This is a genomic window from Streptomyces sp. NPDC006140 (genome assembly GCF_040628815.1).
GTDB lineage: Bacteria > Actinomycetota > Actinomycetes > Streptomycetales > Streptomycetaceae > Streptomyces.
The window spans coordinates 222,021-278,257 of sequence record NZ_JBEXTS010000002.1; the positions used below are offsets into that span (position 1 = coordinate 222,021).

Sequence of the window (56,237 nt, forward strand, 5' to 3'; positions counted from 1 at the left end):
GTCCGGGGTGAGGACCCACATCTGGACGGTGACGTCACCGCCGCCCGCCAGCCGCAGGATCTCCGGCCGGGCCGCGACACGCTCGGACGGGCCGTCGCCGCGCGCGTTGGTGTGCAGCACCGTGAAGCAGAGCCTGCCGCCCGGTCTGAGCGCCCCGGCGAGGGCGGGCAGCAGCCGGTGCGGGTCGAGATACGGGACGGCGTTGACGGAGTAGACGACGTCGTACGGCTCCGCCGAGCGCAGGTGCTCCACCGCGTCGGCCAGGACCAGCCGCAGCCCGGGCAGCGAGCCGTAACGGGCACGCGCCCGTTCGTACTGGCCGGCCGAGGCGTCGACCGCGTCCACCAGCGCGCCGTGCGCCCGGACCAGATACGCGGCGTGCCGGGCCGGACCGCACCCGAGATCCAGCACCCGCCGCCCCGCCAGCTCCCCGAGCACCTCCACGCCCGGCCCGGCGCCCCCGAACCCCCAGTCCAGACCGGCCACTTCCGGCAGCACCGTGCCGCGCCGCAGGTGGTGTGCCCCGTACGTGTCCCATGCTTCGGCGTTGACCGCCTCAGGTCGGCTCGGCAAGGCTCAGCCACCCGCCGCCGCGTCGCGCGGAAGCACCGTGACGCGGTGGAAGTTGCAACCGACGGGCCGTGGCTCGTCGGCGGGCGGCCGGGCATGGTGGGCCTTGAGGGCGCTGCTCACCAGGGTGAGCAGCAGGTCGACGTCCGCCTCGCAGTCGAGGTGGACCGTCACCCAGCACGATCCGGGAACGAGGCGGATCGCGCTCGAACCGGAGAGGTCGTAGTGGAAGCGCTGGATGGCCCGGCGAGTGAGGTGGAGGTCCACGTCCCGCGGAGAGTGGAAGTGGACGATCTCGTCGCGGACGGAACGGAGCGCCCGTCCGGTACCGCAACTCGCCGGGCCCGCCGTGAGGTCGGGCCAGGCCTGCAGGCGCTCCAGGGCGCGCTGGGCCAGAGTCATGGTCCCATCGTCGCCTGCTTACCGTCGCGCAACCAGAGGTTGAGTGATTTGTAACCGGGACGTGAGGTGTCTGCGGTGGGCATTGGCCGTGTTTTCAGAAGGAGTTGACCAGTCTGAGGTAGCGCTTCCAGTCCCAGTGCCGGCCCGGGTCGGTGTGGTCGCTGCCCGGTACCTCGTGGTGGCCGATGATGTGCGCGCGGTTGCGGGGGATGTCGTACCTGGCGCAGATCGCCGCCGTGAGCCGGGCCGACCGCTCGTACATGACATCCGTGAAGTACTTGGGCCGATCCACCCAGCCCTCGTGCTCGATGCCGATGCTGCGGGTGTTGTAGTCCCAGTTCCCGGCGTGCCAGGCGATGTCCGACTCGCGCACGCACTGCGCCACCTTTCCGTCGGCCGCGCGTACCACGTAGTGCGCGGACACCTTCGTCCTGGGATTCCGGAAGACGGACAGGGTGCCGGAGTAGGTCGTCTGCGCGACATGGATGACCACATAGCGCAGGGGATGGGCACGAGGGCGGTTCGACGGTGTGTAGTTGGCGCGGCTCGCCGGCTGCCAGGCGGCTCCCGGGTGGTCGACGGCCTGCGGCCGGGCGGCGGCCCGGGCGTCCGGGAGCAGGGCGAACGGGACGGCGGTGAGGGCGGCGCCCATGAGGATGCCTCGCCTGCTGGGGAAAGATCGTGTCCGATGCATGAGTGGGGCCTTCCGGTGTCCACGGGCAGGTGTCACGTGCTCAACTGCGGAGCGTGGCGGCCGTTGTGGTCGCGGCTCGCGTGGATCAAGTTACGGCGACCGCGGGCAGGCCGTCGGGACGCGCCGCAAGACGGTGGACGGGCCGGAGAATGTGGATAACTCGCTCACTCGGCCGGGTGATTCGAGACGCGGGACGACATGAGCGGCGGGTCGGTGAACGCCCTTTTCAGGCCCGCCCTGCGACGGCCGCCGGGTCGTCCAGCACCGCCCGCACCACCGAGTGCGCCGCCCCGAGCAGCGGCCCCTCCGGGCCCAGCCGGGACACCGACACGGGACAGACCGGACCCGCGGTCCGCCGCGCCAACTCCTCCCTCAACGAGGGCAGCAGCCAGGGCGCCAGGCCCGACAGCTCCCCGCCCAGCACCACGCTCTCCGGGTCGAGCAGGTTGACCGCCCCCGTCAGGGCGACACCGAGCGCGGTGCCCGCCTCACGCAGAGCCCGGCGCACATCCTCGTCGCCGTCCGCGGCGCGCCCCGCGAGCAGTCCCACGCGGTCCTCGTCCGGCTCCAGCCCGGCCGCGCGCAGCACCGCCTCCTCACCGGCGTACTGCTCCAGGCACCCGCGCCCCCCGCACGCGCACACCGGCCCGTCGGGCTGGACCGGCACGTGCCCCAGCTCGCCGGCGAAACCGCGCGTTCCGCGCAGCAGCCCGCCGTCCACCACGACCGCCGCACCGATGCCGATCTCCGCCGACACGTGCAGGAAGTCGCCCGGCGTGCCGTCACCGAGCCAGAGTTCGGCGAGCGCGCCGAAGTTGGCCTCGTTGTCCACCGTCAGCGGGAACTCGCTCGGCAGCAGGCCGCCGAGGTCCGTGTCGTGCCAGCCGAGGTTCGGCGCCCGGACGACGGTCCGGGAGTCACGCGCCACCAGACCCGGCACGGCCACGGCGAGCCCGGCCGGCCACAGGCCCTCGCTCTCCGCCTCGGCGACGACCCCGTGGATCAGTTCGGTGAGTTCCGCGAGCACGGGCTCGGGGGAGCGGCCGCGGTTCACGCCCTGCCGTATCGCCCGCGCCCGCGTGGTGCCCCGCAGGTCGACGGCGCAGACCGCGAGGTGATCGACGCCGACCTCCGCGCCGATCCCGGCCGGACCGCGCCCACTGACGGCGAGCGCGGATCCGGGACGACCCACCCGGCCGGGCCGCTCGGGCCCCAGCTCCTCGATCAGCCCCGCGCGGACCAGCTCGTCGACCAGCGTCGACACCGCCGCCCGGGTCAGGCCGATCCGGGAGGCGACGGCGGCCCGGGACAGCGGTCCCTCGGCGCGGACGGTGTGCATCACACGGGCGAGGTTGCGGCGGCGCATGCCCTGCTGGGTGTCGGGCGTGGCCCGGCGCGGGCCGCCCGCGTGCGGGGTACGCCCTGGTCCGGCGGGGTGGTTCTCGTGTGGGGCACGCCCCGGTCCGGCGGGGTGGCTTGCGTGCGGCGTGTGCCCTGGTCCGGCGGGGTGGCCTTCGTGTGGGGCACGCCCCGGTCCGGCGGGGTCGCTCTCGTGCGGTGGTGCGGTCATGCCTGCGTCAGCCTCCGGGCTGGGTCAGGGGTGGGGCGGGGGAGGCCCGCCGGTGGGCCTCCCCGGGGTCGTCCGGGCCGGCTCCGCGTCTCCACAGGGTCCTCCGAGCCGGCTCCGCGCCTCCACCGGGTCGTCCGAGCACGGGATGGCCGCGTCGGCTCCCAGGGCGTTCACCGTGCACTTGCCTCAGCTCCCGGCCGTCCCCCGCTCCAGCAGCGGAGCCGCGTCGGAGAGTACCCCGGCGATCCTGGCCAGCGTCTCCTCGTCCCGCTCGACGGCGTCGAGCACCGGCCCGGCCGCCGTGTCCCAGCGCCGTGCGACCGCCGCCGGGTCCTCCCCGGTCAGCAGCCCGGCCGCCTGCGCGGCGGCGCCGAGCGCCACCAGCTCCTTCGCCTCGGGCACCTGCACGGGGCGCCCCGACAGCCGCCGGACGGTCTGCTGCCAGGCCGTGCCGCGGGCGCCGCCGCCGATCAGCAGCAGCGGTGCCGAGGGGTCCGCGTCCTCGTCCAGGACCAGGTCGAGCGCGCCCAGCAGGGAGTGGACGGCACCGTCGTAGGCGGCCTGGAGCAGCTGCCCGGCGGTGGTGTCGTGCCGCAGGCCGTGCAGCAGCCCGGAGGCGTTCGGCAGGTTCGGGGTGCGCTCGCCGTCCAGGTAGGGCAGCAGCGTGACGGCCGTGCCCGGCTCGACGGCCTCGCGGTCCAGGCCCAGCAGCGTCGCCACGCGGTCGACGGCGAGCGTGCAGTTCAGGGTGCACGCCAGCGGCAGCCAGTCGCCGCGGGCGTCGGCGAAGCCCGCCACCGTGCCGCTCGGATCGGCGGGCCGCCGCCGCGACACCGCGTACACCGTGCCCGACGTGCCGAGGCTCATCACCGGCATGCCGGGGCGCAGGCCCAGACCCAGCGCCGCCGCTGCGTTGTCGCCGGTGCCGGGCGCGACCAGGGTGCCCTTGGAGAACGGCAGGTCATGGCTGTCGCGCACCGTGCCCGCCACCTCCCCGGGCCGGACCACGCGGGGCAGCAGGGCCGGGTCGAGCCCCACGTGCGCCAGGATCTCCTCGTCGTAGGCCTCCGTCCCCGACGCCCACCAGCCCGTTCCGGAGGCGTCGCCGCGGTCGGTCGTGCCCTGACCGGTGAGGCGCTCGGTGAGGTAGTCGTGGGGGAGGCGCACGGCCTTCGTGGCGCGGACCGCCTCCGGCTCGTGCTCGGCCAGCCAGGCCCACTTGGTGACCGTGAACGAGGCCGCGGGGACGAGGCCGGTGCGTTCGGCCCAGACCTTCGCGCCGCCCAGCTCCTCGGTCAGCCGGCGTGCCTGCGGCGCCGAGCGCACGTCGTTCCACAGCAGGGCCGGGCGCACCGGCTCGCCCCGGTCGTCCAGGGCGACCAGGCCGTGCTGCTGGCCGCCGACCGACACCGCGGCGGCCTCGTGCGCCGCGTCGCCGCACTGGCGCAGGGCCTCGCACAGCGCGTCCCACCACTGGCGCGGATCACTCTCGCGGCCGGCCCCGGAGGAGACGCTGTGCGGCGCCTGGCCGCTCGCGACGACCCGGCCGGTGGCCGCGTCGACGACCAGCGCCTTCGTGGACTGGGTGGACGAGTCCACGCCGACGACGAGCGGACCCTCGGCTGTTGACATCGGGCTTCTCCCTACTGCGCGCGGCTCGTGTCTCCGTTCGGAGGCACCTTGTCTCTTCCCAGAGAGGTGCTCGCATACTAATTTGTAAATCGGCATGACGAAATAGCCTCAGCGAGCAAGGAGCCGCGGCATGAGCTACCAGCCCACCCCCGAGGACAGGTTCACCTTCGGCCTGTGGACCGTCGGCTGGCAGGGACGGGACCCCTTCGGCGACGCCACGCGGCGTGCCCTCGACCCGGTCGAGACGGTGCAGCGCCTGGCCGAGCTCGGCGCGCACGGCGTCACCTTCCACGACGACGACCTCATCCCGTTCGGCTCGAGCGACACCGAGCGCGAGGCCCACATCAAGCGCTTCCGGCAGGCGCTGGACGCCACGGGCATGAAGGTCCCGATGGCCACCACCAACCTCTTCACGCACCCGGTCTTCAAGGACGGCGCGTTCACCGCCAACGACCGCGACGTGCGCCGCTACGCCCTGCGCAAGACCATCCGCAACATCGACCTCGCCGTCGAACTCGGCGCCCAGGTGTACGTGGCCTGGGGCGGCCGGGAGGGGGCCGAGTCGGGCGCCGCCAAGGACGTCCGCGCGGCCCTGGACCGGATGAAGGAGGCCTTCGACCTGCTCGGCGAGTACGTCACCTCCCAGGGCTACGACCTGCGCTTCGCCATCGAGCCCAAGCCGAACGAGCCGCGCGGCGACATCCTGCTGCCGACCGTCGGCCACGCCCTGGCGTTCATCGAGCGCCTGGAGCGTCCGGAGCTGTACGGCGTCAACCCCGAGGTGGGGCACGAGCAGATGGCCGGGCTGAACTTCCCGCACGGCATCGCGCAGGCCCTGTGGGCGGGCAAGCTGTTCCACATCGACCTCAACGGCCAGTCCGGCATCAAGTACGACCAGGACCTGCGCTTCGGCGCCGGTGACCTGCGCGCCGCGTTCTGGCTGGTCGACCTGCTGGAGTCGGCCGGCTACAGCGGCCCGCGGCACTTCGACTTCAAGCCGCCGCGGACCGAGGACCTGGACGGCGTGTGGGCCTCCGCGGCCGGCTGCATGCGCAACTACCTGATCCTCAAGGAGCGCGCCGCCGCCTTCCGTTCCGACCCGGAGGTCCAGGAGGCCCTGCGCGCCGCCCGCCTGGACGAGCTGGCCCAGCCCACCGCCGCGGACGGCCTGCAGGCCCTGCTTGCCGACCGGTCGGCCTTCGAGGCCTTCGACGTCGAGGCGGCCGCGGCCCGCGGCATGGCCTTCGAGCGCCTGGACCAGCTGGCGATGGACCACCTGCTGGGGGCGCGCGGCTGAGACACGCGCGCGGGTGGGCCCGTCCGGTCGAGCCGGGCGTTGCCCGTCCCGGAGACGTGAGCCCACGCGCGCGTGCGGGCCCGAAGTCGTGAGCCCACGCGCGCGTACGGGCCCGAAGTCGTGAGCCCACGCGCGCGTACGGGCCCGTCGGCCGGTCATGGTGAGCGGCCGACGGGCCCGTCATGCTCCGGAATCATGCGATCCGTGGCATGAGCCCGTATCAACCTCCGTGCGCCCCTCCCGCCTTGAGGAGAAGGCGGCGACCCTGGTCGGTATGGCCCTGCCGCCCGTACCGCCTCACCCGCCCGGGCCTCCCCGGCGCCGGAATCCGCTGATCGTCCTGCTCGCCGTGCTCGTGGCCGCCGCAGCCGTGTCCGTCGTGGTGCTGATGGCCTCGGGGCGGGACGACCCGGCGGACAAGGAGCCGCCCGGCGACAGCGCGAGCCGCACTCCCGCGCCGTCCTTCGGCATTCCCACCGAGCTGCCCTCCAGGCTGCCGAGCGAGCTGCCGACCCGGCTGCCGTCGGGCTTTCCCACCCGGCTGCCGAGCGATCTGCCGAGCGGCTTCGAATCGCTCCTTCCGTCGCTGGACCCCGGCGAGCTACTGCGCTGACGGCAGCGCGGAATCGTCCCCGGCGGCGAGTCCGGCGGACGTCAGGGCCGTCGCCGGATCCTGGGCCGCGCCTCCCGAGGGCATCCAGCGGCCGCGTTCCCTGTGGTACGGCCACCACCGGCCGTCCCGGCCGAGCCGGAGCTGGACCGGTGCGCCGACCACCGTCCACCGATTGCCCCGGGCCCGCAGCTCCGGCCGCTCGTCCGCGTCCCAGGCCGACTCCAGGGCGGCACGCGCGCGTGCCAGCGCCTCGCCCTCCACCCGCCACTCCTCGTCGAGGACGGACAGCGCGTCCGAGCCCCCGAGCCGCCAGGCGCGTACCGCGGCCGCCAGCCCCTCCCGGCCGCGTCCCGACCCGTCGGCGAGACGGTCCGCCACCTCCCCCGGGGGGTCGCCCGCGGCCAGTCGCACCGCGTCCTGCGCCACCGTCGGCTCGGTGTCGCAGGAGCCCCGGAGCGCCTCCGCGAGCAGGCGGTGGGCCTGAACGGCGGTCCGGGCGGCCAGGAACTCCAGCGCGGCCGGGTCGATGCCCGCGGCGGGCGGTGTCCCGGTGTCCAGGGACGGCGGGAGGCCCGGCTCGCCGGGCAGTTCGGGCAGGGCCGGCAGCGGGGGCAGGATGTCACCGGCCGCGTACGCCTCGGCCGCGTCCACGCCCTCCGGCCCCGAGGGCTCGGCGGTGGACGCCCCACTGCGCGACTGCAGGTCGCCCAGCAGGGTGGCTTCGTCGCGCCCCCGCATCAGCAGCAGGACGAACGGGTCCTGGTCCAGCAGCCGTGCCACCTGGTAGCAGAGCGCCGCCGTGTGCCCGCAGTGATCCCAGGCCTCGCAGCCGCACTCCGGCTCCAGATCGCCCAGGCCCGGGAGCAGTTCGACGCCCGCGGCGGCCGCATCCTCGACCAGGTGCGGCGGCATCTCCCGGTCCAGCAGCGCCGCCACATGACCGGCCCGCTCCACGGTCATGTCCAGGAGCCGGTCCCACTGCTCGGCCGTCAGCTCCGCCAGCAGGACGTCGGCCCGTTGCGGCGTGCGGTCGCGGTCCTGGATGACGGCCGTGAGCCGCCCCGGGCGCACCGACACCGCGCCGACCGCTCCCGCGCGCGCCAGCCGGCGGCCCGTCTTGAGCTGCGCCGAGTCCAGCGCCGTGTCCTCCAGCGCCTTCAGCCACGCCTGGCCCCACCAGGTCTGCGCGAAGCCCTTCCCGCGCGCGGGAGGCAGCGCGGCGAACGTCCGCTCCCTGTCTTCGCCTTCGTCGTGCCGAGTCATCGCAGGCCCCCTCGCAGTTCGACCAGATCCGCCAGCTCCGCGTCCGTCAGCTCCGTGAGCGCCGCCTCGCCCGAGCCCAGGACCGCGTCCGCCAGCTCCCGCTTGCGGGCGAGCAGTTCGGCGATGCGGTCCTCGATGGTTCCCTCCGCGATGATCCGGTGGACCTGCACGGGCCGCGTCTGCCCGATGCGGTAGGCGCGGTCGGTCGCCTGCGCCTCCACCGCCGGGTTCCACCAGCGGTCGTAGTGCACGACGTGCTCGGCCCGGGTGAGGTTCAGACCGGTGCCGGCCGCCTTCAGCGACAGCAGGAACACCGGCACGTCACCGTCCTGGAAGCGCCGCACCATGGCCTCGCGCTCGGCGACGGGCGTCCCGCCGTGCAGGAACTGCGTGGGCGTCCCGCGGGCCGCCAGGTGCCGTTCGAGGAGACGGGCCAACTGCACGTACTGCGTGAAGACCAGCACGCCCGCCCGCTCCGCGAGAATCGTGTCCAGCAGTTCGTCCAGCAGCTCCAGCTTCCCGGAGCGTCCGGCGATCACCGGCCGCTCCTCCTTCAGGTACTGCGCGGGGTGGTTGCAGATCTGCTTGAGGCCGGTCAGCAGCTTCACGATCAGGCCCCGTCGCGCCATGCTGTCCGCCCCGGCGATCTCAGCGAGCGCCTCGCGCACCACGGCCTCGTACAGAGCCGCCTGCTCCTGGGTGAGCGACACGGCGTGGTCCGTCTCCGTCTTCGGCGGCAGCTCGGGCGCGATCCCCGGGTCAGACTTGCGGCGGCGCAGCAGGAACGGCCGGACCAGCCGGGACAGCCGGTCCGCGGCGGCCGGGTCCTGGCCGCCCTCGACGGCCTCCGCGTACCGCCGGCGGAAGGTGCCGAGCCGGCCCAGCAGTCCCGGGGTCGTCCAGTCGAGGATCGCCCACAGCTCCGACAGGTTGTTCTCCACCGGGGTGCCCGTGAGCGCCACGCGCGCGCGTGCCCCGATGGAACGCAGCTCCCGGGCGGTCGAGGAGTACGGGTTCTTCACGTGCTGGGCCTCGTCCGTCACGAGCAGGCCCCACGGCACCCCGGCCAGCCGGGAGGCGTCCAGGCGCATCGTGCCGTACGTGGTGAGCACGAACTCCCCGTCGGCCAGGCCGTCCAGGCTGCGCCGCGCGCCGTGGAAGCGCCGCACCCGGGTGCCGGGCGCGAACCGCTCGATCTCCCGCTGCCAGTTGCCCATCAGGGACGTCGGGCAGACCACCAGGGTGGGCCCGGCGGACCGGGAGTCGGTCTGCCGGTGCAGGTGCAGGGCGATCAGCGTGATCGTCTTGCCGAGCCCCATGTCGTCGGCGAGACAGCAGCCGAGGCCCAGGGATGTCATGCTCGCGAGCCAGTTCAGGCCCCGCCGCTGGTAGTCCCGCAGGGTGGCCGCGAGGGCGGCCGGCTGTTCCACGGGCTGCTGCCCCTCGGGGTTCTCCAGCCTCTCCCGCAGGGCCGCCAGCCACCCGGTGGGCCGCACCTCGACCCGGTGGCCGTCCACCTCCGCCCAGCCGGTCAGGGCCGCGCCCAGCGCGTCCACCGGCGTGACCTTGCGGTCCTGCCGGGAGCGGGCCAGGCGCACCTCCTGAGGGTCGATCAGGACCCACTGGTCGCGCAGCCGCACCACCGGGCGTTTGGCCTCGGCGAGACGGTCCAGTTCCTCGCGACTCAGCCGCTGGTCGCCCAGTGTGAACGACCAGTTGAAGGCGAGCAGCGCGTCGGCGGAGAGGAACGACGGCATGGCGGCGGAGGCCTTGCCGGACTCGGACTCGGACCCGGATTCGGGCTTGTTGTCGGACGGCCCCGCCTCCGCGGGACCCACCTCCGCGCGCGTGGTGAGGTTGCGGGTCAGACCCTTCGGCCAGTGCACGTCGACGCCGGCCGCCGCCAGGGCGCGGGCGCCGGCGCCGAGGAGTTCGGTGACCTCCTCGTCGTCGAGCTCGACCGCGTCCGGCACGGCCGCCGACAGCAGCGGCGTCAGCGAGGGCCAGGCCCGGGCCGCACGGCGCAGGGCGAGCAGGGCGTCCATCCGCGCGCGCGGGCCGAACGCCTCGCTCCGGGCGCCGTCGGCCCAGACGTCCGCGGCGTCCGCGACGAGCGCGGCATCGCTCACGCTGTGCACCTGGAGCACGGCCCGGAACGCCACGTCCGTGTCGTCGGGTGCCGTGTCGTCGAACGCCGTGTCGTCGGCCAGCCCCTGCGCCTCGATCCGCAGCGACAGCCGCACGCCCGCGTCGTGGCCCGCGGCGACGTCCGCCGCCCACGCGCGCTGCTCCGGCAGGTGCACCGGGTCAGGTGCCGCGTAGGCGGGGTCGCCGGTCACCAGTGGCGCTGCGGGGGAGCGTGGCAGGGTGTCGGCGACCGCGTCGAGGAAGGCGCGCAGGAGCTGCTCCGGGTCGGGCAACCGCAGCGCCCCCGCGCCGTCCGGCGGCACGGCGTGCGCCTCGGGCGGCATCGCGGCGGCGAGGCGGCGTACGGCCTCGACGTCCTGGGCGCGCAGCGGGCCGGTGCGCCAGGCGTCGTGGTCGCCCGGGGACAGTCCCGGGAGCAGCAGCCCGCGCGCGACGAGGTGCAGGGCGTGCAGGGCCGCCGCGCCCCAGAACACGGTGGACCGGTGCCCCTGCGTACCGGCACGCGCGCGTGTGAGGACCGGCAGGGCCGCGCGGACGGGCAGCAGGACGGCGGGCACGTCCTCCGGCTCGACGCCGTCGTCGCCGGGCACGACGACGGTCAGGTCCGCGACGGTCGCCGCCGCCACGGCCGGAGGAGGCGCGCCGTCGGGCCGCCAGAACGCGACGGTGCCGGTGCGGGCAGGGTCGCCGGGCAGGAACACGGCGCAGCAGGAGGCCAGTTCGGAGATCTCGGAGGAAGGTGCCGGGGGAGTCGGATGCTCGACTATGACTGAGTCCTCAAATTTGACTAGCGGGACGGAGTCGCCGAGAGTACAGCACTTTCGGCGCAGACGGGTATGGCGAGGCTGTGAGCTGGGTCACCATGGAGGTCTCAGGGGTGCGTCGGGGTCGCGCCTCAGGGATGTCTCAGGGTCGCGGTCCGGAACCGCCGCACGCGCGGGTCCGTTTTCGGGACAGAGAGCGGCAATGGCCGCGAAGGAGGCGACAGTCATGTCGAAGAACGCCAAGATCGCCGCGGGCGGTGTGGCGGTCGGGCTCATCCTGCTGATCTGGCTGCCCTGGTGGGCCGCGCTGCTGATCATCCTGGGAGTCCCGGCCGCCGCGTACCTCACGCTGGACCCCTCACAGCGGCGCAGGCTGCGCCGCGCCACCCGCAAGGAACTCGGCCGCTGACCGGCCGCACCGCAGTCCGGCCGGCCACCCCGGCCCGCGCCGGTCGGTTCGGCCGGGCTGTAGCTCGGCCGGCGGGCCCGGGGCGTCGGTCGGTTCGGCCGTACGTAGTCGGCTCGCCGCCCCGGCTCGCCGGTCAGTTCGGCCGCACGGCCATTTTGTCGAGTGCCTCGAGGAGACCTGGCAGCTCCGGCCCCCGGCCCACCGGCAGGACCTCGCCGGGTTCCTCGTCGAGCAGCACGAACGCGATGTCGTCGGTCCTGGCCACGAGCGACCAGCCGGGACCGTCGGCCCGCAGGGTCCGCGCGTCGCCCGGCGCGAAGGACGAGCGGACCCGGCCCAGCGGCGGCGGCGAGTCGAGGTAGGTGCGGGCCTCTGCGAGGACGCGCCGGATGCCGCTGTGGCCCGGTTGCTCGTTCCCCCCGCTCCGCTCGTTCCCCCCGCTCTGCTCCGGACCGCCGGCCACGTCGCCGCCGTCCACCTCGCCGCCGTCCCCCTCGCCCGTTGTCCCGGAGGCCCCCGGTGCCGCGAACGCCGCGTCGTCCACCTGCTCCCGCCACGTCGCCCACTGCAGCGCGATTTCGTCGGCGCCCAGGCGCCGCTGGGCCGGTCCCCAGACGGTGGTGTCCGGCGGGGTCAGCGGGGGCCGGTCGTCGACCTCCGGGCCGGGGTCGTGCGGCGCGGGCACCCCGGGGGCCGCGACGGCGACCGCGAGGGGCCAGCCGGGCAGCGCCGCGACGACCGTGCGCTCGTCGGGCGACAGCTCGTACTCCATGCCGCAGTCCCAGGACGCGATCGCGACGGCCACCAGGGAGACGTCGTCGATGACCACGGTCCAGCGGGCGCCGTCGCCGTCCTGGCCGAGCACCAGCCCGTACCCGTCGGCGAGCGGCGCGAGGCCGAGCGCCGCGCACGCCTCCGGGTAGTCGTCGCCCAGCACGCTCGGGAACTTCGCCGGCGTCAGCAGCACCGCCGTGAGCACATAGAGCGCATCGTCCGCGGCGGCGACGGCGTCCTCGTCCGTCCCGGCCATCCCAGCCTCCCCATCCGTTGGTCCAACGGCGCGCACCCTAGTGCGCCCGGAAGCCGCTTGTCACGACCTCGCAGGCGCACCCGGAGCTGCAGTTTTCCGGCGGACGGGGCGAATCGGCCGTCCGGGCCGGGCACCTCACGCCGTCGGCAGGCCCAGCAGTTCACGGGCCACGGTCCCCGGAGACTCGCCCCGTTCCCGCGCGAGCGCGACGACGGCCCGGCAGGCCAGCTCGTTCACCCCGAACGACAGCGCCTCCGGCGACACCCAGCCGGACGCCTCGTCGGCCCGCTCCTGGTCGTCCTCGGCGCAGGCCGTGACGTAGACGGCCGCGGCCTCGAAGAGATTGTGCGGACGTTTGTCCCCGTCGGACTTCGTCTCCGTGCGCAAGGCACCTGCGACTCTGCCTCCGGCCTTGCGGACCTTGTTCCACATGTGCTGACCACCTTCCCCCTGTGCGTTTTCCCCGCTCACCGTTCATCTCCCGCTCACCAACGTAGAGTTGGACCTTCGGTGGCAGGAAGGGGAGGGTACCGTGAAGCGCTTCGAACGGCTGGAACGAATCCGTCGCATGGACCCCTACCGGGACGCCTCGGACATCTATCGGCTGAGCGTGGCGTACGAGTTCCCGTGGGACTTCACCCGTTCCCTGGAGCTGGCGCTGTACCGCACCTACGCCGTCCCGAGCATCGGCCGCCTGCTCGCCGAGACGGCGGAGCTCACGGAGCGTACGCAGAAGCGCTACGACGACACCTCGCTGCTGCTGGACGCCATCGTCGAGCACGGCTTCGACGCCGAGCAGGGCAGGACCGCGATCCGTCGCATCAACCAGATGCACCGCAGCTACGACATCAGCGACGAGGACATGCGCTACGTGCTCTGCACGTTCGTCGTGATGCCCAGGCGGTGGATCGACGCCTACGGCTGGCGCAGGATGTCGAGCCACGAGGTCGTCGCCAGCGTCGTCCACTACCGCACGCTGGGCCGGCACATGGGCATCAAGGACATCCCCGAGACCTACGAGGAGTTCGAGACCTGCCTCGACGACTACGAGGCGGCCCGCTTCGCCTGGGACGAGGACGCCCGCCGCGTCGCGGACGCCACGCTCGACCTCATGGTCTCCTGGTACCCGCGCCCGCTCGCGCCCCTGCTGCGCGGCGCGATCCTCTCGCTGCTCGACGATCCGCTCCTGCGCGCCTTCCGCTACACCCCGCCGAGCGCCGCCACGCGCGCGTGGGCGCGTCGCGCGGTACGGCTGAGGGGGCGTGCCGTCCGCCTGCTGCCGCCCCGGCGCGCCCCGCACTTCGCCCGGCAGAACTGGGAGATCAAGAGCTACCCGAACGGCTACCGGATCGCCGACCTGGGCACCCGCCCCGTCCCCGGCGTCCGGGGCTGCCCCGTGCGGCACGTGGAAGTGCCCGGCTCCGAGGCCCGGTGACACGCTGTCTCAGTCCTCGCGGACGGCGAGCGCCAGGAAGCGGGCGTCCTCGTCGACGTACGACCTCAAGCGCCACCCGGAACCGGCCAGCAGTGGACGCAGGTTGGGCTCGGCGCGCAGGTCGTCCGCGGTGAGCGGGCGGCCGTGGCGAGCCGCCAGCGCCGCCCTGCCGATGGGGTGGAACAGCGCCAGCAGACCTCCGGGACGCACCACGCGCGCCAGTTCCCGCAGGTTCTCGGCCGGGCTCGGCAGATGCGAGACGAGACCCGCCCCGAACACGGCGTCCAGCGACCGCGGGCGCAGGGGCAGCGCGGCGACGTCCGCGAGCAGCAACACCCCGTCGCGGTCCCGTCCGGCCCGTACGGCCTCGCGCAGCATGGCCGGGGTCAGATCGGCCCCGAGGACCACTCCGGACGGCCCCACGGCGGCCCGCAGCGGCGGCAGGGCGCGCCCGGTGCCGCACCCCGCGTCGAGCACACGGTCGCCCGCACGCAGCCCGAGCTCCGCGACCGCTGCGGCGTAGGCCGGGCCGTCGTCGGGGAACCGGGTGTCCCAGTCGGCGGCGCGGGCGGTGAAGAACTCCTGGACACGCGTCTGCTCGTCGCTCATGTACCGCATGATTCCTCACCGGCACAGATGACGCCTCAGTGCACATGTTCGAGCGTGACCCGATCGTTCCGGTACATCTCTGCGTCATATTCCAACACCTTTCGAAATGCGCCCCCTTCACGCGCCCCTGGCGGGTCTAGCGTCCCGGGGCCATGGGACACCTGGACCACGCCGCCCTGGGGTGGCTGACCCCCGCGCTGTCGTACGTGATGGCCTGCATAGGCGCCGCCCTCGGGCTGCGCTGCACCGTTCGCGCGCTCGCCGCCACCGGGCGCTCACGCCGCAACTGGCTCGTCACCGCCGCGTCGGCGATCGGCACCGGCATCTGGACCATGCACTTCGTGGCCATGCTCGGCTTCAGCGTCGCCGGCACCGACATCCGCTACGACGTGCCGCTGACCCTCCTGAGCCTGCTCGTCGCCATGGTCGTCGTCTGCGCCGGCGTCTTCGCCGTCGGCTACGGCCGGGACCGCGGCCGGGCCCTGCTGCTCGGCGGGCTCACCACCGGCCTCGGCGTCGCGAGCATGCACTACCTGGGCATGGCGGCCGTCCGCCTGCACGGCGACGTGACCTACGACCCGGTGCTCGTCGGGCTCTCCGTCCTGATCGCCGTCGTCGCCGCGACGGCGGCCCTGTGGGCGGCGCTCAACATCAAGTCGCCCGTCGCCGTCACCCTCGCCTCCCTGATCATGGGTGCGGCCGTCAGCAGCATGCACTACACCGGGATGTTCGCGGTGAGTGTGCGCGTCACGCCCTCCGGGGAGGCCCTGCCCGGGGCCACGGCGATGCAGTTCATCTTCCCCCTCGCCGTCGGCCTCGGGTCCTACCTCTTCCTGACCTCGGCCTTCGTCGCGCTGTCGCCGACGGCGGGGGAGCGCGAGGCGACCGCCTCGGCCCAGCGGCCGGTCGGGACTCCCGCCCATCAGCGCCCGTAGCCCCAACGGCACCCCCCGAAGCCCGAGTGGCTCGCCCCGAAGCCGGGGTGGCACACCGCCGAACCACTCCCGAGCGAGGAGTCCATGCGTACACCCCGGAGGACCCCCGCGGCCGGCGCCGACACGCCGCCGCCCCCGCCCGCGCGCGGTCGCCGCGCGCACGCCGGACCACCCGCCGACGAAGGCCCCGAGACACCCCCGGGCACCGCGCCGGACGCAGTACCCCCGCGCGCGGAGCGCTGGCACATCCGCCCCCGCACCGTGCGCGCCAAGATCGTCTGCCTGCTGATGGTGCCCGTCGTCTCCCTCCTGGCCCTGTGGGCCTACGCCACCGTGACCACCGCCCAGGACGTCTCCCGGCTCCGGCAGGTCCAGCGCGTGGACGCCGCGGTCCGCGCCCCGGTCTCCGCGGCGGTCGCCGCCCTCCAGGCCGAACGCGCGGCCGCGGTACGCCACGCCACCGACCCGTCCGCCGTACGCGCGGACGAACTGGCCGAACTCGCCCGGCGCACCGACCGGGCCGTCGCGAAACTGCGGCTCGGCAAGGACAACACCGTCGCCGACAGCGAGGAACTGCCCGCCGGAGTCGCCCGCCGGCTGGAGGAGTTCGTCACCGGTGCCGAGCAACTACGGCCGCTGCGGACCGAGATACGGGACCGGCGCGCGGACTGGGCCGAGACGTACAGCCGTTACACCCGGACCATCTCGGCGGCCTTCGGCGCCGGCGGCGCCCTCACCGGCATCCAGGACGCCGACCTCGGCTCCGACGCGCGCGTGCTGCTGGAATTCGCCCGCGCGGGAGAGGCACTGGCCCGGGAGGACGCCGTGCTGGCGAGCGCCCGCCTGGACGGCGCCCTGGACGGGGAGCGGCTCCGGATCTTCACCGGCGCCGTCGAACTGCGCCGCACCCTCACCGAGTCGGCCGTCGCGGACCTGCGCGGCACCGAACGCTCCGCCTGGGACGCCCTCTCCGACAGCAGCGCCTACGCCGGCCTGGGCGACGCCGAGGACAGGATCCTCGCCCGCGGGCCGGGCGCGAAGGCCGTCGAGGCGGCACCCGAGCACGCCTGGAACACGGCGCACACGCGCGTGCAGCACGGCATGCGCACCATCGAGGGCGACGCGGCACGCGGCGTCGCGGAGCGGGCCGACCCGTTCACCCGGGGGCTGCTCACCCCGGCCGGCGCCGCCGTCCTGCTCGGCCTCGCCGCCGTCGCCGCCTCGCTCGTCATCTCCGTACGCATCGGACGCGGGCTCGTGGTGGAGCTGGTGAGCCTGCGCAACAGCGCCCTGGAGATCGCCCGGCGCAAACTCCCCGAGGCCATGCGGAAACTGCGCGCGGGCGAGGAGATCGACGTCCGCGCCGAGGCCCCGCCCGGGCCGCCCGCCGAGGACGAGACCGCGCAGGTCGCCGAGGCCCTCGGCACGGTGCACCGCGCCGCGCTGCGGGCCGCCGTGGAACGCGCCGAGCTGGCCAGCGGCATCTCCGGTGTCTTCGTGAACCTCGCCCGCCGCAGCCAGATCCTCGTCCACCGGCAGCTGAGCCTCCTCGACAGCATGGAACGCCGCTCCGACGATCCCGACGAACTGAGCGACCTGTTCCGCCTCGACCACCTCACCACCCGTATGCGCCGCCACGCGGAGAGCCTGATCATCCTCTCCGGAGCGGCCCCCGGCCGGGCCTGGCGCATGCCCGTCTCCCTGACGAACGTGGTCCGCGCGGCCGTCTCCGAAGTCGAGGACTACGCGCGCGTGGAGGTACGGCAACTCCCCGAGGCAGCCGTCATCGGTACGGCCGTCGCCGACCTCACCCACCTCCTGGCCGAGATCATCGAGAACGCCGCCCAGTTCTCGCCGCCCCACACGCGCGTGCGGATCACCGGCGAACCCGTGGGCAACGGCTACGCCGTCGAGGTCGAGGACCGCGGCCTCGGCATGGGCCAGGAGACCCTCACCGAGGCCAACCGCCGCATCGCGCAGTCCGAGGCGCTCGACCTGTTCGACAGCGACCGGCTCGGCCTGTTCGTGGTCAGCAGGCTCGCCGCCCGACACGACGTCAAGGTCCACCTGCGGACCTCCCCGTACGGCGGAACCACGGCGGTCGTCCTGCTGCCCACCGCCCTGCTGCACACCGGCGCGGCGCGGCGCTCGTCGGAGGAGGCGGCTCATGCGCGGCAGCCCGAGGAACGCGCCTACGCGCGCGTGCCCGACGACCACTCCCTCCAGGACCCCGTCACCGCACCGGTCGACCGGCGCGCCCTCGTGGCTCCCGTACCGGCCGCCGCGGAGACCACCGGCCACGCGGAGACCCCGGGCCACGCCCCACCCCCAGGAGTCGCCACCTTGCGACTGCACCGCCCCCAGGAGCAGCCCGAAGGCTCCGACGACCTCCCACGCCGCGTACGGCAGGCCAGTCTCGCTCCCCAACTGCGCGACGGACGCCCCGAGGAGCCCCCGCCCACACCGGCTTCCAGGGACGACGACCGCACCCCCGAACTCGTACGGGACCGCATGGCGGCCTACCGCGACGGCTGGGCGCGCGGCGGCGGCAGGCAACCCGGCCGCGGGACCACGCCCGGCCCCGCGGCGGGCAGCGACAGCAGCGAAGGAGACCCCGCATGATCCAGGACCCGAGCACACGGACCGCCCGGCCCTCCGGCGAACTCGACTGGCTGCTGGACGACATGGTGCTCCGCGTGAGCGAGATACGGCACGCCGTGGTGCTGTCCAACGACGGCCTCGCCGTGGGCGCCTCGAGCGACCTGCGCCGCGAGGACGCCGAGCACCTGGCCGCGGTCGCCTCGGGCTTCCACAGCCTCGCCAAGGGAGCGGGACGGCACTTCGGCGCCGGCGGCGTCCGCCAGACCATGGTGGAGATGGACGAGGGCTTCCTGTTCGTGGCCGCCGCGGGCGACGGCTCCTGCCTCGCCCTCCTCACCGCCGTGACCGCGGACATCGGACTCGTGGCGTACGAGATGGCACGCCTGGTCAAGCGCGTCGGCGAGCACCTCGGCACGGCGCCCCGCGTCGGCGCGCGGCCCCCCGCCGCCGGATGAGCCGGGAGGGCGGTCCGCGCAGATGACCGAGGACTTGACGGGCACCCCGCGCGAGCAGGGCAGCCAGTGGTACGACCACGAGGCCGGCCCCCTCGTGCGCCCCTACGCCATGACGGGCGGGCGCACCCAACCCGGCCCCACGGGCGTGCGGTTCGACCTCATCGCCCTGGTCACGCTGGACCCGGGCGCGCCCGGCGCGGACGAGGCCCTGCTCGGCCCGGAACACCGGACCCTGATCGGCCTGTGCCGCACGGAGACCCAGTCGGTCGCCGAACTCGCCGCCGGGGCGGACCTGCCCGTGGGCGTGGTCAGGGTCCTCCTCGGCGACCTCCTGGAACTCGGCTGCGTCACCGTCAGCCGCCCCGTACCGCCCGCGCAGCTGCCCGACGAACGCATCCTGCGCGAGGTGATCGAGGGACTGAGAGCGCTGTAGATGAACGCACACCCCACCCGTACGCATGCACACCCAGCCCCTACGCACGCCACCCGTTGCCGGCCCTCCCGAGAGAAGTGATCAATGGTCTCCGAGCACTCCGACGCCGCGGACGGCGAGACCGCCGCGCTGGCGCTGAAGATTCTGGTCGCCGGTGGATTCGGCGTGGGCAAGACCACCCTGGTGGGAGCCGTCAGCGAGATCCGGCCGCTGCGCACCGAGGAACTGCTCAGCGAGGCGGGCCAGTCGGTGGACGACACGGAAGGGGTGGACCACAAGACCACCACGACCGTCGCCATGGACTTCGGGCGCATCACCATCCGGTCCGGCCTCTCTCTGTACCTGTTCGGCACACCGGGGCAGGACCGGTTCTGGTTCCTCTGGGACGAGTTGTCGCAGGGAGCGCTCGGTGCGGTGGTCCTCGCCGACACCCGCCGGCTCGAGGACTGCTTCCCGGCGGTCGACTACTTCGAGCACCGGCGCATCCCGTTCGTGGTCGCCGTCAACTGCTTCGCGGGCGCCCGGCGGCACGGCGCCCCCGACGTCTCGCGCGCCCTCGACCTCGACCAGGGCACCCCCGTGGTGCTGTGCGACGCCCGGGACCGCGACTCGGGGAAAGAGGTCCTGATCCGGCTCGTCGAGTACGCCGGGCGCATGCACACCGCCCGGCTCCTCGACTCGGTCGGCTGACCGGGGCGCCGACGTCCGCTCCCGCGGCGGCCGGCTGCCCGCCGCGGGCCCGCGTGGTCAGTCCGCCACGTCCCGCTCCGCCAGCACCCGGTCGATGCTGACGCGGACGAGGAGTTCACCCGGGACGCCGTTGCGGGCCCCGAACTCCTCGGCGCGGTCCTCGCCCATGTACCGGGCGCCGATGCGGGTGGCCCACCGCCGTATCTCGTCCAGGTCCTCCGAGACGCGGGCGCGACCCCGCAGCACCACGAACGAGTACGGCGGCCGGTCGTCGTCCACGCACAGCGCGACCCGGCCGTCCCGGGCGATATTGCGCCCCTTCACGCTGTCCTTGCCGGTGTTGAACACCAACTCGTCCCCGTCCAGGACGAACCAGACCGGGGTCACGTGCGGGCTCCCGTCGGCCCGTACGGTGGAGAGCTTTCCGGTGCGGGTGCCGTACGAAACGAACTCCCGCCATTGCGCGTCGGTCATCTTCTCTGCCATGGCTCCCATCCTCCTTGCCCCGACAGCGGTCGTGGGGAAGGCTGGCGTGGAGATCCTCCGGCCAGGAGGAGAATCGCACGGGGAGAAAACGGGGAGATCGGGACATGGCGCACAACCAGGGGCTCGACTGGCTGCTGGACGACCTGACCGAGCGAGTCCACGAGGTGCGGCACGCGCTGGTGCTGTCCAACGACGGCCTGGTGACGGGCGCGAGCACGGGACTGCGCCGCGAGGACGCGGAGCACCTCGCGGCCGTGTCGTCCGGGTTGCACAGCTTGGCCAAGGGTTCGGGACGGCACTTCGGGGCGGGCAGCGTACGCCAGACGATGATCGAGTTCGACGACGCGGTGCTCTTCGTCACCGCGGCGGGCACGGGCAGTTGCCTGTGCGTCCTCAGCGGCGCCGAGGCCGACATCGGGCAGATCGCCTACGAGATGACGCTGCTGGTCAACCGGGTCGGCGAGCATCTCGACGTGGATGCGCGCCAGCCCGAGCGGAAACCCATCACAGACGTCTGACCTGCGCATTCGTCATCCCCCGCGGAGTTATCCACAGGCTCGCCACGCGATCCGCCGAAGCGGCTACGGTTTTTTCACGGCGACCGCACACGGCGCGAGCCGCTGACTCCACGGGGGAGACCGACCATGTCAGGCACCAGCACCCAATCCGACCGGCTTTCCTGGGCCCCGAGCCGGGCCGCCCGCGAACTCGGCCTCAAGCGAGGCGAGTTCGACCTGGCGGTGAACCTCGGGCTCATCCGGACCGTTCCCGACGAAGGCGGCGGAGGGAGGCGCGTCACACGCGCCGAGATCGAGCGGTTGCGCGCCGTGGACGCCTTCCCGGACGACCTGCGCCGACGCGTCGCGACGGTCGGCACCACCGAGGGCGCCGCGCTCATGGACGTGGCGCCCAGCAGGTTCACGAGCCTCGCCCGCCACGGCCTGCTGATTCCCGTCCGCTTCTACCTCAACCGATACCGGACCGTCGTCTGGCTGTACCTGGCCGAGGAACTGGAGCAGTTCGCGGCCGAGAAGAGCAACGCCCCGCTGCTGACCGGCGCCCGCACACCCCCGGAGATCCGGGAGGGGCAGAAGGCCGGGCTGGACCGACGGCCCCGCAACTGGCGGGGACGCCACGTCGGATTCCTGACGCGGCAGGCGGGCGACGACCCCTGGGCACGGGCCGCGGCCGTCGCCTGCTTCCTCGACCCCGCCGACGTGGCGGACGTCGTCGGGGACCCCTACGAGCGCGCCCACCTGGACCGCTGCCGCCCCCGGCTCCCGGCACACGGCGCACCGGGTTCACCCGCCGCCGACCTGGCCGAGACGCTCATGACGGCGAGCGAGCCGGACGAAGCGGCCTGGTTCCGTGCGGACCTCGCCCACACGATGGAGACGGCGCGCAGGCAGCGACCGGCACCACGCCCGACCCCGCAGCAGGCCCCGGCCCCGACACCACCATCGGCTCCGGAGCCCCTGGCCGCACGCCTGGCTCCACCGGGGGACCGGCCCGCACCCCTGGACCACGCTCCCGCCCACGGCCTGCTGGCCTGGCTGCGCCGCAGAAGCCGGCGTCCTGTGGGCTGAACCCACCCGCCCCGCCATCTGCGCGGGCTGAACCCGCCCGGCCGCCACCTGTGGGCTGAACGCGGCCGCCCCACAGCCTGCGACCGCCCGCGCCCGTGGCTCCGCCTACTTCCCCGCGGACGCGGTACACGGTCACGTGAACCCAGGCGGGACGCCCGCGTCCGACACAAGAGGAGACCCATTCCGGAGGCGATCATGTTCGGTGAGACAAAGGCGTACAGCGGCTTCTCCGTGGACGACATCGACGCGGCCAGGAGCTTCTACGGCGACACGCTGGGGCTGCGGGTGTCCGAGGACAACGGCATGCTGTTCCTGCACATAGCCGGTGACCGGGACATCCTGGTCTACCCCAAGCCGGACCACGCCCCGGCGACGTACACCGTCCTGAACTTCCCCGTCGACGACATCGAGGCCGCGGTCGACGAGCTGGGCAGGAGAGGGGTGCGGTTCGAGCGGTACGACCAGTTCGAGGTGGACGAGAAGGGCATCTTCCGCGGCGGCGGCCCGCTGATCGCGTGGTTCACCGACCCGGCCGGGAACGTGCTCTCCGTCCTCCAGGAGCCCTGACGCGCCGGCCATGCCCGAGCTGCCCGATGTCGAGGGGTTCCGCCAGGTGCTCGAGTCCTGCGCGAAGGGCCGGGTCATCCGGGGCGTGGACGTACGGGACGCGGGTGTCCTGCACGGCGTCGACGCCCGGCACCTGCGGGACGCGCTGGAGGGGCGGCGGTTCGGCACGCCGGAGCGGCACGGCAAGTGGCTGCTCGCCCGCACCGGCGGCCCCACCCTCGTGCTGCACTTCGGCATGACGGGCCGGCTGGTCTGCGGCCGTGCCGACGATCCCGTCGAGGCGCATGACCGGGTCCTGTTCACCCTGGGCGGCGGGCGTCAGCTGCGCTTCCGTGACCAGCGCAAACTCCAGGGGCTGTGGCTGGCCCACGACGAGGCCGACGTCGACCGGCTGCTGGGGCGGCAGGGGCCGGACGCGCTGGCGGTGGACCGAGGGGAGTTCGAGTCCGTGCTCGCGTCGCGGCGCGGGGCGCTCAAGACGGCACTCACCGACCAGTCCGTCCTCGCCGGGCTCGGCAACCTGCTCGCCGACGAGATCCTGTGGCGGGCCCGGCTGCGCCCCGACCGTCCGGCGCGTGATCTCGCTCAGACCGACCGCCGTCGCCTGTACAGCGAGATGCGCCGCACCCTGCGCTCCTCCGTCTCCGCGGGCTGCGTCCCGCCGCGTGACTCCTGGCTCACCGGCCATCGCGACGACCGCGACCCGCAGTGTCCGCGCTGCGGCACCGGACTGCGCCGGTCCCGGATGGCCGGCCGCGGCACGGTGTGGTGCCCGAGGTGCCAGCCGGACGGCTGATCCCGCCGCGGCGGGTCGTCGACCGCGGCGGGTCGTCGGCCGCCGGTCGTCGCCCGTCGGGGCGTCGTCAGTCGTCGGGGTCCAGGACGACCGGCGGTCCGGCGAGGATGCCGCCGTCCAGGACGAACTCGCAGCCCGTCGAGTAGGTGGCGTCGGTGACGATGAAGAGCACCATGCGGGCGACCTCGTCGGGCTCGCCGAAGCGGGGGATCGGCTGCCCGGCGGTGTACGCGTCGTCGAAGCCGGCCGTCATGGGGGTGCGGATGGCTCCGGGGTGCACGGAGCAGACCCGGATCCGGTCGGGCGCCAGTTCCAGCGCGGCGCTCTTGGTCAGTCCGCGCAGCCCCCACTTGCTGGCCGCGTACGCCCCGATACCGGCGTAGGCCATCAGCCCGGACAGGGAGGACATGTTCACGATGACGCCGCCGCCGGCCCGCCGCAGTGACGGCGCCGTCGCGCGCATGCCCAGCCAGGCGCCCGTGAGGTTGACGTCGACGACCCGGCGGAAGGACTCGGGGCTCTGTTCCTCCATCGGGCCCCAGTCGATGATCCCCGCGATGTTCGCGAGGACCGAGACCGGCCCCAGGTCGCGCTCCGTCTCCGCCAGGGCCCGCTGCCAGTCGTCCTCGCTGGTGACGTCCAGGTGTGTGAAGCGGGCCCGGCCGCCGAGCCGCGCCGCCAGGTCCGCGCCCTCGGCGTCCCGGATGTCGGCGACCACGACGGCGGCACCCTCGGCCGCGAGGGCGCGGGCCACGGCCGTTCCGATGCCCCCGGCCCCACCGGTGACGATCGCCACCTGCTCGTCGAGACGTCCCATCGTGACCTCCTTGGCTCAGGGCGCTTCGGCCGGCCGGCGCTCCTCGTCCGGCGCCACCAGCGACTGGGTGAGGGGGATCCGCGCCAGCGCGAGGACGCCCGCGGCGATCAGCGCCGCACCGAACAGCTGGGGCAGCAGCCACCAGCCGGAGCGGACCGTCTCCTCGTACAGGAGGATGCCGAGGGCGAGACTCACCAGCGCGTCGCCGAGGGTGAGCGCGGGCTGCGAGGCGACCAGCGGACCGGCCTGCATCGCGTTCTCCAGCAGGAACAGCGCGCACACGCCGGTCGTGGCGAACGCGTACGTCTGCCAGGCGGTGAGGAAACCGACGATCCCCTGGTCGTCGAGGATGTGGGTGGCGGCCTTCATCAGCGCCGCCGTCACCGCGTAGCTGATCGCCGTGGCGGCACCCAGGCACGCTGCCCGGGCGCGGCCCTCCGGGCGGCGGACGGCGGTCAGGGCGAGGCCCACCACCGCCCCCGCGCACACGGCGAGCGCGGGGATCCAGCGGTCCAGCTCGACATGGGTGCGGTTGCCGGTGGGCGACGCGGCGGCGAGCGCGATCGCCAGCCCCGCCACCACCACCGTCACGGCCAGCCAGCCCGTGCCCGGCAGCCGCCGGTGCATCAGCAGCGAGGCGACGACGAGGGTCAGCGGCAGCTCCAGCACGAACAGCGGCTGCACGATCGTCAGCGGCCCGGTCGCCAGCGCCAGCGCCTGGCAGACGGCCGCGCCGATCACCGCGAGGATCCCGGCCAGCCAGACGGGCCGGTGCAGCAGATCGAGCATCAGCCCGGCCCGGAACCCCGCCGAGCGTGGCACGGTGAGCGCCGCCTTGCGTTGCAGCACCGTCGCGACGGCGTTGCTGAAGGCCGCGCAGACCGCGAACACGACGGGGAGCACGGTGTGCAGCGTGGTCACCTCCCGGATCGGCGGGCGTGTGACCCGGCTGGGCCTCCTCATGCCATGGTCGCCGGACCCGGGCGCCGACGCGATCGGAGCAGCCCGGGCGGTTTCCGCCCGGCCCGGCACCCCCGGCTCCACACCCGGCCCGGCGCCCCCCGGCTCCACGCCCGGCCGAGGAGATCACCGACCCCCTGCGGTCTACCCGATCCGGAGCACCGCGTACGTCTCGCCGTCCCGCGGCGGACGCGTCCAGGAGCGGGTGGTGAACGTGTGCAGCCGTCCGTTGACGATGGCGTGACGCGGCAGCGAAACACCGAACTCCCCGCCCACCGCTTCCAGCAGCGACCGTTCCACCTCGGCGCTGTCCTCCGGGGCACCGCCGAAGAACCGGCTCGGGTCCAGCGCCCGCGGTATCTCCCCGCTCCGGCGGGTCTCTCCGTCCGCGTGCGTGAACGCGTACTGCTCGACACCGTCCAGCGCCAGCGAAAGGTGGAAGAACGGCTCCCCGTGCCATGACCTCAGGCCGCTCCACACCACCACCGCGCGGGTGCCCGCGCCGGCGGCCGCGGCCGGGGAGACGAACCGCCGCTGGTCGAACGGGGCGGGATCACCGTCGAAGGCGAAGCTCCAGCCGGCGCCGGCCCGGCCCACCGCCATGAGCGCCCTGTCGTCGAAGGACGAGAACTCCTGCCGGCTGCCCAGCGACCCGCGGCGCGCCTCCCAGAGGGTCATGGGTTCGTTCAGCACGGCGCCGTCCCCGTCCGCGAGGCGTCCGGGCAGCTCCTCCGGCCCCACCCCCTCCACGAGGACGAACCGGTAAGAGGTGCGGTTGTTGCCCGGGTCCGGCTCCGCGAGCCACGCCAGCCCGCCCGGGTCGAGCCCAGCCCCCGGGGGCGGTGCCTCGCCCTCCTGCCCGCCCCTCGGCGTGGACAGCAGCTCCCGGCCCCGCTCCGGAGTCAGCAGCGGTCCCAGCAGGGGATCGGCCACCCAGGCCAGCGGCGCCAGGTGGTCCGGCCCGAGCGGCTCCCACAGGGGCAGGGCGTCGGTCAGGGTCCGCCACGCCCCGTCGGAGTCCCCCCACCGGGCCAGCTCCCGCGCCCGTTCGACCGCTTCCCCGAACGGTCCGGCCGGCGTGTACCGGTACGTGCCGTTCCGCACCTGGTCCAGCGTCGCGTGGGCGAGAGACACCAAGTCCTCGTCGGCGCCCCGCAGATGGAAGAGCAGCGTGGAGTCGTCACGGTACGAGTGCGCCGCGTGCTCGGCGACCAGCGGCGGTAGCAGCTCGGGGGCGTACCGCGGGTCCGTCACCAGCCCGTCGAAGTACACCATGGAGGTCTCGCCGAGCAGACGGCGTATCTGGTCGCCCAGCCCCGCGGCCCGCGGTCTGCCGTACTCCTTGGCCTCGTCCAGCGCCCTCCCGGCCTGTTCCCAGTCGCCGCGCAGTGCCCGCAGCCGGGCCTCCTCCATCCGGGCGTCCAGCTCGCGCGTCGTGTCGTTGGCGAACTCCGGCTCCTCGTCGTCCCGGTGCGCGCGCAGGCTGTGGAACTCCCGGTGCATGTCCTGCATGAAGGCGAGGAAGTTCGCGTGCCGCTCGGGTGGCGCGGCCCGCCAGCTGGCCCATGTGTACACGGCCCATTCGCCGTCCTCGGCCACGTCCTCGGGGTCCAGGAGGACGTAGGTGGCGTCGGCCTCGACGTCGAGCTGCAGCCCGCGCCGCCAGAGGTCCGCCTCCTGCCGCTCCTCGGGCCCGGCGTCCTCGTCCAGGTACTCCTCCATCAGGTCGGCGAGGCCCGACTCGTTGTCGTGCCAGCGGGCGTCCTTGGTGCCCGCCAGGAGCCACACGAAGCCGCCCGCGTGCCGCCACCCGTCGCTGACCTTGAGGAACTCCCGGTACGACGGGGGCATCCGGCGGCCGAGGCGCTCCTCCATGGCGGCGATCCGCTCCTCGGACGCGGGTGGGAATCCCAGCCACCGCGCCTGCCACGCGGCCTCGTCGTCCGCACTCCGCGTGTCGTCGTCCGGCAGGGAATCCGCCCACTCCCCGCTCCACTTGAGCAGGAAGGAACGCCAGTCGAATGCCGTGGTGTCCGTCATACGACCGATGCTGCCACCCGCCACTGACAGTGCCCCCTGCGATCCGCGGCCCTCCGCGCATGCGTACGGGTCAGTGGAGGGTGGGCCGGTAGACGAGTTCCTGGATGTGACCGTCGAGCGTCCGGTGCTCGACCAGCTCGAGGTCGAAGTCGGCCGCGCCCTGGAAGACCGGGTTCAGCCCGGTCCGGCCGGTGATGACGGGGAAGAGCGTCACCTGCAGGCGGTCGACCAGGCCGGCCGCCATCAGCGCCCGGTTCATCGCCAGGCTGCCGTGCGAGCGCAACGGCACGTCGGACTCCTTCTTGAGCCGGGCGACGACGTCGACGGCGTCACCGCTCACGACGGTCGCGTCGGGCCAGTCGAGGGGGCCTTCCAGCGTCGTCGACACCACCGTTGCCGGCAGGTTCCTCATCCGGGTGACCCATGGGTCACGTACGTCGGACTCCTCGGTGCTCGACGCCAGCATCCGCGCGAACGCCCGGTAGGTGTTGGCCCCGAAGACCATCCGCTGTTCCGTGCCGTACAGGTCAAGGCGGTGGTCGAGCAACTCGGGGCCCTGCTTGCCCCAGTAGCCGGTCCAGTCGGCGCGGGCGGTGCCGTAGCCGTCGAGGCTGGAGAAGACGTCGAAGGTGTAGGTGGCGGTCATGGGGTTCTCCTCGCGCGGGGGCGATCGGTGCGGGTACGGACCGGCGATCTTCCCGGGTGGAACATCGCCGGCCGTCACACCGATAGACCCCGCACGCCCCAGGAACTCATCGCCGCGCCCACCGAGGAGAACGCGGCCAGCCCGGGCCCCGTCCGATCACCTCACCGCATCAGCCCCGCCACGCTCCACGGCGCCCATGAAGTCCAGCATCAGGCGGTTGCTCCGCTCGGCATGGTCGATCTGGGGTCCGTGGCCGGTGTCGGAGAGGATCTCGGCCCGGGCGCCCGGGATGAGTCGCGGGACGCGCTCCAGCTGCCGCTGGGGGTGGACCAGCAGGCTGCGCTTGCCCATGAGCAGGTACAGCGGCGTGGTGATGCCCGCCAGTTCGGCCTCGGACAAGGGCAGGGGCGCAGGGCGGCGTATGCGGTAGGCGCGCACTCCGCTCCTGACCATGGCGCGCAGTTCCGGCACCACGAGCACGGGCTGCTCCAGCCAGGCGGCGAGGCGGGGCCGCAGCGTCTTGGGGGCGAAGGTGGCGAACAGGCTCGCGAAGATCCACACGAAGAAGCGCAGCCCCACCTTCTCCAGGCCGCCCGGATCGAGCAGCGTGACCGAGGCGAGGCGCTCGGGCCTGCGGTGGGCCTGGTTCAGGGCGAGCCAGCCGCCGTACGAGCTGCCGACGAGGTGGACCCGGTCGAGTCCGAGGGCGGCGAGGGCCTCGTCGAGCCACTGGGCGGCCCGCTCGGGCTGGTGGATGGGCGCGCGCTGGACGCTGCGGCCGGGATCGCCCGGGGTGTCGAGGGCGTAGACGGGCCGCTCGGCGCTCAGGTCGGCGGTGTTCGGGTACCACATGGCGGAGCAGCTGCCCGCGCCGTGCACGAGGACGACCGGGGTGCGGTCGCGGGCGGCGGGGTCGGCCGGGTCGTAACGGTAGACGTGGGTGGTCGCGAAGGACGTCTCCACGTCCTGCTCCCAGGAGGCCGGTGCGCCCAGCGCGTAGACGGCGTCGCAGGCGGCGAAGTACCGCTCGCGCCAGGCGTCGCTGACGAAGCGGCCGACATCGGCCTGGCGGGGGGCTGTTGCGGACGGGGACACGGCTACCTCCCGGGGCGGCATCTTTGTGATACGACCGTACCACGATGATGGTACGGCTGTATCATCAAAGGGGCCGGAGGGCCCCTGCACTGCCGACCGGAGCGGAGAGCCGAACGATGCCCAGACGCGTGGACCATACGGAGCGGCGGACCGAGATCGCGGAGGCACTCGTCCGGGCCGCCGGGCGGCTGGGCCTGCACGCGGTGGGGATGCGCGACGTGGCGGCGGAGGCGGGTGTGTCGCTCCGGCTGGTGCAGTACTACTTCGAGTCCAAGGAGAAGCTGCTGCTCTTCGGGCTCCGCCATCTCACCGAGCGGTTCGCGCGACGGGTGGCCGCCCGGGTGGCGGCCGCGGGCTCCGACCCGGGGCCGCGCGCGGTGATCGAGGCGCTCCTGGCGGCGGCCCTGCCGGTCGATGCCGAGAGCCGCACTTTTCACCACCTGTACACCTCGTACGCGGTCCTGGCCGTGACGGACGAGGCGCTCGCCGCCCAGCCGTTCATCAAGGACCCGGACAGCGCCGAGGACACCGTGGCCGGGCTGCTCCGGCAAGCGGCGGAGCAGGGGCGGTTGCGGCCCGGCGTGGACCCCCGGGCGGCGGCGGCCGGTCTGCTGTCCCTGTCCGCCGGGCTCGGCACCAGCGTCCTGGTCGGCCAGCGCAGCGCCGAGTCGGCCACCGGCGTGCTCGCCCACCAGCTGGACCTGATCTTCCTGCCCGGGCCCGCCGACGCCGTCTGAGCCCCGGGCGCCTGACGAGGAGAGGGCCAGGTCAGCCCAGCTTCCGGAAGAGGCCCTCCTGCACGACCGACACGACCAGCCGGCCGTCACGGTCGTAGATCCGGCCCCGGGCCAGACCACGGCCGCCGACCGCGATGGGGGACTCCTGGTCGTACAACAGCCAGTCGTCCGCGCGGAACGGGCGGTGGAACCACATCGCGTGGTCCAGGGACGCCATGTCGAAGCCGCGCGGGCCCCACAGCGGCTCGACCGGGATGCGGACGGCGTCCAGGAGGGTCATGTCGCTGGCGTAGGTGAGGGCGCAGGTGTGGACGAGCGGGTCGTCGCCGAGCGGCCCGACCGCGCGCATCCACACGGCGCTGCGCGGCTCGGCGTCCGCGACCTCCTCGGTGGTCCAGCGCAGCCGGTCCACGTAGCGGATGTCGAAGGGCTGGCGGCGGGCCATCCGCTCCAACTGCTCGGGCAGCGCGCCCAGATGTTCCCGGATCTCGTCCGTGACCGTGGGCAGGGACTCCGGGTCCGGGACCTCGCGGGCCGGCGGCAGCTGGTGCTCGAAGCTGCCCTCCTCCGGCTTGTGGAAGGACGCGGTGAGGTTGAAGATCGTGCGGCCCTGCTGCACGGCGGTGACCCGGCGGGTCGTGAACGACCGGCCGTCGCGCACCCGCTCGACCTGGTAGACGATCGGCACGCCCGGGATGCCCGGGCGCAGGAAGTACGCGTGCAGCGAGTGCACGGGACGGTCACCGTCCGTGGTGCGGCCGACGGCGACCAGGGCCTGGCCCGCCACCTGGCCCCCGAACACCCGCTGCAGGGACTCCTGCGGGCTGCGGCCACGGAAGATGTTGACCTCGATCTGCTCCAGATCGAGCAGGTCGACCAGTCTCTCGGCCGGGTTCGTCGTCATCGGTGGGATCCTCCTGTGCTCGCTGCGGCCCGGCCCGTCACAGCTGGCCCACGTCGGTGACCCGGACCACCGCGCGGCCCTCCGCGTCCGAGGCGGTGAGGTCCACCTCCGCGCTGATGCCCCAGTCGTGGTCGCCGTTCGGGTCGTGGAAGATCTGCCGGACCCGCCACAGGGCGTTCTCCGGCTCCTCCTCGATGAGCAGCAGCTTGGGGCCGCGGGCGTTGGGGCCGGTGCCGAGGTCGTCGTACTCGTCCCAGTACTTGTCCATCGCCTCGCCCCACGTCTCGGCGTCCCAGCCGGACTCCGCGTCCATCTCGCCCAGCTCCTCGACCTGGTCCAGGGCGGCCAGTTCGACGCGGCGGAACATGGCGTTGCGGACCAGGACGCGGAAGGCACGCGCGTTGGCGGTGACCGGCTTGACCTCGTCGGCCTTCTCCTGGGCCTCCTCGGCGGTCATCTCCTCCGGGTTGGCGAGCTGCTCCCACTCGTCCAGCAGGCTGGAGTCGACCTGGCGCACCATCTCGCCCAGCCACTCGATCAGGTCCTGCAGGTCCTCGGACTTGAGGTCGTCCGGGACGGTGTGGTCGAGGGCCTTGTAGGCGCTGGCCAGATAGCGCAGCACGATGCCCTCGGTGCGGGCCAGCTCGTAGTGGGACACCAACTCCGTGAAGGACAGCGCCCGTTCGTACATGTCCCGGATGACCGACTTCGGCGACAGCGGATGGTCGCCGACCCAGGGGTGGCTCTTGCGGTACGTGTTGTACGCGTGGAAGAGCAGCTCCTCCAGCGGCTTCGGGTACGTGATGTCCTGGAGGCGCTCCATGCGCTCCTCGTACTCGACCCCGTCGGCCTTCATCTGGGCCACGGCCTCGCCGCGCGCCTTGTTCTGCTGGGCGGCGAGGATCTGCCGCGGGTCGTCCAGGGTCGACTCCACGACGGACACCATGTCCAGCGCGTACGACGGCGACTCGGGGTCGAGCAGCTCGAACGCGGCCAGCGCGAACGTGGACAGCGGCTGGTTGAGCGCGAAGTCCTGCTGGAGGTCGACGGTGAGCCGGACGATCCGGCCGGTCGCGTCCGGCTCGTCGAGCTTCTCGACGATGCCGCCGTCGAGCAGCGAACGGTAGATCGCGATGGCCCGGCGGATGTGCCGCAACTGCTGCTTGCGCGGCTCGTGGTTGTCCTCCAGCAGCCGGCGCATCGCCTCGAAGGCGTTGCCGGGGCGGGCGATCACCGACAGCAGCATCGTGTGCGTCACCCGGAACCGGGAGGTCAGCGGCTCCGGTTCGGAGCCGATGAGCTTCTCGAAGGTCTGCTCCGACCAGGCGACGAACCCCTCCGGGGCCTTCTTGCGGACGACCTTGCGGCGCTTCTTCGGATCGTCGCCCGCCTTGGCGAGGGCCTTCTCGTTCTCGACGACGTGCTCGGGGGCCTGCGCGACGACGAAGCCCTCCGTGTCGTAACCGGCCCGGCCGGCACGCCCCGCGATCTGGTGGAACTCCCGGGCCCGCAGGGTGCGCACGCGGGTGCCGTCGTACTTGGTGAGGGCCGTGAACAGCACCGTGCGGATGGGCACGTTGACGCCGACGCCGAGCGTGTCCGTGCCGCAGATGACCTTCAGCAGACCGGCCTGCGCGAGCTTCTCCACCAGGCGGCGGTACTTGGGCAGCATGCCCGCGTGGTGGACGCCGATGCCCTGCCGGACGTAACGGGAGAGGTTGCGGCCGAACTTGGTGGTGAAGCGGAAGTTGCCGATCAGGTCGGCGATCTGCTCCTTCTCCTCCTTCGAGCACATGTTGATGCTCATCAGCGCCTGCGCCCGCTCCACCGCCTGCGCCTGCGTGAAGTGGACGATGTAGACGGGTGCCTGCCGGGCCTGGAGCAGGTCGGTCAGCGTCTCCGTGAGCGGTGTGTAGCGGTACTCGTAGGACAGCGGGACCGGGCGGGTCGCCGAGCGGACCACCGCCGTGGGGCGGCCGGTGCGGCGGGTGAGGTCCTTCTCGAAGAAGGAGACGTCGCCGAGCGTCGCCGACATCAGCACGAACTGCGCCTGCGGCAGCTCCAGGATCGGGATCTGCCAGGCCCAGCCGCGGTCGCTCTCGGCGTAGAAGTGGAACTCGTCCATCACGACCTGGCCGACGTCCGCGTCCTTGCCGTCGCGCAGCGCGATCGACGCGAGGACCTCGGCGGTGCAGCAGATGACCGGGGCGTCGGAGTTGACCGACGCGTCGCCGGTGAGCATGCCGACGTTCTCCGTGCCGAAGATCTTGCACAGCTCGAAGAACTTCTCCGACACCAGCGCCTTGATCGGAGCCGTGTAGAAGGTGACCTCGTCCCGGGCCAGGGCCGCGAAGTGCGCGCCCGCCGCGATCATGCTCTTGCCGGACCCGGTGGGCGTCGACACGATCACGTTCGCGCCGGAGACCACCTCGATCAGCGCCTCCTCCTGGTGGGGGTAGAGCGTGAGCCCCCGCTCGCCGGCCCACGACTCGAAGGCTTCGTACAGGGCGTCGGGGTCGGCGGTCGGCGGCAGCTGATCGATGAGGGTCACGCCCCCCATCTTGCCTGGCCCGGTGCCCGATGCGGGAATCGGCTGCGGCCCGGAAGATCACGAACGCTACGCTGGGGCGCCGACGACGCGTCAGCGCACCCGGTCAACTGGACAGCGGCACACGAGGAATGGGGCGGGCAACGGCCATGATGGGACCAGCACACTCACTGTCGGGCGCCGCCGCCTGGCTCGGCGTCGGTGCGGCCGCGGCCGCCGCCGGGCAGCCGATGCCCTGGCCGGTCCTCCTCGTCGGTGCCCTGATCTGCGCCGGAGCCGCCCTCGCCCCGGACCTGGACCACAAGGCGGCCACCATCTCCCGGTCCTTCGGGCCGCTGTCGCGCTGGCTGTGCGAGATCGTCGACAAGCTGTCGTACGCCGTCTACAAGGCCACGAAGAAGCAGGGCGACCCGCGCCGCTCCGGCGGGCACCGCACCCTCACGCACACCTGGCTGTGGGCGGTGCTGATCGGCGCCGGCACCTCGGTCGTGGCGATCAGCAGTGACCGCTGGGGCGTCCTCGCGATCCTCTTCGTGCACCTGGTCCTGGCCATCGAGGGCCTGCTGTGGCGGGCGACCCGTGGCTCCAGCGCCGACGTCCTGGTCTGGCTGCTGGCCGCGACCACGGCGTGGATCCTCGCGGGCATCCTGGACAAGCCGGGCAACGGCGCGGACTGGCTGTTCACCGCGCCGGGCCAGGAGTACCTGTGGCTGGGTCTGCCGGTGGTGCTGGGCGCGATCGTGCACGACATCGGGGACGCGCTGACCGTCTCCGGCTGCCCGATCCTGTGGCCCATCCCGGTCGGGCGCAAGCGCTGGTACCCGGTCGGGCCGCCGAAGGCCATGCGGTTCCGGGCGGGCAGCTGGGTCGAGCTCAGGGTGCTGATGCCGGCGTTCATGCTGCTCGGCGGGGTGGGCTGCGCGGCGGCGCTCAACGTCATCTGAGCCCGCCCCAATACGGGCCTCAGCATTGAGCGCGCCCCCCCCCACCACGGGCCTCAGCCGCTGCCGTACCGCCGCTCGAACGCCGCGACCCGGCCCTCCGAGTCCACCGTGCGGGCCTTGCCCGTGTAGAAGGGGTGGCTCTCCGAGGAGATCTCCACGTCCACGACCGGGTAGGTCTCGCCGTCGTCCCACTCGATGGTCTGGTCGCTGCTCGCGGTGGACCTGGTGAGGAACGCGTACCCGGCGGCGCGGTCGCGGAAGACGACGGGGTGGTAGTCGGGGTGCTTGTCCTGCTGCATGGATGCTCCTCGGACGGCTCGGGTCGGCTCGGGTCGGCTCGGGTCGGTGCTGTGATCAGCCGGGCAGGGTGTCCTCGTCGACGATGTGCACGGCGGCCTCCTCGGCCGACGCGGCCGCGCCGTCGATGCCCACGTCCATGGCGACCAGCGCGGCCTCCTCGTCCTCGTGCGCGCCCTCGTCGGGTGCCACCAGGCGGCCGGAGCGGGCGGCGCCCACCTCGTTGTCCAGGAGTTCCCCGTCGGTGCCCTGGCAGTCCCCGAGGCCGTCCCCGTCGGGCGCGACGGGGTCCGGCAGCTCCTCGGAGAGCCGCTGGTCCAGCGTCTCGCCCCGCAGCCGCTCGGCCGCCGTCACGCCGAGGTGCTCGACGGCCCAGGGCCGCTCGGGAGGGGACCAGCCCCGGTCCAGGGGATCGTCGACGCCGTCGTACTCCAGGGTGTCCTCGGCGTCGAGCAGCCCCGTGTCCTCCCTCTGCTCGTCTTGGTCCGGCTGGTAGACGTCGTCGCCCCAGCCGTCGGAGCTGTTCACGGGTACCTCCAGGGGGTGGGGACGAGCCCGTCGCCACGGGGGCCCGCGCCGGGCCGGCCGCCGCACGGAGCACTGGCGTCGCCCGTCGCCGAACCGCGTGGTTCCCGGGCGTTCCCCGAGCCGGTGCCTGCTTCCAGCCTTCCACCGAGCCTCGCCACCGCGCAACGCCAAGGCCGGGCCACACGCCACGGCGCTGCCCGTGGCCTGCGTGCGGCCCGGCCTGCGTGCGGCCCGGTCTGCCTGCGGCCCGGTCTGCCTGCGGCGCGGCCCACCGGCGGCCCGGTCTGCCTGCGGCGCGGCCCACCGGCGGCGCGGCCCACCGGCGGCGCGGCCCACCGGCGGCCCGGTCTGCCTGCGGCCCGGTCTGCCTGCGGCCCGGCCTGTCTGCGACGCGGCCCACCTGCGGCCCGGCCTAGTGCGGCCCGCCCCAGCCGTGGCCCGCCCCTGCCTGCGGCCCGGCCTCATCACCGGCACGAGACCGGGCCCCGGCCGGGCATGTGCCCCTACCCCCGGGACCCGCTCACCCGTGCCACGACCTCCACAACGCCGCGTACGCCCCGTCCGCCGCGACCAGCTCCTGGTGGCTGCCCAGCTCGCTGATCCGTCCGTTCTCGACCACGGCGATGACGTCCGCGTCGTGCGCGGTGTGCAGCCGGTGGGCGATGGCGACGACGGTGCGGCCGTCCAGGACCCGGGCCAGGGAGCGCTCCAGGTGGCGGGCGGCGCGCGGGTCGAGCAGGGACGTCGCCTCGTCCAGGACGAGCGTGTGCGGGTCGGCCAGCACCAGGCGGGCCAGCGCGATCTGCTGGGCCTGCGCCGGGGTGAGCGCCAGCCCGCCCGAGCCGACCTCGGTGTCCAGGCCGTCGTCGAGCGCCCGGGCCCAGCCGTCCGCGTCGACCGCGCCCAGCGCCGCCCACAGCTCGGCGTCGTCGGCACCCGTCCGGGCCAGCAGGAGGTTGTCGCGCAGGGACCCCACGAAGACGTGGTGCTCCTGGTTGACCAGCGCCACGTGCTCGCGGACGCGTTCGGCGGGCATCCGGGACAGCTCGGCGCTGCCCAGGGTGATCCGGCCGTCCCGGGGCGCGTAGATCCCGGCGAGCAGCCGGCCCAGCGTGGACTTGCCCGCCCCCGAGGGGCCGACCAGCGCCAGCCGGGTGCCGGGGGCGACCTCAAGGGACACCTTGCGCAGGACGTCCACGCCCTCCAGGTAGCCGAAGTGCACCCGGTCGGCGTGCACATGGCGCCCGTCGGGGACCAGCTCGGCGTCACCGTCGTCCGGCTCGATGTCCCGGACCCCGACGAGCCGGGCCAGGGACACCTGCGCCACCTGCAGCTCGTCGTACCAGCGCAGGATCATGCCCACCGGGTCGACGAGCATCTGGGCGATCAGCGCGCCGGTCGTGAGCTGCCCGACGTCGATCCACCCGTGCAGGGCGAACACGCCGCCGATCATCAGGACCGAGGCGAGCACGGTCACGTGCGTGGTGTTGATGACCGGGAAGAGCACCGACCGCAGCCAGAGCGTGTACCGCTCCCAGGCGGTCCACTCCCGGATGCGGCGCTCCGACAGGGCGATGCGGCGGTCGGCGAGGCGGTGGGCCTCGACGGTGCGCCCGGCGTCCACCGTCTCGGCGAGCGCGGCGGCCACGGCGGCGTACCCGGCGGACTCCGAGCGGTACGCGGAGGGCGCTCGCCGGAAGTACCAGCGGCAGCCGACGATCAGCAGCGGCAGGGCGAGCAGCACGGCGAGCGCCAGCGGAGGCGCCGTGACGACCAGCCCGCCCATCAGCAGGACCACCCACACCACGCCGATGGACAGCTGCGGCACGGCCTCGCGCATCGCGTTGCCCAGCCGGTCGATGTCCGTGGTGATCCGGGACAGCAGATCGCCGGTCCCGGCCCGCTCCAGCACGCCGGGCGGCAGCCCGACCGACCGGACGAGGAAGTCCTCGCGCAGGTCGGCCAGCATCCGCTCGCCCAGCATCGCGCCGCGCAGCCGCACCTGACGGACGAACAGGGCCTGGACGGCCAGCGCGGCCAGGAACAGCCCCGCGGTGAGCTCCAGCCGCAGCTCCCGCGCCCCGTCGGACACCCGCTCCACCAGTCCGCCCAGCAGCCACGGACCGGCCATCGAGGCGACGACGGCGACCGTGTTGACGGCGACCAGCAGCAGGAACGCCCGGCGGTGCCGGCGCAGCAGTTCGGCCACGTAGGCGCGGACGGTCGCGGGGGCCCCCACCGGCAGGGTGTTCGCCGTCGTCGGGGCCGCCGGGTCGTACGCCGGTGGCGCTACGCCGATCATGCCTTCTCCTCGATCTCTTCCAGTTCCTGCAGGACGTCCGTCAGGGCGACGGAACCGCTCAGCGCGGCCTCGTCGTCCGTCTCGCGCGTGACCACCGCCCGGTAGCGGGGCTCGGAGTGCACCAGTTCCCGGTGGGTACCGACCGCGACGACCTCGCCCTCGTGCAGGAACACGACCCGGTCGGACCGGTCCAGCAGCAGCGGGGAGGAGGTGAACACCACGGTCGTGCGCCCCGCGCGCAACTCCCGTACGCCCTGGGCGATCCGGGCCTCGGTGTGCGAGTCGACGGCCGAGGTCGGCTCGTCCAGGACGAGCACCTCCGGGTCCGTGAGCAGCGACCGGGCGAGCGCGAGCCGCTGCCGCTGACCGCCGGACAGGGACCGGCCGCGTTCGGTGATCCGGGCGTCCATGGGGTCGGTCGCGTCCAGCGACCCCTGCACCAGCGCCGCCAGTACGTCCTCGCACTGCGCCGCCGCCAGCGCCGCGCGCGGCTCCACGTCACCTGACGCGGGCACGTCGAGCAGGTCGCGCAGCGTGCCCGACAGCAGGACCGGGTCCTTGTCCTGGACGAGGACGGCCGTACGGGCGCTGTCCAGCGGGAGTTCGTCGAGCGGTACTCCGCCCAGCAGCACCGAGGTGCCCTCCTGCGAGGGGTGCCCGCCCAGCCGTTCGGCCAGCCGGCCCGCCGCGTCCGGGTCGCCGCACACCACGGCGGTCAGCCGGCCGGCCGGCGCGAGCAGCCCGGATTCCGGGTCGTAGAGGTCCCCGGACGGGACGCCGGCCGCACGCGACCCTGCGGTGTCCGTGGCCCGCTCCAGCGCCAGCACACCCGCGGCCCGCGTCGCGGACGGCCGGGAGAAGGAGTACGCCATGGCGATCTCCTCGAAGTGCCGCAGCGGATAGGTGAGGACCATCACCGAGCTGTAGACGGTGACCAGTTCACCGACGGTGATCCGGCCCTGCCGCGCCAGGTGCACGCCGTACCAGACGACCGCGATGAGCAGCAGTCCCGGCAGCAGGACCTGGATCGCGGTGATCAGGGACCACATCCGGGCGCTGCGCACGGCCGCGTGCCGGACCTCCTGGGAGGCGCGCCGGTAGCGTTCGAGGAAGAGTTCCTCGCCGCCGATGCCGCGCAGCACGCGCAGCCCGGCGACGGTGTCGGAGGCGAGTTCGGTGGCGCGTCCGGCTTTCTCGCGCTGGACGTCGGCGCGCCGGGTGGCGCGGGGCAGCAGCGGCAGCACGGCGAGTGCCAGCACGGGCAGGCCCACGGCGACGACCACGCCGAGCGCCGGCTGGTAGACGAACAGGCCGGCACAGACCAGCACGACGGTGACCACGGCCGCGGTGAACCGGGACAGGGCCTCCACGAACCAGCCGATCTTTTCCACGTCACCCGTGGAAACCGCCACCACTTCACCGGCCGCGACCCGCCGGGTCAGCGCCGAGCCCAACTGGGCGGCCTTGCGGGCGAGGAGCTGCTGGACGCGGGCGGCGGCCGTGATCCAGTTGGTGACGGCGGAGCGGTGCAGGAAGGTGTCGCCGACCGCGTTGCCGGCGCAGGCCAGCGCCAGCAGCCCGCCCGCCAGGGCCAGTCGCGAGCCGGAGCGGTCGACCACGGCCTGCACGGCGACACCGACGCAGAACGGCAGCGCGGCGACGGAGGCGAAGTGCAGCAGCCCCCAGGCCAGCGACTTGAGCTGACCGCCCAGTTGGTTCCGGAAGAGCCACCACAGGAATCGGGGACCCGATCGCGTGTCCGGCACGCCCGGGTCGGGATACGGAAGGTCTTGAATCTGCATGACGTCCCAGTGGCTCGTGTCAGGGGATGGGGGTGAGGACCGAGGGCAGCAAACCGTGACAGGTTCGCGTCGCCACGTGGTCGGAGGCAACCGGTTTTCCGTCCACCGGCCGGAACCGGCCGACACGGGTGGGAACAGGGCTGCCCCGGCGGGCCGGTGCTCATTGCGCGGGCGGCGGACTCCCCGTAGAACACCGCCCATGAAGAGACGGATCGTCATGTCCATGCTTGCCGGAGCGGCCCTCCTGGCGAGCACCCTCCTCGGCACCGGTCCCGCCCGGGCGGCCGACGTCCCGGCCGAGTTCGGCACCGACTGGCACGACCCGGTCACGGCCGCCCCGCCCGTCGAGCGGCCGTCCGGAAAGTCCTGCGAAGTCACCCTCGCCCGGGCACAGTTCCGCGACTTCACCCCCTACCGCGGCACCTACACCCCGCCCGACGGCTGCGGCGACCGCTGGAGCAAGGTGGTGCTGCGGCTCGACGGCAAGGTCAAGGGCCGCCAGTACGACCGGCTCGGCTACCTCCACGTCGGCGGGGTGGAGATCTTCCGCACCTCCACGCCGCAGCCCTCGCCCGACGGCATCGAGTGGTCGGTGGAGAAGGACGTCACGCGCTACGGCGACACCTTCCAAAAGAGCCGGGACGTCGAGATGCTCATCGGGAACGTCGTCGACGACACCTACACGGGCGTCCTCGACGTCACGGTCACGCTGACGTTCTACCCGGGCCGCCCCGACGCCGCGAGCCCCGACCGGGTCCTCACCCTCGACGGCGGCACGACCCTCACCACCCCGCGCAACAGCGAACGCATCGTCGCCGAGGTGTACGCCACCGGCTCCGGCGGCGGCTGCGAGGAGTACTGGTACCTCACGGTGCCCGATCCGGCGCCGTACTCCTGCAAGGCCGGCCAGGGCCCCTACCGCGAGGTGCAGATCCGCGTGGACGGCCGACTCGCGGGCATCGCCACGCCGTTCCCGACCGTGTGGACCGGCGGCTGGTCCAACCCGTTCCTCTGGTACGTGATCCCGGGCCCCCGCGCCTTCGACATCAAGCCGATCACCTATGACCTCACTCCCTTCGCCGGCCTCCTCAACGACGGCCGCCCGCACCGCGTCGAGGTCTCGGTCGTCGGCGTGCCCGAGGGGCAGACCGGTTGGAGCGCGCCCGTGAACGTCCTGGTCTGGCAGGACGAACGACGCGCGCGGGTCACCGGCGCCCTCACCGTGCACAAGGCCGGCCACCTGGCCAACTCCTCTGTATACACTCCCGGTTCCGAACACCGGGTGGACACCGAGGGCGCGCACCGGCTGACCGTCGCCGGATACGTCGACACCTCGCACGGCCGCGTCACCACCACCGTCAGTCGCTCCCTCGCCCACACCTCCGAACACCGCTGGACCGACGGCGAGACGAGCGACGGGCTGACGGCCACCTGGACCGACGACGAGTCGGTGACCGTCGACGGCCTCAGCACCCGCACGCACCGCACCTACACGATGGACGGCACGACCACGCTCGGCGCGGGCGACCGGCTGCGCACGGTCCTGACCCTCGGTGACCGCGCCACCACCGCCGTCCTGCGCGACGGCCGGCGCACGGCGTGGTCACGCCTCGACGACACCTACACGGGCGACGCCACCTACACGGCGGGCGTCCCGCGCGACCAACGGCACGCGGTCGGCACGACCAGCGAGCGGTACCGGCTCCACGGCTCCCACGGCTGCTACGACCGCACGCTGACCACCACGCAGGGGGTGCTCACGACGGACCACAGGCGCTGCTGAGGCGACTCGTGTGACGCGTGTGATTTGCGCCACTCAAGGTGCTTTTACATGGCCGAAACGTTGCGGTCTTGTGCGCGATCAAGACAACCTCCACAGTGATCGGTCACGGAAGCCGCTTTCCGTATCGCAGAAGTCCCCTCCGGCTTCTGTGTAGTCCGTCCCCCAAGGAGGCCCCGTGCCACCGTCCGTACCGTCCCTGCCGCGACGCGTCGCACGCACGCTGCGTACCTCACTGTTCGCGCAGGTCCTCTGCGCGCTCGTCCTCGGAATCGTCGTCGGAAAGCTGTGGCCGGACACGGCCACGGCTCTCCAGCCGCTCGGCGACGGTTTCACCCGGCTCATCAAGACGGTGATCTCGCCACTGGTGTTCTGCGTGGTCGTCGTCGGCATCGCCAAGGCCGGTGACCTGAAGGCGTTCGGCCGGATCGGGGTCAAGGCCCTGATCTGGTTCGAGGTCGCCTCCACGGCCGCCCTGGTCATCGGCCTCGTCGCCGCCAACGTCGTCGGCCCCGGCAAGGGCATGAACGTCGACCCCTCGTCGCTGGACGCCGCCGCGGTGAACGAGACCACGGGCGGCGGCCATCTGCCCTCGACGACCGAGTTCGTCCTGAACGCGCTGCCGCAGAGCTTCATCGGGGCCTTCGCCGACAACGAGCTGCTCCAGGTGCTCATCCTGGCCTGCCTGGTGGGCGCCGCCCTGCTCCACCTCGGGCACACCAAGGTGCCGAAGATCCTGCCCGCGATCGAGCAGGCCCAGGAGATCATCTTCGCGGTCGTCGGCTTCGTGATGCGGCTGGCCCCGCTCGCGGTGTTCGGTGCCATGGCCCACCTGGTCGGCAACTACGGCCTCGGAGTGATGACGAAGTACGCCAAGCTCATCGTGCTCTGCTACGTCGCGGCGGCACTGTTCATCGCGCTGCTCGCCGTCGCCCTGCGGGTGGTGACCGGGCTCAGCCTCTGGAAGTTCCTGCGCTACATCCGCGAGGAGATGCTGCTCGCGCTCGGCACCGCCTCCACCGAGTCCGTCATGCCGCGCGTGATGCAGAAGCTGCGCCGGGCCGGCGCCCGCGACGACGCCGTGGGCCTGGTGCTGCCCACCGGTTACTCGTTCAACCTCGACGGCGCCTCGCTCTACCTGTCCATCGGCACGCTGTTCATCGCCCAGGCGGTGGGCGTGGACCTGACCCTGGGACAGCAGGTCACCGTGGTCCTGGTGCTCATGCTGACCAGCAAGGGCATGGCGGGCATCCCCGGCTCGGCGTTCCTCGCCCTGGCCGCGACCGCCTCGTCCCTGGGCGCCATTCCGGCCGGAGCCGTCGCCCTGCTCCTCGGCGTGGACCGCATCATGGACTCGATGCGGGTCGTCACGAACCTGCTGGGCAACTGCGTGGCCGTCTTCGCGGTGTCCCGCTGGGAGGGGGCGCTGGACATCGAGCGCGCGAAGAAGACGCTCGACGGTGAGGAGACGGACCCGCCCCAGGGCGACGGCGACGGCGACGGCGACGACGCCCGGGCGGTCGAGCCGACGACGGCCGCGACCCCGGCGCCGGGCATCCCCGCCCAGAAGCCCAAGGAGCCCGCTCCCGAGGCCGGCTGACCGAAACCGAACGGGCCGCGGCCACCGCTCCGGCAGAGGGAGCGGCGGCCGCGGCCCGTTGTGGTGACGGGCGGTGGTCGCCGCCCGTTGTGTGAGGGGCGGCGTGGCCCGTCGTGAGCCCGGGGCATCAGCAGGAACGCACCGGCGTCCCGTCGATCAGTGTGTCCAGCAGCCCCCCGAGCGCCGCGCGCTGATCCTCCGTCAGGGGCGCGAGGATCTCCTCCGCGGCCGACCTGCGCGCCGCCCGCAGCTCGCGCAGGGCGCCCCGGCCGTCGTCCGTGAGCTCGATGCGGATCACGCGCCGGTTCGCCGGATCCGGCACCCGCCGCACCTTGCCGCTCGCCTCCAGGGCGTCGACCAGGGTCGTCACGGCCCGGGGCACCACCTCCAGGCGCTCGGCCAGATCCGCCATGCGCGGTGGCGAGCCCCAGTGCGCCAGGGTGCGCAGCAGCCGGGACTGCGCCGGCGTGATGCCCAGCTCGCGCTGCTCCAGATGGCGCTTCTGGATGCGGTGCACCCGGCGGGTGAGCCGGAGCAACTGCTCGGCGAGCAGGCCGTCGGGATCGGGGGTGGTCATGCGGGAACAATATCAGGATGCAGTTCATTGTGAGTATAGGTAACAATGAGCTGTGATCCGGCCCGCCGCACCCCCTCGAAGGAGCCCATGCACCCCGACCACGAAGCGTCCTGGACCCCACCCGCCGAGGCGACGGAACAGCCCCGGCAGGTCCGCCGCATCCTCCGGCTCTTCCGCCCGTACCGGGGCCGGCTCGCCGTCGTCGGCCTGCTGGTCGGCGCCTCCTCGCTGGTCTCGGTCGCCACGCCCTTCCTGCTGAAGGAGATCCTCGACGTCGCGATCCCCCAGGGGCGCACGGGCCTGCTCAGTCTGCTCGCCCTGGGCATGATCCTCAGCGCCGTCCTCACCAGCGTCTTCGGGGTGCTGCAGACCCTCATCTCCACGACGGTCGGCCAGCGCGTCATGCACGACCTGCGCACCGCGGTCTACGGCCGGCTCCAGCGCATGTCCCTCGCCTTCTTCACGCGCACGCGCACGGGCGAGGTGCAGTCCCGCATCGCCAACGACATCGGCGGCATGCAGGCCACCGTCACCTCCACCGCCACCTCGCTCGTCTCCAACGCCACCAGCGTGATCGCCACGATCGTCGCGATGATCGCCCTCGACTGGCGCCTGACGGTCGTCTCCCTGCTGCTGCTCCCGGTGTTCGTGTGGATCAGCCGCCGCGTCGGCAACGAACGGCGGAAGATCACCACCCAGCGCCAGAAGCAGATGGCCGCCATGGCCGCCACGGTCACCGAGTCGCTCTCCGTCAGCGGCATCCTGCTCGGCCGCACGATGGGCCGCTCCGACTCGCTGACGAGGTCCTTCGCCGACGAGTCCGAGGAACTCGTCGACCTGGAGGTGCGGTCCAACATGGCCGGCCGCTGGCGCATGGCCGTCATCACGATCGTCATGGCCGCCCTGCCCGCCGTCATCTACTGGACCGCCGGCATGGCCCTCCAACTGGGCGGCCCCGAGGTCTCCATCGGCACGATCGTCGCGTTCGTCTCGCTCCAGCAGGGCCTGTTCCGCCCGGCCGTGAGCCTGCTGTCGACCGGTGTGCAGATCCAGACCTCGCTCGCCCTCTTCCAGCGCATCTTCGAGTACCTCGACCTGCCGATCGACATCACCGAACGCCCTGACCCGGTCCGCCTCGACCGGATCAAGGGCGAGGTCCGCTTCGAGAACGTCTCCTTCGGCTACGACGACGAGGGCGGCCCCGTCCTCGACGGCATCGACCTCACCGTCCCGGCCGGGGGCAGCCTCGCGATCGTCGGCCCGACCGGCGCCGGCAAGTCCACGCTGGGCTACCTGGTGCCCCGCCTCTACGACGTCACCGGCGGCCGCGTCACCCTCGACGGGGTCGACGTGCGCGACCTCGACTTCGACACCCTGGCCCGCGCGGTCGGCGTCGTCTCGCAGGAGACGTACCTCTTCCACGCCTCCGTCGCCGACAACCTGCGCTTCGCCAAGCCCGACGCCACCGACGAGGAGCTGCACCAGGCGGCGAAGGCGGCACAGATCCACGACCACATCGCGTCCCTGCCCGACGGGTACGACACCGTCGTCGGCGAGCGCGGCCACCGCTTCTCGGGCGGCGAGAAGCAGCGCCTGGCCATCGCCCGCACGATCCTGCGCGACCCGCCGGTCCTCATCCTCGACGAGGCCACCAGCGCGCTGGACACCCGGACCGAGGCCGCGGTCCAGGACGCGATCGACGCGCTGTCGGCGAACCGCACCACGCTGACCATCGCCCACCGGCTCTCCACCGTGCGGGGCGCCGACCAGATCGTGGTCCTCGACGCGGGGCGCGCGGTCGAACGCGGCACGCACGAGGAACTCCTGGAGCGGGACGGCCGGTACGCGGCGCTCGTACGCCGGGACGCCCAACTGGAACCGACAAGATGAAAATATGCCGGGTTTGTGGCGATATGCGGGTTACCGTGCCCGCATGCAGAAGAACACTCCGCCACGGAGCACGATTCGACTGACGCGCCGCGGCCGCATCGCCCTCGTCGCGACCGGGGCCGTCGTGGTCGGTACCGCGGTGGCGGTGCCGCTGCTGACCCTGGCGCCCGAGGAGGACGGCCGGCCCACGACCCTGGTGATCCCCGAGGGCTGGCGCGCGAGCCAGGTCTACGCCGCCGTCGACAAGGCCCTCGCCCTGCCCGCCGGCAGCACGAAGAAGTCCCTCGCGAAGGCCGCCCTGAAGCTGCCGAACGACGCCGAGGGCAACCCCGAGGGCTACCTCTTCCCGGCGACCTATCCACTCCAGGAGAAGGTCACGCCGGAGAAGCTGCTGGCGCTGATGGTCGACACGGCGAACGAGAGGTTCAACGGCGCGCCCATCGCCGCCGGGGCGCAGCGCAACGCCATGAACGTCTACCAGGCCGTCACCATCGCGAGCATCGTCCAGGCGGAGGCGGCCACCCGCGCCGACATGGGCAAGGTGGCCCGGGTGATCTTCAACCGCCTGGAGCGCGGCATGCCGCTGCAGATGGACTCCACCCTCAACTACGCGCTGAACCGCGCGACGCTCCGCACGACGGCGAGCGACACGCGCCTCGACAGCCCCTACAACTCGTACCAGCGCATGGGACTCCCGCCCACGCCCATCGACAACCCCGGCGAGGAGGCGATGCGCGCCGCCGTCAACCCGCCCCCGGGAGACTGGCTGTACTTCGTCACGGTCAAGCCGGGCGACACCCGCTTCACCGCGGACTACCGCGAACACACCCGCAACGTCGCGGAGTTCAACGCCCACCGCAAGAGCAGGGCGGAACGTCCCTGAGATTCATGCCGCGGCCGGTTCCCGTTCCAGCAACCGCCTGATGTCGCGGACGGCCGCCCGGCCCGCACGGTTCGCGCCGATCGTGCTGGCCGAGGGGCCGTAGCCGACGAGGTGGACGCGGGGGTCGGCGGCCGCGTGCGTGCCCTCCATGCGGATGCCGCCGCCGGGGCCGCGCAGCCGCAGCGGGGCGAGGTGGTCGAGGGCGGGCCGGAAGCCGGTGGCCCACAGGATCACGTCGGCGTCGACGCGCCGGCCGTCGTTCCATTCGACCCCGTCCGGGGTGATCCGGTCGAACATCGGCTGCCGGTCGAGCACCCCGTCCTCGATGCCCTGCCGGATCGCGTCGTTGAGCGGCAGCCCGGTGACCGAGACCACGCTGCGGGGCGGCAGCCCCTGCCGTACCCGCTCCTCGACGAGCGCGACGGCCGCCCGGCCCGCGTTCTCGTCGAAGGGTCCCTCCCGGAAGACGGGCGGGCGCCGGGTCACCCATGTCGTGGCCGCCGCGTACGCGGCGATCTCCAGCAGGTGCTGGGTGCCCGAGGCGCCGCCGCCCACCACCACGACCCGCTGCCCGGCGAACTCCTCGGGCCCGGGGTACTGCGCGGTGTGCAACTGCCGCCCCCGGAAGGTCTCCTGGCCGGGATAGCGCGGCCAGAACGGCCGGTCCCAGGTGCCGGTCGCGTTGATCAGCGCCCGCGCCGACCACACGCCGTCCGAGGTCTCCACGAGCAGCCGCCCGCCGGCCCCCTCGCGCACGGCCCGGACGTCGACGGGCCGCCGCACCCGCAGGCCGAAGGTCCGCTCGTACCGGTCGAAGTACTCGCTGATCACCTCGGCGGACGGCCGCGCCGGGTCCGCGTCCGTCAGTTCCATCCCGGGCAGCGCGTGCATGCCGTGCACCTTGCCGTACGTCAGCGACGGCCAGCGGAACTGCCAGGCGCCGCCGGGCCCGGGGGAGTGGTCCAGCACGACGAAGTCGCGGTCCGGCTCGAAACCGGATCGCCGCAGGTGATAGGCGCCGGCCAGACCGGCCTGACCAGCGCCTGTGACGACTACCTCGACCTCGCGTGTGTTGTTCACGCTTCTACCAACAGCGCGGCGGTCGTGGATCTTCCCGCGTTACGAGCCCTCCGAGGGCCGTGCCGCCGAGGTCGACGGCGGCAGGTCGCCGTTGAACCGGGTGTCGGTGAACTCGGCGAAGTCGACCTTGCGCGGGATGAGCTTCAGCGCCGTGAACGTGTCGGCGATCTCCTGCTCGGAGGCGATCAGCGGCTTGTCGACGGCGACCGCGATCCGGGTCGTGTACGTGCGCTTGACCGCCGCCAGCGCCACGTCCTCGGGGAGCCCGGTGTCCTTCGCCCAGACCTCGGCCCACTCCTTCTCGTGGTCGTACACCCAGGTGTAGGCGCGCCGCAGCCGCTCCAGGTAGTCCTTCACGGCGGCGGCCTTCTTCTTGTCCTTCAGCGCGGCCGGGGCGGCGACCTGGAAGGTGAGCCCGTTGGTCACGCCCTCCCCGTCGGTGAGGACCCGGCCCTGCCTGGCCTTGAGTATCTGCGAGGTGTACGGGTCCCACACCGCCCACGCGTCGACCTTGCCGGAGGTGAACGCGGCGAGCGCGTCGGCCGGCTGGAGGTACTTGACCTTGATGTCGCTCAGCTTCAGCCCGGCCTTCTTCAGGGACGCGACCAGCTGGAAGTGGGCGGAGGAGCCCTGGGCGACGGCGACCGACCTGCCCTTGAGCTGCTCGGGGCTCTTCAGGGGCGAGCCGTTCGGGACGAGGATGGTGTCGCCCTTGGACGTGCCGTGCCAGGCGGCCACGACCTTGATCTTCGAGCCGGCCCCGGCCGCGAAGACCGGCGGGGTGTTGCCGACGCCGCCGATGTCGACGGCCCCCGCGTTGACCGCCTCCAGCAGGGGCGGCCCCGAGGTGAACGTCGACCATTTGATCTTGTAGTCCAGGTTCTTCAGCTCCCCGGCGGCGCGCAGGATGGCCTCCGAACCGCCCTTCTGGTCACCGACGTTGATCGTGACGGAGCCCTTGCCGTCGGTGCCGCCGTCCGACGTGCTGGCGGCCGAGTTCCCGCCGCAGGCGGTGAGCAGCAGGGCGAGGGGGAGGAGCAGGGCGGCGGGGGCGAGGCGTCGTCGCATGGTGGTTCCGTTCGCTGTAGAGGGGAGGAGAGGGGAGTTCAAGCGGCTTCGGCGGCCGTCGCCTCGACGCCCAGGCGTTCGAGGAGCCCGGCGCGCAGGGCGGCGAAGCGCGGGTCGGTGATGTCGCGGGGGCGGTCGAGGTCGACGCGCTGCTCGTGGGCGATGACGCCGCCGTCCATCACCAGGACACGGTCGGCGAGCAGCACGGCCTCCTCCACGTCATGGGTGACGAGGAGCACCGCGCAGCCCCGGCGCTGCCACAACTCGCCCACGAGCCGCTGGGCCTTGATGCGGGTGAGCGCGTCCAGCGCGCCGAACGGCTCGTCGAGCAGCAGCAGATCGGGCTCGCGCACCAACGCCCGGGCGAGGGAAGCGCGTTGGGCCTCGCCGCCGGAGAGGGTCTTGGGCCAGGCGTCCGTGCGGTGGCCGAGGCCGACCTCGTCCAGGGCCTGTTCGGCGACGGCACGTGCGGGCTTGCCGGGCAGGCTCAGCAGGACGTTGCGCCACACCTTCTTCCATGGCATCAGCCGCGGTGCCTGGAAGGCGACGGCCTTGCGGCGCGGCACCAGTACGGTGCCCTCGATGTCGCGGTCCAGCCCGGCGAGGATGCGCAGCAGCGTCGACTTGCCGCAGCCGCTGCGGCCGAGCAGGGCCACGAACTCGCCCGGCCGGACGTCCAGTCGCAGGTCGTCGATGACGGCACGCCCGTCGAAGGAGCGGGTGAGCCCCTCGACGTGGACCGCCTGGGGGGTCACCGGCCGGTGAACGTCGGTCGCCATTGCAGCAGCACCTTTTCGAGAGAGCGGACGATGAAGTCGGCGAGCAGGCCGAGGAAGGCGTAGACGACCAGGCAGACCACGATCACGTCGGTCCGCAGGAAGTCCCGGGCCTGCACCATCAGGAACCCGATGCCGGAGTCGGCGTTGACCTGCTCGGCGAAGACCAGCGCGAGCCAGGCGATGCCGAGCGAGTAGCGCAGGCCGGTCATGGCGTTCGGCAGCGCGCCCGGGAGGACGACATGCCGGACGAGCCCCCAGCGCGACAGCCCGAGGGACTCCCCGGCCTCGATCAACTGGGCGTCCACGCCACGGATCCCGGCGTACACGTTGAGGTAGAGCGGGAAGGTCACGCCGAGCGTGATGATGGCGACCTTGGGGGCCTCGCCGATGCCGAACCAGATGATGAACAGCGGGATGAGACCCACGAACGGCACGGTCCGCAGCATCTGCACGGGCGCGTCGACGAGGTCCTCGCCGATCCGGAACAGGCCCGAGACCAGGGCGAGTCCGATGCCGACGAGCAGACCGAGCAGCAGCCCGGCGGCGACCCGCCGGAGCGAGGTGCCCATGGCCGCGGGCAGCGAACCGTCGGCCACCATGTCCCCGGCGACCCGGGCGATCCGGCCGGGTGAGGCCAGCACGTCAGGGGGCAACGCCCCGGTGCTGCTGAGGAGTTGCCACAGGGCGAGCAGCAGGACCGGGCCGGTGGTACGGCGCAGCCAGCGGGGGACGCGGGCACGGCGGGAGGAGGCGGGCACCAGGGGCTGGAGATCGAGATCCACACCGGATATAGGCGCTATATCGGGTGCCGATGATGTGGGCGGGGCATGGCTGATGCTCATGGGGGCTCCACGGGAGAAGAGCGAGGGCCGGGGTGAGGGCACACCTCACCCGCGCCGCGCCACGCCGACGGGCTCAGAGCCGGTCAGCGGGCAGGCGCGACGAAGGCGAGGAAAGGAAAAAGGGAGGAGAAGAGGGAGAAGGGCGTCAGCAGCCGCGGCGACACGCGGCGGAGGCCACCCGCAGCAGGTCGATGTGACCGCGCGTGGTGAGCAGGGCTGAACGCAACATGCGCCAGAACCTAGCCAGTCGGCATGCGCACGGTCAACGGGCGTCTCGTCCAGTGGACTCCGGTATCAGTACACGGTCCGGCGCGTCCCGGTGGAACCCGGCGCGTGCGTCAGGATGGAGGGCATGTCAGATGCCTTCACCACCCGAGTCCTGAACATCACCACCGGTTCCGCGGAGAGGGTCGTCGACATCACCGGCGACTGCGAGTCCTTCCTCCGCGAGGCCGCCGCCGGCCGTGACGGCCTGCTCAACGTCTTCGTCCCCCACGCCACGGCCGGGATCGCCGTTCTCGAGACCGGCGCCGGCAGCGACGACGACCTGCTGGCCGCGCTGCACACGCTGCTGCCCGCCGACGACCGCTGGCAGCACCGGCACGGCAGCCCCGGCCACGGCCGCGACCACGTCCTGCCGGCCCTCGTGCCGCCCCACGCGACCCTGCCGGTGCTGGGCGGCCGCCTGGAGCTCGGGACGTGGCAGTCGGTGTGCCTGGTGGACACCAACAAGGACAACCCGGACCGCAAGGTGCGGCTGAGTTTCCTGGGCTGAGCGCGGTCCGCCCGGCCCGGCCCGCCCTGCCGCCGGGCCCGGGCGCTCCGGCACACCGTGACGCGTGCCCGTAATGCCCGTATCCTCATCAATGCAAGATTCTCCTCCGAAAAGCAGGATTCTTCCGAGTAGCGGATGGTCACGGGCACAAGTGAGGCGGAGCGTGGTTCGGTCCGGCGAGGAACCCCAGCCGGCGGGTCGTGCGACTGAGGGCACGGGGCCCGCCCGCCTTCGCGAGCGGTTCCTCCAGGGCGAGCCGGTCGAGGAGGGCGTGCGGGGATCCATCCTGGACTCGTGGCGGCGCTGCCGGTCCCTGGGCCTGTCGCCGGACCAGTCCGACCTGCCCTACCGGGACGACTTCGACCCGGGCGGCCGCATCGTCCGCGCGGCCGTGCCCGTGCTGGACCGGCTGCAGGCCACGTTCTCCGGCAGCCAGGTCAACATCTCGGTCGCCGACGCGAACGGAACGGTCCTGCTGCGCCGCTTCGGGGACCCGTCGATGGCCAAGCGCCTTCCGGCGATCCAGGTCGTCCCCGGTTTCGTCTTCTCGGAGCAGGTCGCCGGCACCAACGGCATCGGCCTGGCCCTCGCCGAGCGGCAGCTCATCCGCGTCTACGGCGCCGAGCACTTCGCGGAGCGCTCCCAGCAGAACGCCTGTGTCGCGCTGCCCGTCCGTGACCCGCTCAGCGGGCGCATCGAGGGCGTCCTGTGCTTCGGCTACCCGCGCGGCTTCGAGCAGCCCGGGCTGGGCGTCACCATCCGCCGGGCGGCCGAGGTCATCGAGCGGCGGCTGCTGGGGCAGAGCTCCGCGCACGAGCGTGCCCTGCTGCGGGCGTACGCGGCCAGTGGGGCGGGGGCCGCCGGGCTGCGCCGGGGCGTCGCGAGGGACGCGCCGGCGGACGCGCTCCCCCCGCGTGACCGGGAGATCCTGCTGGAGAAGGCCGCCGAGCTGATCTCCCGCGCGCAGCGGGCCGCCGTCGACGTGGCCCTGCCCGACGGCCGCCTGGTGACGCTCGTGAGCCGTCCGATGACCAGTGCCTCCGGGGTGCGGGGCTTCGCCGTGGAGGCCGTGCTGCCCGGCTCCCCGGCGGGAGCGCCCCTCGTCCTGCCCCATCAGCTGGACACCGTGCCGGACCTGGCCGCCCTCGCGACCACCCCACTGCCCGCCCGCCCGTCGCTCACCCTTCCGCCCGGACACCTGGCCACCGAACCCGGCCCGAGGCTCAGGGCCGACGGCGAGGGCGTCATCCTCGACGGGAGTGGGGGGCCGGCGGAGCCGGGGCAGGGCGGCATCCACGACCGGAGTGGGGGGTCCGCCGAGTCGGGTGACGGCGGCATCCTCGATGGGAGTGGCGGCTCCGCCGAGCCGGCTAAGGGCGTCGCCCCCGACGGGGGCGGGGACCCGGCCGAGGTGAAGCAGGCCGTCGTCCCCGGGGGAGGCAGGGGCGGCGCCGCCCGGCCGGGTGAGGTCCGCACTCCGGACGGAGGCCGGGGCGTGGGGGAGGAGCGGCCCGGCTCGTCGTTCCCGGCCAGGGGGCTGCTGATGGTGGGGGAGCCGCACGTGGGGGCCTACGCCCTGGCCGCGCGCCGGCGCCTGGAGCTGCTGTCCGAGGCCAGCGCCCGCATCGGCACCACCCTGGACGTCCGCCGCACCGCCGAGGAACTGGCCGAGACGGCCGTCCCGCGCCTCGCCGACTTCGTCACCATCGACCTGCCCGACGCCGTCCTGCGCGGCGAGGAGTCCGCCGACCCCCTCGCCGACCTGCGCCGCACGGTCGTCCACGGCGTCCGCGAGGGCCTGCCCTTCACCCCGCCCGGCAAGCGCATGGACTTCGGCCCGACCGCGCCGCAGCTGCGCTGCCTGACCAGCGGCGAGGCGGTGCTGGAGCCGGACCTGGAGGCCGCCGCGGGCTGGCTCGCCCAGGACCCCGAGCACACCGCGCGCCTGCTGTCCCACGTCCACTCCCTCATCGCGGTCCCCCTGCTCGCCCGCGGGGTCGTCCTGGGCATCGCCAGCTTCTACCGGGCGGGGGGCTCCTTCGGGGACGACGACCGCTCGCTGGCCCAGGAACTCGCCACCCGCGCCGCCCTCTCCATCGACAACGCCCGGCGCTACACCCACGAACGCACCATGGTCCTGGCCCTCCAGCGCCGCCTCCTCCCGCACGGCCTGCCCGACCAGGACGCCGTCGAGGTCGCCCACCGCTACCTGCCCGCCGAATCGGACGTGGGCGGCGACTGGTACGACGTCATCCCCCTCTCCGGCGCCCGGGTCGGGCTCCTCGTCGGCGATGTCGTCGGCCACGGCATGCTCTCCGCGGCCACCATGGGCCGGCTGCGCACGGCCGCGCGCAGCTTCGCCGAGCTGGACTTCCCCCCGGACGAGGTCCTCACCCACCTGGACAACCTCGTCGGACGCCTGGACCGGGAGGACCCGGACGGCAAGGGCGCCGGCGTCATCGGCGCGACCTGCCTGTACGCCGTCTACGACCCGGCCGCGCAGCAGTGCCTGATGGCCCGGGCCGGGCACCCGCCGCCCGCGCTCGTCCACCCCGACGGCACCGTGACCTACCCCGACCTGCCGGCCGGGCCCCCGCTCGGCCTCGGCGGGCTGCCCTTCGACGCCGTGGAGGTCGATCTCCCCGAGGGCAGCCAGCTGGTGCTCTACACGGACGGCCTCATCGAGGACCGGCACCGCGACGTCGATGTCGTCCTGGAGCAGCTGCGCACGGCCCTGGCACACCCCGAGCGCGCCCCGGAGGAGACCTGCCAGGCGGTCCTGGACACCGTGGCGCCCGCCCACCCGCACGACGACATCGCCCTGCTCGTCGCCCGCGTCCACGCCCTCGACCCCGAACGGATCGCCACCTGGGAGCTGTCCGCCGACCCGGCGCTCGTCGGCGAGGTCCGGGCCTCCGCCATACGGCGCCTGACCGACTGGGGGCTCGACGAGACCGCGTTCGCCGCGGAGCTGATCCTCAGCGAGCTGATCACCAACGCCATGCGGCACGGGGCCGGCCCCATCCGGGTGCGGCTGCTGTACGGCCGCACCCTGATCTGCGAGGTCTCCGACACCAGCAACACCGCCCCCCACCTGCGCCGGGCCGCCAGCACCGACGAGGGCGGCCGCGGCCTGTTCCTGGTCGCGCAGCTCTCGCAGAGCTGGGGGACCCGCTACCTCCCCGAGGGCAAGGTCATCTGGGCCGAGTGCGGGCTCGACGCGGCCTGACACATCGACCGCGGCAGCGCAGGCACAGCACACCTGAAAGATGACCGAAATGCTGTAATTTGTTCGGGTGCGCGACGCTCCCGACACCTCAGCCAAGGCGGCCTCGCCCTTCGGCCCGGAGCCCCTGGTCCGCGTCCGGGGGCTCGGCAAGCGGTTCGGCGGCACCGTCGCGCTGGCCGGGGTCGACCTCGACGTCCACGCCGGCAGCGTCCTCGCCCTCCTCGGGCCCAACGGCGCCGGGAAGTCCACGCTCATCAAGATCCTCGCCGGTGTCCACCAGGCCGACGCGGGACAGATCACGGTCGCCGGACACCCCCTCGGCAGCCACACCGCCTCCCGGAGCATGTCCTTCATCCACCAGGACCTCGGCCTCGTGGACTGGATGACGGTCGCCGAGAACATCGCCCTGACCACCGGCTACGCGCGCCGGGCCGGGCTGATCTCCTGGCGGCGCACCCGCGAGCGCTGCGTCGGCGCCCTGCGGATCGTCGCCGGACACCTCGACCCCGACGCGCCGGTCTCCGCGCTCGCCCCCGCCGACCGCTCGCTGGTCGCGATCGCCCGGGCCCTGGCGGCACGCGCGCGGCTCATCGTCCTCGACGAGCCGACCGCCCGCCTGCCCGCCGCGGACAGCGCCCGGCTCTTCAGCGTCCTGCACGACCTGCGCGACCGGGGCCACGCCGTCCTCTACGTCAGCCACCGCCTGGACGAGGTGTACCAGGTCGCCGACACCTTCGCCGTCCTGCGCGACGGCCGGCTCGTCAGCCACGGCCCGCTCGCCGGCCACAGCCCCGCCCGCCTGGTCCACGACATCGTCGGCGCCGAGGAGGCTCCTGCCGCTCGCCGCCCCGCCAGGGCCCCGGCCCCCGCGCCGGCCGTCCTGACCCTCGACGGCGTACGCACCGCCCGGACCGCACCGGTCAGCCTGGAACTCGCCGCCGGGGAGGTCCTCGGCCTGGTCGGCCTCTCGGACGCCGGGCACACGGACCTGGGCCGCGCCCTGGCCGGCGCCGGGCCCCTGCTGGGCGGACGGGCCGTGCTCCACGGACGGCCGTACCGCCCCCGCACGGTCGCGGAGGCCGTCGCCCGCGGTGTCGGCTTCGTGCCCGGCGACCGGCTGCGGGAGGGCTGCCTCGCCGAGCTGACCGTGCGGGAGAACCTCATGGCCAACCCCCGCGCGGGCGGCGGACCCGCGCCCCGCTGGATCGGACCACGCCGCGAACGCGCCCGGGCCGCCGCCCTGATCGACCGCTTCGCGGTGCGCCCCCGCGACAGCGAGACCCCCATCGCCACGCTCTCCGGCGGCAACCAGCAGAAGGTCATGATCGGCCGCTGGCTGCGCGCGGACCTGCGGCTGCTGATCCTCGAGGAGCCGACCGCGGGCGTGGACGTCGGCGCCAAGGCCGCGATCCACCGCCTGCTCCAGCAGGCGCTGGAGGCGGGCCTGGCGGTCCTGTTGCTGTCCACCGACTTCGAGGAGGTCGCGGGCGTGTGCCGGCGCACCCTGGTCTTCGTGCGCGGAGCCGTGACGGCCGAGCTGGGCGGCCCCGCCCTCACCGTCGCCGGACTCACCCGGGCGGCCTCGGCCATGCCCCCGGCCACCACCGCGCGCCCATGACGCCGCCGCCCCGGCCGCAGAGCCGCCCCGGCCGTCCGCGCCGCCCGGGCGGGCACCACATCGGCGCCTACGGCCTGCTCGTCCTCACCGCCCTGCTCTGGCTGGTCTTCTCCCTCGCCCTGCCGGACACCTTCCCCACCCTGGACACCGTCGACTCGATCCTGTCCAACCAGTCGATCCCGGCCGTCCTGGCCCTCGCCGCCATGGTGCCCATCGTCACCGGCGCGTTCGACCTCTCCATCGGCTACGGCCTCGGCCTCGCCCACGTGATGGTGCTCCAGCTCGTGGTGCACCAGGGCTGGCCCTGGCCGCTCGCCTGCCTCACCGTGCTCGCCGGAGGGCTGGCGGTGGGCGTCCTCAACGGCGTCATCGTCGAGTTCGGCCGGATCGACTCCTTCATCGCGACCCTCGGGACCGGCAGCATGATGTACGCCGTCACCGGCTGGATCACCGACGGCGGCCGGATCGTCCCGGGCCCGCAGGGCCTCCCGCCCGCCTTCACCGACCTCTACGACTCCACATTCCTCGGCCTGCCGGTCCCCGCCTTCTACGTGCTGGCCCTCGCGGCCGTCCTCTGGCTGGTGCTGGAGCGGCTCCCGCTCGGCCGGTACCTCTACGTCGTCGGGTCCAACCCCCGCGCGGCCGACCTCGTCGGCATCCCGACCCGCACGTACACCGTCTACGCCTTCGCCGCCTCGGGGCTGATCGTCGGCTTCGCCGGGGTGCTGCTCGCCGCCCAGCAGCAGATCGGCAACCCGAGCGTCGGACTCGACTACCTGCTGCCCGCCTTCGTCGGCGCCCTCCTCGGCTCCACGGCGATCCGGCCCGGCCGGCCCAACGCCCTCGGCACCGTCGTCGCCGTCGCCGTGCTCGCCGTCGGCCTCACCGGCATCGCCCAACTGGGCGCCGAGTTCTGGACGGTTCCGCTGTTCCACGGCGGCACCCTGCTCATCGCCGTCGGCCTGGCCGGCTACGCCGCCCGCCGCAGGCTGCGCGGTGGTGCCGCGGCCCGCGACACCCCGGCCGCACCGCCCCCGCCGCCGCCCGCCGCGGCACCGGAGGGCGGCCCCGCCGGCACGCCCCCCTGAGCCGCCCCGACTTCCTTCCAGGAGCTTCCCGTGCACCGCAACCGCAAGGCCGCCCCCACAGTCCGCACCGCGCGGCTCGCCTGCTGCGCCCTGCTGGCGGCCGTCACCGCCCTCCTCGGCTGCGAACGCGGCTCGTCGGACGGCCCGGACGAGACGGCGACCGGCCGGAACGGCTGCCCCGACGTCCACGCCAGGGCCCAGGACGCCGTCACGCGGGCGGAGCGGACGGACATCCCCTGGGGCGGACCCACCAGCGGCCCGGAGGCGGTGTCCGGCAAGACCCTCGTCTACGTCGCCCAGACCATGACCAACCCCGGTGTCGCGGGCGCCGCGAGGGGCGTGCGCGAGGCCGCGCGGGTCATCGGCTGGAACGTCCGCGTGATCGACGGCGCGGGCACCCCGGCCGGCATCCAGGCCGCCATG

General features: G+C 73.4%; 52 protein-coding genes (2 of these 52 cut by a window edge). 24 read left to right on the top strand and 28 right to left on the bottom strand.

All coding sequences use genetic code 11. The features are described 5' to 3' along the window. From ABZ386_RS06275 to xylB, 5 genes are all read right to left on the bottom strand, one after another. Positions 1-573 carry the start of a bifunctional class I SAM-dependent methyltransferase/NUDIX hydrolase gene (locus ABZ386_RS06275; RefSeq protein ID WP_358963857.1) on the bottom strand. It extends 600 nt beyond the left edge of the window, so the window shows 573 of its 1,173 coding nt (coding positions 1-573); it begins with the start codon at positions 571-573; its stop codon lies off the left edge, out of view. Positions 574-576: 3 nt separating this feature from the next. Next, the gene (locus tag ABZ386_RS06280) at positions 577-972 is read right to left on the bottom strand and encodes a luciferase family protein (RefSeq protein ID WP_358963859.1); all 396 of its coding nucleotides are present in this window, start codon (positions 970-972) and stop codon (positions 577-579) included. A 94-nt stretch (positions 973-1,066) separates the two neighbouring features. Further along, on the bottom strand, positions 1,067-1,666 hold the full coding sequence (locus ABZ386_RS06285; RefSeq protein WP_355721495.1) for an N-acetylmuramoyl-L-alanine amidase: 600 nt from the start codon (positions 1,664-1,666) through the stop codon (positions 1,067-1,069). A gap of 226 nt (positions 1,667-1,892) precedes the next feature. Next, on the bottom strand, positions 1,893-3,236 hold the full coding sequence (locus ABZ386_RS06290; RefSeq protein WP_358963862.1) for an ROK family protein: 1,344 nt from the start codon (positions 3,234-3,236) through the stop codon (positions 1,893-1,895). A gap of 186 nt (positions 3,237-3,422) precedes the next feature. After that, complete coding sequence (gene xylB / locus ABZ386_RS06295; protein WP_358963864.1) at positions 3,423-4,868, bottom strand: xylulokinase; 1,446 nt, start codon at positions 4,866-4,868, stop codon at positions 3,423-3,425. Between the two features lie 130 nt (positions 4,869-4,998). Here xylB and xylA point away from each other — a divergent pair, with 130 nt between their 5' ends. Then, a complete protein-coding gene (gene xylA / locus ABZ386_RS06300) occupies positions 4,999-6,165 on the top strand; it encodes a xylose isomerase (protein WP_114250651.1) in 1,167 nt (388 codons plus the stop codon). 229 nt (positions 6,166-6,394) lie between these two features. Beyond that, positions 6,395-6,778: a hypothetical protein gene (locus ABZ386_RS06305; RefSeq protein WP_356617898.1), complete on the top strand. Its 384-nt coding sequence runs from the start codon at positions 6,395-6,397 to the stop codon at positions 6,776-6,778. On the opposite strand, the gene ABZ386_RS06310 is transcribed toward ABZ386_RS06305, so the two are convergent. Then, complete coding sequence (locus ABZ386_RS06310; protein WP_358963867.1) at positions 6,767-8,041, bottom strand: SWF or SNF family helicase; 1,275 nt, start codon at positions 8,039-8,041, stop codon at positions 6,767-6,769. The two genes, ABZ386_RS06305 and ABZ386_RS06310, sit on opposite strands and share 12 nt — an antisense overlap. Next, the gene (locus tag ABZ386_RS06315; protein ID WP_358963870.1) at positions 8,038-10,890 is read right to left on the bottom strand and encodes a DEAD/DEAH box helicase; all 2,853 of its coding nucleotides are present in this window, start codon (positions 10,888-10,890) and stop codon (positions 8,038-8,040) included. The genes ABZ386_RS06310 and ABZ386_RS06315 overlap by 4 nt, the downstream gene beginning before the upstream one ends. A gap of 289 nt (positions 10,891-11,179) precedes the next feature. Between ABZ386_RS06315 and ABZ386_RS06320 the strand changes: the two genes are divergently transcribed. Then, entirely contained in the window at positions 11,180-11,362 is a 183-nt protein-coding gene (locus ABZ386_RS06320; protein WP_114250647.1) for a hypothetical protein, read from the top strand. 133 nt (positions 11,363-11,495) lie between these two features. Here the strand turns inward: ABZ386_RS06320 and ABZ386_RS06325 are convergent, their stop codons facing one another. Together ABZ386_RS06325 and ABZ386_RS06330 are read right to left on the bottom strand one after the other, a co-directional pair. Then, complete coding sequence (locus ABZ386_RS06325) at positions 11,496-12,392, bottom strand: hypothetical protein (RefSeq protein WP_358963872.1); 897 nt, start codon at positions 12,390-12,392, stop codon at positions 11,496-11,498. Between the two features lie 135 nt (positions 12,393-12,527). Then, on the bottom strand, positions 12,528-12,824 hold the full coding sequence (locus tag ABZ386_RS06330; RefSeq protein WP_114250645.1) for a hypothetical protein: 297 nt from the start codon (positions 12,822-12,824) through the stop codon (positions 12,528-12,530). A gap of 100 nt (positions 12,825-12,924) precedes the next feature. Here ABZ386_RS06330 and ABZ386_RS06335 point away from each other — a divergent pair, with 100 nt between their 5' ends. Continuing rightward, positions 12,925-13,827, top strand: a complete 903-nt coding sequence (locus ABZ386_RS06335) for an oxygenase MpaB family protein (RefSeq protein ID WP_351337106.1) — start codon at positions 12,925-12,927, stop codon at positions 13,825-13,827. Positions 13,828-13,836: 9 nt separating this feature from the next. On the opposite strand, the gene ABZ386_RS06340 is transcribed toward ABZ386_RS06335, so the two are convergent. After that, positions 13,837-14,436 carry a class I SAM-dependent methyltransferase gene (locus ABZ386_RS06340; RefSeq protein ID WP_356617902.1) on the bottom strand — a complete coding sequence of 200 codons (600 nt, stop codon included), beginning with the start codon at positions 14,434-14,436 and terminating at the stop codon, positions 13,837-13,839. Positions 14,437-14,588: 152 nt separating this feature from the next. On the opposite strand from ABZ386_RS06340, the gene ABZ386_RS06345 reads away from it, so the two are divergent. The 5 genes from ABZ386_RS06345 (at position 14,589) to ABZ386_RS06365 (ending at position 19,550) form a co-directional block, all read left to right on the top strand. Beyond that, positions 14,589-15,371: an MHYT domain-containing protein gene (locus tag ABZ386_RS06345; protein ID WP_355726082.1), complete on the top strand. Its 783-nt coding sequence runs from the start codon at positions 14,589-14,591 to the stop codon at positions 15,369-15,371. A gap of 84 nt (positions 15,372-15,455) precedes the next feature. Next, positions 15,456-17,993, top strand: a complete 2,538-nt coding sequence (locus ABZ386_RS06350; RefSeq protein WP_358963875.1) for a nitrate- and nitrite sensing domain-containing protein — start codon at positions 15,456-15,458, stop codon at positions 17,991-17,993. Continuing rightward, positions 17,990-18,427 carry a roadblock/LC7 domain-containing protein gene (locus ABZ386_RS06355; RefSeq protein ID WP_114250642.1) on the top strand — a complete coding sequence of 146 codons (438 nt, stop codon included), beginning with the start codon at positions 17,990-17,992 and terminating at the stop codon, positions 18,425-18,427. The genes ABZ386_RS06350 and ABZ386_RS06355 overlap by 4 nt, the downstream gene beginning before the upstream one ends. A gap of 22 nt (positions 18,428-18,449) precedes the next feature. Then, positions 18,450-18,860, top strand: a complete 411-nt coding sequence (locus ABZ386_RS06360; RefSeq protein ID WP_351337094.1) for a DUF742 domain-containing protein — start codon at positions 18,450-18,452, stop codon at positions 18,858-18,860. Between the two features lie 84 nt (positions 18,861-18,944). Then, complete coding sequence (locus ABZ386_RS06365) at positions 18,945-19,550, top strand: ATP/GTP-binding protein (RefSeq protein ID WP_114250640.1); 606 nt, start codon at positions 18,945-18,947, stop codon at positions 19,548-19,550. A 57-nt stretch (positions 19,551-19,607) separates the two neighbouring features. Here ABZ386_RS06365 and ABZ386_RS06370 read toward each other — a convergent pair whose 3' ends face one another. Further along, positions 19,608-20,036: a PPOX class F420-dependent oxidoreductase gene (locus tag ABZ386_RS06370; protein WP_351337090.1), complete on the bottom strand. Its 429-nt coding sequence runs from the start codon at positions 20,034-20,036 to the stop codon at positions 19,608-19,610. Positions 20,037-20,140: 104 nt separating this feature from the next. On the opposite strand from ABZ386_RS06370, the gene ABZ386_RS06375 reads away from it, so the two are divergent. The 4 genes from ABZ386_RS06375 to ABZ386_RS06390 all read left to right on the top strand — a co-directional run bounded on the left by ABZ386_RS06375 (position 20,141) and on the right by ABZ386_RS06390 (position 22,985). After that, entirely contained in the window at positions 20,141-20,554 is a 414-nt protein-coding gene (locus ABZ386_RS06375) for a roadblock/LC7 domain-containing protein (RefSeq protein WP_114250638.1), read from the top strand. A gap of 126 nt (positions 20,555-20,680) precedes the next feature. Continuing rightward, positions 20,681-21,622 (top strand): DUF6397 family protein, encoded by a 942-nt coding sequence (locus ABZ386_RS06380; RefSeq protein ID WP_351337087.1) that lies wholly within the window; start codon positions 20,681-20,683, stop codon positions 21,620-21,622. 195 nt (positions 21,623-21,817) lie between these two features. Continuing rightward, a complete protein-coding gene (locus tag ABZ386_RS06385; RefSeq protein WP_351337085.1) occupies positions 21,818-22,189 on the top strand; it encodes a VOC family protein in 372 nt (123 codons plus the stop codon). 10 nt (positions 22,190-22,199) lie between these two features. Further along, positions 22,200-22,985, top strand: coding sequence for a DNA-formamidopyrimidine glycosylase family protein (locus tag ABZ386_RS06390; RefSeq protein ID WP_351337082.1), 786 nt, complete (start codon positions 22,200-22,202; stop codon positions 22,983-22,985). A gap of 67 nt (positions 22,986-23,052) precedes the next feature. Here ABZ386_RS06390 and ABZ386_RS06395 read toward each other — a convergent pair whose 3' ends face one another. From ABZ386_RS06395 to ABZ386_RS06415, 5 genes are all read right to left on the bottom strand, one after another. Further along, complete coding sequence (locus tag ABZ386_RS06395) at positions 23,053-23,802, bottom strand: SDR family oxidoreductase (RefSeq protein WP_351337079.1); 750 nt, start codon at positions 23,800-23,802, stop codon at positions 23,053-23,055. Positions 23,803-23,817: 15 nt separating this feature from the next. Continuing rightward, positions 23,818-24,714, bottom strand: a complete 897-nt coding sequence (locus tag ABZ386_RS06400) for a DMT family transporter (RefSeq protein ID WP_356673055.1) — start codon at positions 24,712-24,714, stop codon at positions 23,818-23,820. 192 nt (positions 24,715-24,906) lie between these two features. Continuing rightward, a complete protein-coding gene (locus tag ABZ386_RS06405) occupies positions 24,907-26,802 on the bottom strand; it encodes an SMI1/KNR4 family protein (protein WP_358963879.1) in 1,896 nt (631 codons plus the stop codon). A 70-nt stretch (positions 26,803-26,872) separates the two neighbouring features. After that, positions 26,873-27,448, bottom strand: a complete 576-nt coding sequence (locus ABZ386_RS06410) for a dihydrofolate reductase family protein (RefSeq protein ID WP_358963882.1) — start codon at positions 27,446-27,448, stop codon at positions 26,873-26,875. A 156-nt stretch (positions 27,449-27,604) separates the two neighbouring features. Beyond that, positions 27,605-28,564, bottom strand: coding sequence for an alpha/beta fold hydrolase (locus ABZ386_RS06415; RefSeq protein ID WP_356617905.1), 960 nt, complete (start codon positions 28,562-28,564; stop codon positions 27,605-27,607). A gap of 95 nt (positions 28,565-28,659) precedes the next feature. Here ABZ386_RS06415 and ABZ386_RS06420 point away from each other — a divergent pair, with 95 nt between their 5' ends. Beyond that, the gene (locus ABZ386_RS06420) at positions 28,660-29,280 is read left to right on the top strand and encodes a TetR/AcrR family transcriptional regulator (protein ID WP_358963885.1); all 621 of its coding nucleotides are present in this window, start codon (positions 28,660-28,662) and stop codon (positions 29,278-29,280) included. Between the two features lie 31 nt (positions 29,281-29,311). Here the strand turns inward: ABZ386_RS06420 and ABZ386_RS06425 are convergent, their stop codons facing one another. Next, a complete protein-coding gene (locus ABZ386_RS06425; RefSeq protein ID WP_358963888.1) occupies positions 29,312-30,184 on the bottom strand; it encodes an acyl-CoA thioesterase II in 873 nt (290 codons plus the stop codon). Between the two features lie 37 nt (positions 30,185-30,221). Further along, entirely contained in the window at positions 30,222-32,735 is a 2,514-nt protein-coding gene (locus ABZ386_RS06430) for a DUF3516 domain-containing protein (protein WP_358963890.1), read from the bottom strand. Positions 32,736-32,881: 146 nt separating this feature from the next. On the opposite strand from ABZ386_RS06430, the gene ABZ386_RS06435 reads away from it, so the two are divergent. Beyond that, entirely contained in the window at positions 32,882-33,676 is a 795-nt protein-coding gene (locus tag ABZ386_RS06435) for a metal-dependent hydrolase (protein ID WP_351337064.1), read from the top strand. A 53-nt stretch (positions 33,677-33,729) separates the two neighbouring features. Here ABZ386_RS06435 and ABZ386_RS06440 read toward each other — a convergent pair whose 3' ends face one another. From ABZ386_RS06440 to ABZ386_RS06455, 4 genes are all read right to left on the bottom strand, one after another. Further along, entirely contained in the window at positions 33,730-33,975 is a 246-nt protein-coding gene (locus tag ABZ386_RS06440; protein WP_356672636.1) for a type B 50S ribosomal protein L31, read from the bottom strand. Between the two features lie 55 nt (positions 33,976-34,030). Next, positions 34,031-34,501, bottom strand: a complete 471-nt coding sequence (locus ABZ386_RS06445; RefSeq protein ID WP_351337060.1) for a DUF5709 domain-containing protein — start codon at positions 34,499-34,501, stop codon at positions 34,031-34,033. A gap of 520 nt (positions 34,502-35,021) precedes the next feature. Beyond that, on the bottom strand, positions 35,022-36,803 hold the full coding sequence (locus ABZ386_RS06450) for an ABC transporter ATP-binding protein (protein WP_355727602.1): 1,782 nt from the start codon (positions 36,801-36,803) through the stop codon (positions 35,022-35,024). After that, positions 36,800-38,605 (bottom strand): ABC transporter ATP-binding protein, encoded by a 1,806-nt coding sequence (locus ABZ386_RS06455; protein ID WP_356500707.1) that lies wholly within the window; start codon positions 38,603-38,605, stop codon positions 36,800-36,802. The genes ABZ386_RS06450 and ABZ386_RS06455 overlap by 4 nt, the downstream gene beginning before the upstream one ends. Positions 38,606-38,804: 199 nt before the next feature. Between ABZ386_RS06455 and ABZ386_RS06460 the strand changes: the two genes are divergently transcribed. Both ABZ386_RS06460 and ABZ386_RS06465 read left to right on the top strand, forming a co-directional pair. After that, positions 38,805-40,388: a peptide-N4-asparagine amidase gene (locus tag ABZ386_RS06460; RefSeq protein WP_358963894.1), complete on the top strand. Its 1,584-nt coding sequence runs from the start codon at positions 38,805-38,807 to the stop codon at positions 40,386-40,388. 175 nt (positions 40,389-40,563) lie between these two features. Further along, positions 40,564-41,985, top strand: a complete 1,422-nt coding sequence (locus ABZ386_RS06465; protein WP_358963896.1) for a cation:dicarboxylase symporter family transporter — start codon at positions 40,564-40,566, stop codon at positions 41,983-41,985. Positions 41,986-42,112: 127 nt separating this feature from the next. On the opposite strand, the gene ABZ386_RS06470 is transcribed toward ABZ386_RS06465, so the two are convergent. Next, positions 42,113-42,562, bottom strand: coding sequence for a MarR family transcriptional regulator (locus tag ABZ386_RS06470; protein WP_114250622.1), 450 nt, complete (start codon positions 42,560-42,562; stop codon positions 42,113-42,115). An 87-nt stretch (positions 42,563-42,649) separates the two neighbouring features. Here ABZ386_RS06470 and ABZ386_RS06475 point away from each other — a divergent pair, with 87 nt between their 5' ends. Together ABZ386_RS06475 and mltG are read left to right on the top strand one after the other, a co-directional pair. After that, complete coding sequence (locus tag ABZ386_RS06475) at positions 42,650-44,452, top strand: ABC transporter ATP-binding protein (RefSeq protein WP_356500713.1); 1,803 nt, start codon at positions 42,650-42,652, stop codon at positions 44,450-44,452. A 43-nt stretch (positions 44,453-44,495) separates the two neighbouring features. Then, entirely contained in the window at positions 44,496-45,335 is an 840-nt protein-coding gene (gene mltG / locus ABZ386_RS06480; protein ID WP_356617949.1) for an endolytic transglycosylase MltG, read from the top strand. 3 nt (positions 45,336-45,338) lie between these two features. Here the strand turns inward: mltG and ABZ386_RS06485 are convergent, their stop codons facing one another. From ABZ386_RS06485 to ABZ386_RS06505, 5 genes are all read right to left on the bottom strand, one after another. Continuing rightward, positions 45,339-46,415: an NAD(P)-binding domain-containing protein gene (locus ABZ386_RS06485; protein ID WP_351337038.1), complete on the bottom strand. Its 1,077-nt coding sequence runs from the start codon at positions 46,413-46,415 to the stop codon at positions 45,339-45,341. A gap of 39 nt (positions 46,416-46,454) precedes the next feature. After that, positions 46,455-47,483 (bottom strand): ABC transporter substrate-binding protein, encoded by a 1,029-nt coding sequence (locus ABZ386_RS06490; protein WP_356671779.1) that lies wholly within the window; start codon positions 47,481-47,483, stop codon positions 46,455-46,457. A 38-nt stretch (positions 47,484-47,521) separates the two neighbouring features. Beyond that, on the bottom strand, positions 47,522-48,262 hold the full coding sequence (locus ABZ386_RS06495; RefSeq protein WP_358963900.1) for an ABC transporter ATP-binding protein: 741 nt from the start codon (positions 48,260-48,262) through the stop codon (positions 47,522-47,524). Beyond that, positions 48,235-49,104 carry an ABC transporter permease gene (locus ABZ386_RS06500; protein WP_356500719.1) on the bottom strand — a complete coding sequence of 290 codons (870 nt, stop codon included), beginning with the start codon at positions 49,102-49,104 and terminating at the stop codon, positions 48,235-48,237. The genes ABZ386_RS06495 and ABZ386_RS06500 overlap by 28 nt, the downstream gene beginning before the upstream one ends. 145 nt (positions 49,105-49,249) lie before the next feature. Then, positions 49,250-49,333 carry a putative leader peptide gene (locus tag ABZ386_RS06505; protein WP_349817350.1) on the bottom strand — a complete coding sequence of 28 codons (84 nt, stop codon included), beginning with the start codon at positions 49,331-49,333 and terminating at the stop codon, positions 49,250-49,252. A 123-nt stretch (positions 49,334-49,456) separates the two neighbouring features. Between ABZ386_RS06505 and ABZ386_RS06510 the strand changes: the two genes are divergently transcribed. From ABZ386_RS06510 to ABZ386_RS06530, 5 genes are all read left to right on the top strand, one after another. Continuing rightward, complete coding sequence (locus tag ABZ386_RS06510) at positions 49,457-49,879, top strand: secondary thiamine-phosphate synthase enzyme YjbQ (protein WP_351337030.1); 423 nt, start codon at positions 49,457-49,459, stop codon at positions 49,877-49,879. A gap of 163 nt (positions 49,880-50,042) precedes the next feature. Then, a complete protein-coding gene (locus ABZ386_RS06515; RefSeq protein WP_358963902.1) occupies positions 50,043-53,108 on the top strand; it encodes a SpoIIE family protein phosphatase in 3,066 nt (1,021 codons plus the stop codon). Positions 53,109-53,175: 67 nt separating this feature from the next. Next, positions 53,176-54,726 carry a sugar ABC transporter ATP-binding protein gene (locus tag ABZ386_RS06520; protein WP_358963905.1) on the top strand — a complete coding sequence of 517 codons (1,551 nt, stop codon included), beginning with the start codon at positions 53,176-53,178 and terminating at the stop codon, positions 54,724-54,726. Continuing rightward, positions 54,723-55,814, top strand: coding sequence for an ABC transporter permease (locus ABZ386_RS06525; protein ID WP_358963908.1), 1,092 nt, complete (start codon positions 54,723-54,725; stop codon positions 55,812-55,814). The genes ABZ386_RS06520 and ABZ386_RS06525 overlap by 4 nt, the downstream gene beginning before the upstream one ends. Before the next feature lie 30 nt (positions 55,815-55,844). Then, positions 55,845-56,237: the 5' portion of a substrate-binding domain-containing protein gene (locus tag ABZ386_RS06530; RefSeq protein ID WP_351337019.1), read on the top strand. It continues 771 nt past the right edge of the window; only the first 393 of its 1,164 coding nucleotides appear in the window; its start codon is at positions 55,845-55,847; its stop codon lies off the right edge, out of view.

Excerpts from the sequence above, each read along its gene's own strand:
- ABZ386_RS06280 (WP_358963859.1), bottom strand. The coding sequence starts at position 972 with ATGACTCTGGCCCAGCGCGCCCTGGAGCGCCTGCAGGCCTGGCCCGAC.
- ABZ386_RS06285 (WP_355721495.1), bottom strand. The coding sequence starts at position 1,666 with ATGCATCGGACACGATCTTTCCCCAGCAGGCGAGGCATCCTCATGGGC.
- ABZ386_RS06290 (WP_358963862.1), bottom strand. The coding sequence starts at position 3,236 with ATGACCGCACCACCGCACGAGAGCGACCCCGCCGGACCGGGGCGTGCC.
- xylB (WP_358963864.1), bottom strand. The coding sequence starts at position 4,868 with ATGTCAACAGCCGAGGGTCCGCTCGTCGTCGGCGTGGACTCGTCCACC.
- xylA (WP_114250651.1), top strand. The coding sequence starts at position 4,999 with ATGAGCTACCAGCCCACCCCCGAGGACAGGTTCACCTTCGGCCTGTGG.
- ABZ386_RS06310 (WP_358963867.1), bottom strand. The coding sequence starts at position 8,041 with ATGACTCGGCACGACGAAGGCGAAGACAGGGAGCGGACGTTCGCCGCG.
- ABZ386_RS06320 (WP_114250647.1), top strand. The coding sequence starts at position 11,180 with ATGTCGAAGAACGCCAAGATCGCCGCGGGCGGTGTGGCGGTCGGGCTC.
- ABZ386_RS06325 (WP_358963872.1), bottom strand. The coding sequence starts at position 12,392 with ATGGCCGGGACGGACGAGGACGCCGTCGCCGCCGCGGACGATGCGCTC.
- ABZ386_RS06330 (WP_114250645.1), bottom strand. The coding sequence starts at position 12,824 with ATGTGGAACAAGGTCCGCAAGGCCGGAGGCAGAGTCGCAGGTGCCTTG.
- ABZ386_RS06340 (WP_356617902.1), bottom strand. The coding sequence starts at position 14,436 with ATGAGCGACGAGCAGACGCGTGTCCAGGAGTTCTTCACCGCCCGCGCC.
- ABZ386_RS06345 (WP_355726082.1), top strand. The coding sequence starts at position 14,589 with ATGGGACACCTGGACCACGCCGCCCTGGGGTGGCTGACCCCCGCGCTG.
- ABZ386_RS06350 (WP_358963875.1), top strand. The coding sequence starts at position 15,456 with ATGCGTACACCCCGGAGGACCCCCGCGGCCGGCGCCGACACGCCGCCG.
- ABZ386_RS06355 (WP_114250642.1), top strand. The coding sequence starts at position 17,990 with ATGATCCAGGACCCGAGCACACGGACCGCCCGGCCCTCCGGCGAACTC.
- ABZ386_RS06360 (WP_351337094.1), top strand. The coding sequence starts at position 18,450 with ATGACCGAGGACTTGACGGGCACCCCGCGCGAGCAGGGCAGCCAGTGG.
- ABZ386_RS06365 (WP_114250640.1), top strand. The coding sequence starts at position 18,945 with ATGGTCTCCGAGCACTCCGACGCCGCGGACGGCGAGACCGCCGCGCTG.
- ABZ386_RS06370 (WP_351337090.1), bottom strand. The coding sequence starts at position 20,036 with ATGGCAGAGAAGATGACCGACGCGCAATGGCGGGAGTTCGTTTCGTAC.
- ABZ386_RS06375 (WP_114250638.1), top strand. The coding sequence starts at position 20,141 with ATGGCGCACAACCAGGGGCTCGACTGGCTGCTGGACGACCTGACCGAG.
- ABZ386_RS06380 (WP_351337087.1), top strand. The coding sequence starts at position 20,681 with ATGTCAGGCACCAGCACCCAATCCGACCGGCTTTCCTGGGCCCCGAGC.
- ABZ386_RS06385 (WP_351337085.1), top strand. The coding sequence starts at position 21,818 with ATGTTCGGTGAGACAAAGGCGTACAGCGGCTTCTCCGTGGACGACATC.
- ABZ386_RS06390 (WP_351337082.1), top strand. The coding sequence starts at position 22,200 with ATGCCCGAGCTGCCCGATGTCGAGGGGTTCCGCCAGGTGCTCGAGTCC.
- ABZ386_RS06395 (WP_351337079.1), bottom strand. The coding sequence starts at position 23,802 with ATGGGACGTCTCGACGAGCAGGTGGCGATCGTCACCGGTGGGGCCGGG.
- ABZ386_RS06405 (WP_358963879.1), bottom strand. The coding sequence starts at position 26,802 with ATGACGGACACCACGGCATTCGACTGGCGTTCCTTCCTGCTCAAGTGG.
- ABZ386_RS06410 (WP_358963882.1), bottom strand. The coding sequence starts at position 27,448 with ATGACCGCCACCTACACCTTCGACGTCTTCTCCAGCCTCGACGGCTAC.
- ABZ386_RS06415 (WP_356617905.1), bottom strand. The coding sequence starts at position 28,564 with ATGCCGCCCCGGGAGGTAGCCGTGTCCCCGTCCGCAACAGCCCCCCGC.
- ABZ386_RS06420 (WP_358963885.1), top strand. The coding sequence starts at position 28,660 with ATGCCCAGACGCGTGGACCATACGGAGCGGCGGACCGAGATCGCGGAG.
- ABZ386_RS06425 (WP_358963888.1), bottom strand. The coding sequence starts at position 30,184 with ATGACGACGAACCCGGCCGAGAGACTGGTCGACCTGCTCGATCTGGAG.
- ABZ386_RS06435 (WP_351337064.1), top strand. The coding sequence starts at position 32,882 with ATGATGGGACCAGCACACTCACTGTCGGGCGCCGCCGCCTGGCTCGGC.
- ABZ386_RS06440 (WP_356672636.1), bottom strand. The coding sequence starts at position 33,975 with ATGCAGCAGGACAAGCACCCCGACTACCACCCCGTCGTCTTCCGCGAC.
- ABZ386_RS06450 (WP_355727602.1), bottom strand. The coding sequence starts at position 36,803 with ATGATCGGCGTAGCGCCACCGGCGTACGACCCGGCGGCCCCGACGACG.
- ABZ386_RS06455 (WP_356500707.1), bottom strand. The coding sequence starts at position 38,605 with ATGCAGATTCAAGACCTTCCGTATCCCGACCCGGGCGTGCCGGACACG.
- ABZ386_RS06460 (WP_358963894.1), top strand. The coding sequence starts at position 38,805 with ATGAAGAGACGGATCGTCATGTCCATGCTTGCCGGAGCGGCCCTCCTG.
- ABZ386_RS06470 (WP_114250622.1), bottom strand. The coding sequence starts at position 42,562 with ATGACCACCCCCGATCCCGACGGCCTGCTCGCCGAGCAGTTGCTCCGG.
- ABZ386_RS06475 (WP_356500713.1), top strand. The coding sequence starts at position 42,650 with ATGCACCCCGACCACGAAGCGTCCTGGACCCCACCCGCCGAGGCGACG.
- mltG (WP_356617949.1), top strand. The coding sequence starts at position 44,496 with ATGCAGAAGAACACTCCGCCACGGAGCACGATTCGACTGACGCGCCGC.
- ABZ386_RS06490 (WP_356671779.1), bottom strand. The coding sequence starts at position 47,483 with ATGCGACGACGCCTCGCCCCCGCCGCCCTGCTCCTCCCCCTCGCCCTG.
- ABZ386_RS06495 (WP_358963900.1), bottom strand. The coding sequence starts at position 48,262 with ATGGCGACCGACGTTCACCGGCCGGTGACCCCCCAGGCGGTCCACGTC.
- ABZ386_RS06500 (WP_356500719.1), bottom strand. The coding sequence starts at position 49,104 with ATGAGCATCAGCCATGCCCCGCCCACATCATCGGCACCCGATATAGCG.
- ABZ386_RS06505 (WP_349817350.1), bottom strand. The coding sequence starts at position 49,333 with ATGTTGCGTTCAGCCCTGCTCACCACGCGCGGTCACATCGACCTGCTG.
- ABZ386_RS06510 (WP_351337030.1), top strand. The coding sequence starts at position 49,457 with ATGTCAGATGCCTTCACCACCCGAGTCCTGAACATCACCACCGGTTCC.
- ABZ386_RS06525 (WP_358963908.1), top strand. The coding sequence starts at position 54,723 with ATGACGCCGCCGCCCCGGCCGCAGAGCCGCCCCGGCCGTCCGCGCCGC.